Genomic DNA, 49,818 nt, shown 5'->3' with positions numbered 1-49,818 from the left:
CTTGATAGCGGTATTCCAATTGCCCCAGCCGCCCTGGTAGATCGGGTTGGCAAAGGCGCTGCCGGCCATGCTAAGGACAAGAATCCCGACAAGCAGCAAAATAGCTAAAGCTTTCTTCATTAGATTCACCTCCTTTCACCACTGTTATCCCTTAATTTCTCGCTGACGCTCACAAATATTGCCGCTTATCGAGATTTTCTAACCTTTAAGACCGAATTTTTCTGTTAAGGCTGTCGTGCCGCACTTGTTTTTAATATTCACAGGTAAAGGGGGTTAAATATTGCCGAAGCGCCCCGCTGAGGCCGCTCCGGGCCGCCCTGACCAAACGGTCAGGATTGCCTGCTCGGAAGAGGCAAAATATTTTATCATAGCAATTTGACGGAGTTCGCGCGTCTCTACGCAAAACCGCAGCTTACGAGAGGTATTATCGCGAGGCTTCGAAAAAAATAAAAAGGGCCGATTTGGCCCTTTTTACTATGTCTCAACGGATTACACTAACCTCTAGTGCTACCTTCGCTTTGGCTTGAGTTTATAGGCAAGCCCTGATGAGCAAGCAAGGCCGCCGGCGAATATTACCAGTAACCACCAGGGAATAGTAACAGTATCCGCGACGGCCAGACCCATATCTCCAAGAAGCTTTGTGTCGATATAGTTCTTAACCGCCCGCGCATACGGTTTCAAATCCGAGGCCCATCCCCAATCGGCTCCGAGTATCGAGCGCGCGCCGCTATCCTTGTATGTGCCTAGCGCCCGACCGTCACTGCTTGACGTAGCGCTCGAAGCGGGCTCGCCTCCGTTTGCGCCGCCGCTAGAGCCGCTGACACCGCCGCTTGAAGATGGCCCATCATCACCGGAGGACGCCGCCGCGGAGCTGAGCGCCGGTTCACTCCCGCCGCCGCTCTGCGTGCCGCCCACCGGGCTACCCAAGCCCGCCGCCTGAGGCCGGCCGCCCTGTAGGCCCGTTCCGATGACAATCTTGTTTTGCGTGTTGTTTGGCGCCCCCTCGCCCGATACCGCGAGCGCGCTGCCGGTTATCGCAATGCCCCGGCCGATATTGTAGATATCGGCATCGCTTTCGTTTATCGAAAAACCGCCCGAGCCAAAGATATCCCTTGAAACCGCGTTTGATTTCATGGCGGAATCGGCTTTGCCGCCGAATGCCGTCGCGTCTCCGGATTTCGCATCGGCCCGCTCCCGGATAGCAGCGCCGATTGCGACCGCTATCGGCCCGCTATAATCGTTGCCTATATAGCACCGCTCGGCCAGGTAGCCGGTCAAAGAGACCTCCGCCTTGCTGATATTACTGTAAGCATCGGCTTTACCCGAGCCTGCAAGGCCCAAGCCGTCGTTTACGATGATGTTGTCCGAGGTGTTGAGCGCGGTCGCCGAACCATCGGGTTTAGTGAAGGTCACTTTGGCGACGGCAAACGCATCGGAGCTGCTATCTATAACGTTTGCCCCAAACGCGCCGTAGGATGTGGCGCTTCCGGAGGCGGCATTGGCCGACCCCGTCAACGTCGCCCAAATATCGTAGACGATTTCGATGACGACCGAGTCTTCGTTCCGAATCTCGCGCACTACCATTACGATGGTGTCGATCACCGGTGAGAGATTGACGACATTGTCGAGCATCGTGTTCGCGGCTTTGGCGTCGCCGCTTAAAGATAGCGCCGCGCCGTCGTTGTCGATTTGATTCGCTGTCGTATTGAGCGCTACCGCCTCACCGTTGGCCGAGCCGGAGCCGCCGCCAAAAGATGAGGGCACTGCGGAGTCACCGAGAGCCGTCGCGCTCGACGCATTGTTGATAGCATTATCAGCGGCAACGCCGAACGCACCGACATCACCCGTCCGGGCTTGCGCCTCTCCGGTTATCATAGCCCAGATATTATAGGTAATCTTGATAACGACATTCGAATCGATAATCGACTCGAGCAGATTTAGTGCGCTCGTTATAGCCGGCGCGATAAAGATATCGTTGTTCAACATCGAGTTCAAAGCCTCGGCCTGGCCCGATATTGCGGCTGCTTCACCCTTGTTGTCGATGCCGTTGCTCGTATCGTTAACCGCCATCGCGCTGCCGTCGGAGTAGCCGCCGGCACCCGCGACCGCGGGAGCATCGCCGACCGCTTTCGAACTGCTAAAATTATCTATCATATTGACGACATCCGCGCCGATGGCGTTCGCGTCGCCGCTCCGCGCCACGGCCTGGCCGGCAATCGTAGCCATAAAATTATAGAGCAACTCGATGGTCACGTTCGACCGGATGATATCGCCGCAGAATCGTATCAGCGTGTCGATGGCGGGTGCGACATAGATATCGTTTCCGAGCATTGTGTTGTCGGCGTTCGCTTTCCCGGATGCCGCCAGCGCTGAGCCGTCATTTCCGATGACATTATCCGACTCGTTGATGGCGAGGGCGCTGCCGTCGTACGAACCGCCGCCGTTTACGGAAGCGGCATCACCTTTGGCCACGGCTTTGTCGTCGCTGTTTATCGAGTTTGAGGCCTCGAGCCCGCCGGCTCCGCCGTTTCCGGTCGTCGCATCGGCCAGGCCCGTGATACCTGCCCAGTATTTATACAGTATCTTGACGACGACCGCCGAATCGACGATTTTGCCCAAAACATCGACGCCGACCGCCGTTTTCGGCGCGACTGTGGCCGTATTATCCTGTGAAGTGTTACTGGCTTGCGCCAAACCTGTAACGGCGGTCGCGGTTCCGGTATTGGCTATCGCTTTAACGACGCTATTGTCGGCCAATGCGCCTGTCGTGCTCGGCGAGACCTCCTGACCGGCATCGTTTAGGGCCACCGCTTTGGATGTGCCGGACGTGCTGTTGTCGACATTTGAGCCGGCCGCCGTGCCTGTCCCTGTTTTAGCGGATGCCTGGTTCTCGACGAGAATATCGACCTCGCTGCCGATATCGAGAAGAACCCCATCGGTTGTACATGGGGCGCTCGGCGCCGGGCGCATACCTATCAATGGCCCGGGCACATAAAGATACCCGCCGGTGCTCGAACCGGCCGGGGGATTGCTTATCGGCTCCGGCTCACCCACCGGCTGTGCGCTGTATACGACTCCACCGGTAGGCGTACTCTCCACGGCATTGGCCATGGCCGGCCCGCCCAGCGCGCCCGCAATGAGCGAGAGCGTCAAGAAACAGGCTAATAATTTTCTTTTAAACATCGGTCCACCCCCTTTCATCGAGGCATAAACTAGGATCGTGTAAATTGGGGCAGGGAGGGCTAAAGCCCTCCCTGCTCGGTTGCACTACTTGGCCAGAAAGCTCATGACCACATCGCATGTCTTGGTAGACATCGCGCCTCTGAAGATATCGATCGTAACGTTGTTGTTTGCCAGGTTTGTCGATATTGCCGGCCCGCTCGTCGCGTCCGCATCGCCTGAATTGGAGACAACCGTGCTGTCGTTGTTGTTGGCCGTGCCGCCGCCTGTGGCAAGCGACTTTGAGGAAGAATCGACCATCGTCATCGACGTGTTACCTATAGCTGTCGCGTCACCGGTCCTAGCGTCCGCCTTGTTCTTGTAGGTGACATCGATGCAGATGTCGCCTATTACCGCCGCCGGGCAGCACTCGCAACCACACTTGTCGCACCTGTGGTCGCGATTAGAGTCGACATGGGCCATGCCGTCGCCGCAGGTCGTCATCTCCATAACCTTAGAGCAATCGGAATGGGTCTCGGCCTGCTCGGTGATCGTCTCCGTCTCGGAGTTGTTCACCTGGTTTAAGGCATCCGCCGGTGCGGTCACGGCATCGGCCTTACCGGTATTGGTCACGCTTCTCTTGCTGTCGTTTAGAGCCGTCGACTTGTCGTCTAACGCTGTCGCACTGGAACAAGAGTCAACGCCGGTCGCGCTGCCATTCGCCATAGCCGTCGCATCACCGGTTCTCGTCTTCGCCTCGTTCTTAAAGAGAATGGACTTATAGATATCCCCGTTGACCATGGAGCCGCTCTTCCATCTCCAAGAACCTTCGGCGAACGCGGCGCCGCTTAAGCTCATGAGCACGGCCAAGGCAAGCAGCAAAACTAGTAATTTTTTCATAATATTTCACCTCCTTTCATCAAAGAATCAGCTCTGTATTTTAGCTTCACTCTCGAGTAAAACCGTTGTCTATGCTATGTTTTCTCGCCGACTACCACGTTTTGTATCGTGCCCACGATATCCCTCGCCGCTGAGCCCTTCATAATATGGGCGTCGATCAGCCCGTCCCCGCCCTGCGCCTCATCACCGAAGAAGCTCAATATGGAGAAGACCACTATCTTGGCGAGGGGGTCAATCTCTTTGATCTTAAACAACCGGGTGACGCGCGACTCGACATCGGAACTTAAATCCGCGAGCACCACATCGGGAGCGGCGTCCTTGTACATACCGACCGCCTCGTCCAGGTGCGACACCCTGCCTACTACCTGCATGCCGTTCGTAACGAGTAACTTACAGAGCAGGTTCTGGTAGACCGCGTCTTCATCGACGACGAGGGCGCGAACCGTATGGAGTTTTGCGTGACTTTCTTGTGTTAAACAGATGCTCATAGCCCCAAGTCCCATGTCTCGCATACTCTGCCTGCATAACCTGCTTAAATCATTTTGAAATCGCGCTGCTTGCTTGAAGAATCTCTGTTAATACAATCGTATCGCGCTTGCCCCGGAACTGCTTCCCTCTTTGGTCTAGTATCGAGCTGTCCTTATGGTTAGTATTATGTCTGTGTACTATTGATGGCTTGGCTATGTTGCCGTCGTCGCGGGCGCGATCAGCCCCCGTCAACCTTTTAACCGCCTCCCGACTCCCTGCCGCTACCCGTTCGATCTCTTAAGCGACCCCAGGAATAACCCGGCGCCCGTCAACATCAGCAATAGCCCCCCGAGGTACGAGTTGGATTGTGTGCCGGTGAACGGTAAGGCTTCTCTGGTCACCTTTGCTCTCGCCACCTTTGTCAGAACGGTTGTCTCAACCGGCTTAATCGTGGTAGTCGTCACGCCCGCGACGGTCGTAGCGGTAACACCGGGCGCCGTGGTCGTGGTCGTGATTACGCCGTTGCCAACCCCGGCAGTAGTCGTTGTCACGGCGCCATTTCCTACACCGCGGGTCGTGGTGGTCGTGCCCGGAGGCTGTGTCGTCTTCGTCGTTGATGTTGTGGTCGGGATTGTAGATGTTGTGGTCGGAATGGTCGATATGGTTGTTGTCGGCGCTGTTGTTGTGGTGGTCGGTGGTATCTCAAAGACGATAGTGATATAAGCTTTTCTTGTACCGGTTATGCGACCGTCGACAATGACATCGGCGGAGACCCAAATCGCTACGCCATCGTTTTTTATCTCCGACAGCGGGATGGCGTAGGTATGGCGATGACTGGATTTATAAGTAAGGTACTGAGTGTCCGCGGGTCTTCCGACTGACATCGCCCGTTGAATTCCACCCGGATTGCCTCTGAATGTCAGGAAAGTGCCCGTATTCTTATCGGCAATTGGATACCCGGCTTCAGTGACGATGTTTATTATAATATTCGTCCCATTCGTCTCAGCGCTCACGCTACCCACTGTGAGTGACTCGCCTTCCGCGTTTTCCAGCACAAGCGACTGTGAGCCACCGGCAAGCGCGCTTCCGAGCATGCCTAACAAAGCCACTGACGCTAAAACTAAATAGACCATAATCCCGAGCCCGAAGAATTTCCTAGTCGCTTTCATAATACGTTCCCCCTCTATCCATAAAAGCTTAATTAATCGTCAAATATGACCGGCGCATTCCGGGGTGCGCGTGATATTCCTGTGCGCCCTCGCTCACCCCTTGCTCACGATTCAACGCTTATATTCCAAAAAGTAGGCTTCCCAATACCTAACTTAGGGTCAGTCTTCAACTAACCTATCGACTAGTTCCAGCACATCAGGCGCTAAGAAACCTGGCCAAAAATATTTTTGGGATTTTATACTTTCGCATACGCTTGGCCGGGGGGTCGGTAAATGCACTTTAGGGATATAGGTGCTTGTTTTAGCAGTTAGACAGGGGTTTTACGCTAACAGGGCTGCGTTACGCATATACCGCAATACCCTGGCGTCTTAAGATGCGACAATCGAATGGAATGCGACTCGCGCCGCTTCGACCCGGTTTTTGACGCCGAGTTTGTGGAAGATGTTGCGGATGTGGAATTTTACCGTGCTCTCTGAGACGTAGAGTTTTTTGCTGATTTCAGCATTGGAAGCACCGTTGGAGAGAAGTTGCCAAACCTCTTTTTCACGCGGGGTCAAGCGCTCGCAAATCTGGCTCTTCTGTCTGGCCATCGGGATGACCTTACCGGTTAGCTGCGGAGATATCGGGTTAAGGCCATTGGCCGTCTGCCGCACGGCGTCGGCTAACTCATTTCCTCCGATATTTTTTAGCAGATACCCGTTGGCGCCGCTTTCCAGCGCCCGGACGACATAATGCTCATCGTCAAAACCCGAGAACATCAAGACTTTGGCGCTCTTACACCGGGTCTTTATCGCCTGCATCGTGGTAATACCATCGCTGTCGGGAAGCTTAACATCCATGATGATGATGTCGGGGTCGACATTGTCGGCTATCTCAGCCGCCCGCTTTCCTGTCGACGCCTCACCGACCACCTGCATATCATCGCACCTCTCCAGCGCTTTTCTGATGCCCGCCTGCATAAGGGGATGGTCCTCGACGATCATGACTTTGAGTTGACCCATACCGTGTTTTCCTCCCATATTAGTGGATACATACGATTTAGTTTCGGGTCGTCAAGCTTGAGACTACCGCCCATTGGTTGACCCGACAGCACTCTTTGTTTTCAAGTCAACGGTATTCTAAACACGACGCGCGTGCCCGCTCCGCGCCGGCTTTCGATATCGAACTCGCCGAGAAACTGTCCGACCCTATCGCGCATGCTGGTCAGACCATATCCGTAGAGCCCCCTCGCCCGGCTAGTCGGCCCCTTACCGTCAAAACCGATGCCGTTGTCCTCGACGCGGCAACTCACATGTGTCTTACTAAACCCCATCGTGATAGTGACACGCGATGCCCGCGCGTGTTTGGCAACGTTGTTCAAGGCCTCCTGGACGACCCTGAAGACGTTGACCTCCACGACCTCGGGGACCGCCCGCTCCGTACTTTCAACTACCACCGCGACATCGATGCCGGTTCTCGCGGAGAACTGCTTAGCATAGCCTTTAACGATAGCCATCAGACCTTTCTGCGACATGCATTGGGGCTTCAGAGAATAGATGGATGTGCGCAGTTCATGCAAGCACTGGTTGATAATAGACTTAAGCGATGCGAGTTCGGCGTGCGCTTCTTTCGATGAGAGCATCTCATCCAGCATATCCGCCTGGAGAAGAGCACTCGAAAGGGCTTGCGCCGGGCCGTCGTGAAGGTCGAACGCGAGCCTTTGGCGGTCTCTCTCGAGCGTCTCGGTCACATCGCCTAAGGCTTTTCTAATCAGGGCTTTTTCGCGCTCTAAGCGGTCGGCGACGTTGAAGAGCGCCGACAAAAAACTGACGGCTATCGAATCCTCGAGTACGTGGATGAGCAACTTTACCTGGTACTCCGCAAGCTCTTCCTCGCTCGTATCAAAATCCAGGCACTTGACCTGCGCTTGAAATGCTTTCGCAAGCTCTTCCTTAATGGCCTGGTACTCATGGCGGTCTAGCAGAAGTACCTGTGGCGCCACTACGTCGTCCGCCGGCGACATATCGCATTTGACTAGCTCGGCGGTTATCCCATCATCGAGCCGGCTAACCGCAAAGCGAATTCTTTGCTTGAAGAACTCGAACAAGTCGTCGCTGACAGCGCCGTTAAGCGATTTCGACCAAGCGTCCAGCGCGGGCTCGGCGACCTGCTTGAGCTTTAATGCTACTTCGCTGACTGATAGAGCTATCTTTCCCACCAGGATTTTCCGCCTTTCGCCATATTGTTTGATCACCGAGCAAGCGCAAAAACAACACACTCAAGCGCTTCCGATGCTTAGTCGCGCTGTTGCGACCTGCACCAACTACCAGGTGCTATCTCCCACTCACATCGTAAAGTCATGCGCGTCAAATCAAACCGCATCGAGAACTATGATCCCGGTTGGCGGAACTCACTTCGACTTGCGTCCCCTCTTTACCCAATCCGACCAAGCCTAAACAGAACTCATAACGCGAGGCCGATGCGAAAGAACATGTGGGAGCAGGGGTTTTGGTCTTGGGATCTCCGAGGGTTTGCCTAAGGCGTTGCTAAATAAATAGAAGAGGCGCAATCGCCTCTCTTGTATCCGATTAATAGCATGCTAAGCATACGAGCCTTCTCTATAATAGCTAGCGGACGTCACCGATAACCGCAACATCGTTGTCGGCAAAGCGCGAGCGCCCGCTATTTGATTACGGTCTCGTCTTTAGCCTCGTCTTTAGCTTCGTCTTTGGGCGCGTCTTTATTTTCGTCTTTAGCTTCGTCCTTGTTGTCGGTAGCTTTCTTCAGCTCTCTTATGCTCTGCCCGATTGCGCGGCCCATCTCCGGTAACTTTTTCGGCCCGAAGATTATCAAGACGATGATCAAAATAATGATCAATTCGCTGGGACCCGGCAAGAAATTTATTATCGCAGGCATGACCAGGCTCTGTGCTAATGGAAACATATAATCACAACTCCTCAGCTATTTGTTTCACGTCGATGGAGTTGAAAAAGCGGTTCGTGCTAAATCTTCGCCCCCGCTCCACCGAGATACCTGAATCATACACTTAAATGCGGCGGACAACAACATTTTATGTTTTCCTCCGCCGCTTTGGGCCCGTTACAGACGAGCGCTTTCTCCTGGTAAGACCCTTCTCGTTGGCCGACAAGTAGTAGAGAGTGTGCAGAAGCTGCTGCGCGGGGTCGGTGTTGTGCAACTGCACACCGGGCGGCACTCTGATAAGCGCCGGCGTGTAGTTTAAGATGACCGAGATATTGCCCTCGACAAGGAGGTCGGCGACGGGCTGCGCCGCGGCGGGCGGTACCGCGATGATGCCTATCGCGATGCCGGCGCTGCGAAGAATCCGCGACAGGTCTTTGATATTGAAAACCTCAAGATTCCGTATGTTGGTGCCGATTTTCTTGGGGTCGTTGTCGAAGATGGCCGCGACGTGAAAACCGTGCTGCAAAAGGCCCTCGTACGACGCGATAGCCGAGCCGAGGTTTCCGGCGCCGACCAGCGCTATCTTGTGAGGCTCATCCGAGCCGAGTATCCTCTTGATATTCTTTATCATGGTGTCGACATCGTAGCCGACACCTTTCTTCCCGAACGTACCGAAGTACGTGAAATCCCGGCGAATCTCGGCGGGGTTGACACCGCTCGATTCGCCCAACCTCTCCGAGGAGACCGTTTCTATTCCGTTCTGCTCAAACTTTATCAAGCAGTTCAAATAGGTTGAGAGTCGTTCGATTACGCCTTCAGGTATATCGCTCAATAACAACACCTCGCTCATCTATTGAGCATGCACGCATCCGCATGTCGGTTAGTGATGTTACAATCTTTTGTATAGTCAAAGTATATTGTAACCAATGATACAAGCTAATTCTAGCTAAAAACTCGACTTTCTCTGTCTTTCTCTGTCTTTTATCTTATCTTAGGCGCAAATCGAGCCCGTATGCTCAATATCGGTAACCGCGTCGATAAGACAGCCGACTCAAACATTTTGAAACCGTAACAGTAGTGTCGGACGCACACTCGACTAGGGCGCTTTAGAACCGCGCGCCATCCAAGGCGTTGAAGCATAGGCAATCACGCTCTTCGGGCAGCTTCGGGATGAGCGCGAACAAGAGGTCCCGCAGCTTGTCGTTGTTTTCGGTAAAAACTTTGACGACCTCTTCGTGTGAGACCGGCGGTACGTCCGCCATGCCCTCGAGGCCGACGTCATAGTCGGTGATGAGCGAGATGTTGAGATAGCACATCTCCAGCTCGCGCGCGAGATATGCCTCGGGGTACTGGGTCATATTAATTACTTCCCAACCGTTCGACGAGAACCACTTGCTCTCCGCGCGCGTACTGAAGCGCGGGCCCTGGATGACGACGACCGTGCCGCCGTTGACGACAGGTATTCCCCGCTCTCTAGCTATGCCGTACGCGGCATCGCGCATCGTCTCGCAATAAGGGTCGGCCGCGCTGACGTGCGTCGATATCGGGCCGTCATAGAAGGTGTCCCGGCGGGCGCTCGTCCTGTCGATGAACTGGTCGCAGATGACGAACATGCCCGGTCGTATCTCGGGCTGCAAGCTTCCGCTCGCGCACGGCCCGATGATGCGCTCGACGCCGAGCGACTTCATCGCGTAAAGATTCGCCCTATAATTTATCATATGCGGCGGCAACTGGTGGTTTCGTCCATGGCGCGCCATAAACGCCACGTTTTTTCCGCCGATATTGCCGATAGCGACCTTGTCGCTCGGCGCGCCGTACGGTGTCTCGATCGCCAGCTCCTCGACGTTTTCGAGAAACGCGTAAAACCCGGACCCGCCGAATACGCCTATGTCGGCTTTCTTCTCAATCATCGCATGCCTCCTCGGTCAGCTCTAGCTGTCTATCTTTTAAGCGAACTACACCTTAGTCTAGCGCAGTTTCAACCGCTTGTTAACACTTCGGTGCCGCTATAGCCACGGCGCCGATGCCGGCCGTCGAACGCCGCGACCCTTACGAATTCTTTCCCCTAGCGACCTTGGCCAATTCATCGCCTTGCGCCGGGGTCACCTCGACGGCGTTCGCCGGGTCGACGATGTGGATAAGGCGCTTCTCTCCCGAGCCATGTACCCAAGTGGCGACATCGACTTCGCCGGCCGCTTTCGCTTTGCCGTATTTTGCCGTGAGGGCGGCCGCTAGGTAAATAGTCTCCTCCCCCGCGTCACTCTTCGGAACAACGGCCAGGGGGCCGGGATAGCCTTCGGCCTCGAAGAATATATCCCCTTCGCCCGCGGTCTCCAACAAGACCTCGTTCTCCCGCTCATTGCGCGAGACAATGATTAAAACGCCTTCCGGTGAAAGAAAAATACGCCCGACCTTGATTAAGTTTATGTCTTTGACCGATGGCCGGCCCTCGATTCTAAAGAGGTTGCGCAAGCGCACGGAGAACATAGGGTCGGTCAAGATACATCCGCCCGCGGGTGACGGATATTCCTCGATGCCGTACCGCTCCGCCAGCGCCATCTGGGGCTTGCGCGACCGGCCGCTTATCGCCAGAAGGCGGTCCCGGTCGACGAGCCCTTCCCGCTCGGGGACGGTGGGCTTAAGGCGCTTGGCCGAGAGCGGCCTCAGCACGTAGCCGTCGAGGCCCGACTCGTGCTCGACTACGTCGAGCGCTTTTCTGTTTTGAGATTTCGGGCGCTCGCCAAGGACTTCTCCGGTGGCGATAAAGTCGGCGCCAATCTCGCGCATAAGCCGCGCCGCGCGCCTTATCATAAGCGCGTGGCAATCTATGCAGGGGTTCATGAACCGCCCATATCCATGCTTTGGCTCCTTGAGCACCGTGAGATGCTCGTCGGTAATGTCCACCACATGAAGCGGGACATTTAGCATCGCCGAGGCTTTTATAGCTTCTTTAGCCGTAAAAAAAGGGGTTATAAACGTAACGGCCTCGACTTCGACGCCCTGCTCCTGAAGGACCTTCGCGGCGAGGATACTGTCGAGACCGCCCGACATCAATACAAGTGCTTTAGCCATATGATAACCGGGCCTCCCACCGGATAAATTCCATCGATGACACCCCGACGGGACTACGGGATGTCGATATAGTCGCGCTCGCGTCCGTCGAACACGGTCAGTCGCCGGTACCCGGCCGCGACAGCGAGGCGCAACGCATGGTCGAAATCCATGCCTACCTGGTCGGGACGGTGCGCGTCCGAGCCTAGCGTTATCGGGACCCCGGCTTTCGAACAGAGCGCCAAGATAGCCTCACTAGGGTAGACCTCACCCGCGGGCTTTCGAAGGCCGGCCGTATTTATCTCGACACAGACGCCGGCCTCTTTTATCGCCGCGACCGTATCCTCTAATAAACTCGTTATATCCGTTTCAGGCCGGAAACCGTACTTCTTGACGAGGTCCAGGTGTCCGATGATATCGAACATCCCGGAGCCCGCGGCTTGCGCCACCAGCTTAAAATAATCTTCGTAGATGGTGTGAATATCTTTTTGGGCATAACCTTCGAGATAGCGGCCGTCATCGAATCCCCAGCCGTCGATGAAGTGAATAGACCCGATGACGTAGTCGAAATCGCACGACGCGAGCAAGGCCGCTGTTTCGCGCTCTAAGCCCGGCAGATAATCGGCCTCGATGCCGAGCTTTACAATGATGCCGTCGGCATCACCCGCCAGACTATGGACCTCTTGAACATAACCCGAGAACTCGTCCAAGGTCATTGTAAGCGAGGGGTCCTCCGTGGTGAGAAGCGGGAGATGGTCGGCGAAGCCGATTTCCCGCAGGCCGATTTTGCGCGCCTGTGCGACGTAGTCCGACATCTCACCGTCGGCGTGGCCGCAGCGGGCGGTGTGGACGTGGTAGTCAATCATCTTTAAACTCTTTCTCGGTAATTATCTCAAAGCCCGCCTCTCTAAGGAGCGCGGCGGCTACACCGTCGCCCTCTACCATATTACCGGAAAAAGTCCCATCATATATAGTCCCCGCGCCGCACGAGGGGCTGTCGCTCTTTAGAATCGCGGCGGACGCATGGGTTAGCCGGGCAAGAATCAGCATCTGCTTGGCCCCTCGGACAAACTCTTCGGTCACATCCTCGCCGTCCCCGGTAATGACTCGGGCGTTCCCTTTTAATACATCGTGGCCGTCACCTCCGACTATTTCGGCGGGGGTACGCGGTGTCTTAAGACCGCCGCCCTGCTCGGGGCAGAACGGTATCGCGGCCCCCCGCTCGACTGCGGCTTCGACGCTGCCGCAGGGCGCCGCCGCGGCGTCGTAACGGGTCGCGAGGCCCGCCAGGCATGAGCTGACTATATATCGCTTGCTTGCAGTGCCGGCCTTGTCATCCAATTGACTTCGTTCACACCCCCGATTGACGCCAATCTCGCGACGACCTCGCGGTGGTCGCCGGCTTCCGGGATTAGCGGGCCGATGTTGACGATATTCGCGCCCTCTTCAAGGATTTCGAGCCATGCAACATATTCTACTCCATAATAAAGCGGAGAAATCGCGCTATTTAGCATATTACTCTTAATACTATATCTGTATCTTACCGATGACATTAATACGAAGTTTCTCGAAGGACAACCAATGATAACTTTAAACAACAAAAACAATAACCGCCAACTATCGCTAAGGGGACGATTATCGATCCTCCTCATCGTTATGCTCCTGCCGTTCTTCTGCTTTTCGATTTATCAAGCTGTTATGATAAGCAATCGCCTTGAGAACGAAGCGCAGCAGGAAAGTTTAAGGGTCGCTAAAAACATCGCCATAAGCTTAGATGAGTATATAACCTCGACCGGTGAGGTCTTGATTCCAATCGCAAACAACGAGAGTGCGCGCAACCGGGACTACCCCAAGATAAAAGAACTTCTCGAAAGAATCCTCCTTAAATATCCATATTATAACTCTCTCTCCTTTGTCGACGCCAACGGAATCAGGCGAGTTATGGCGGAGCGCCGGGATATGAACGGGGGCGAACCCTTAGGACATGACGACAACTCCGTGCGCGGGCTGCCCTTTTTTAAACGCGGCATGGAGGCCTCGGGAATATCCGTCGGCGACTTCAGGTTCTGCGGAGTCACGAAAATGCCTATCGTCCACATAACCTACCCGGTATTCGACCCCTCGGAAGAACGGGTCGGTCTGGTAGCCGCCGCTTTTGACCTGACCAAACTCCAAGATAAGCTTATGGGCCCCGAAATCCCCGATTATATTACGATCTGCGTTATCGACAACAACGGGATTGTGGTCGCTAGAGATCGCGAGCCTAAGAAATTTATCGGCAAAGATATCTCGAAGGAGCGCGTCTTCAAAAACATGTTCGGACTAAAACAAGGAATAGACAAAGTTCGCTCACCCGACGGCGTAGAGCGCGCTTTCGGTTTTGAGCGGGCATCGAGGGTGCCGTGGTATGTCAGGGCGGGCGTCGATACCGAATACATCAAAGGCCAAGCCGGAACCGAGTTCATCCACCAATTCTTGGTGTTCGTGCCGTTTCTGCTTCTCTCTGTCTTGGGTTGGTTTTGGGTCGGAAAGAGTGTCGATAGAGTACACGCCACCACCGGTCAGCTAAGCCTAACCGACCCGCTAACGGGCTTGTGGAACCTGCGAAAGCTCCACCAAGACCTCGATTATGAGTTCAGCCGAGCAAAACGCTACAACAATAAACTCTCCTTCGCCATGATAGATATCGACTTCTTTAAAGACTACAACGACCAAAACGGGCACCAAGCCGGAGACGAAGCTTTGCGACTGGTCTCCGAATTGATTCGCAAATCGGTCAGGGACGCCGATATCGCCTACCGCTACGGCGGCGAAGAGATGTGCGTCCTTCTTTCGACGACGGATAAAGAAGGCGCCGCCTATTTGGCCGAGCGCATAAGGCGCGGCATAGAAGCCTTTAGTTTCGCCGGCGGGGAGAGTCAACCTAACGGAAAGCTTACGGTTTCGATTGGCGTGGCGACATACCCTGATGACTCGTCATTTAGAGATGGTCTTGTGAACAGCGCCGACGTGGCGCTTTATAGGGCGAAGAGCCTGGGCAGAAACAGGGTTGAAGTATGTGGTAAAACCATACCCGCGCACGGACCGCATGATTCTTTCGCTGTCAAGGTTCCCGGCATGCATCCTTAGAACACATGAAACGGGGCGGCTAGCCCCTTTTGGAGCCGGCCCTTCCGCCACTTCGAGGGCTGGGCGAAGAGTGAGCCGAGTGAGCGGCGCCGTATCGGCTCCCGGTTGGCGAGATAGACGTAGGCGGCCGCGGAAAACCCCTGCAGGCCGCATCCCCACGACTCGAGCGCGCGCGCCGAGCTTATCTCGCCGGGGTAGCCGGCATAATTATGCCAGAGAATCTCGGTGGTCGACGCATCGAGGATGGCATCGATATATTCGGCGTACTTGGCGGCGTTGATGTTGTGCAACACCAGCGCCGCGATGTTGTTGACAAAAAACCAGCTGTCACCGTTATGGTAGCTGGTATCGTGCTCGCCCGCCGACACGTCGCGGAAGCACTCGTGCTCTGGCTCGACCGAGGCGAGGCCGCCCCACTCGAGCCAGAGCGCCGGCAGCACCCTATCGAAACACGACTCCCACTCCGCTTTAGTTAAAAGCTCCGGGGCGAAGAGCGCCGCCAAGAAGACATTGGGCCTCATCGTCTCATCGTAAAGCCGGTCGTGCAAATACCCGTCGATAAAGTAGTGGGTATGGACATTCTTAAGAAGCGTCGCGCGTTTCTTCTCGTAATAGTCGCTTTCGGTGAGAAGCTCTCCGAGTTGGAGGATTTTACTGTAGAGCGCCTGTGTCTCGACCGGATAACCGGTCCGCCCAAGGCTGTCCATCCAGCTCTCCCGCTCATGTGACGGGATAAAACCATACTCGTTCTCGGTCTCTTCGAGTTCGTCGATTGCGCGCATCAGTTTAAAGGCAAGGGCTTGTTTATCCTCATCATCGAGCTTAATCCCGCCGAAGAGAATGGCCCAGGACAAGAGGCCCAACCCGTCCGAGCAGCAGTTGTGACCGCCGAAAATGACCGGCAGGCGCCCGCCGCCCCAGTCGCCGCGGATATACTTCGCGATAACCGCGCTCGCTCGCTCCTTCGAAAGGGCGGGTAGCGATATAAGTTCATCTCTCACCCACGCCTTGGTAAACCAGGGCATGCCGGCGAGCATCCGGTTCTCTATAAAGAGCGCGTCGAGCGCGTCCTGCGCCCCGCAACGCGCGATCTCTTTCTCGGCGTGGCCGACATCCTTGCCCGCCCGCTCGATCTTTGCCCGCTCCCGCTTCAGAAGGTCAAAACGTGTGAAGCCCGAATATTTTTCGGCCCGCGCAACCGCTTGCGCCTCGTTTGCGGCGAACGCAAAGACGAGGCGCTTCGCGCTGAATTCTCCGAGTTCATACTCGTAAAGGAGCGCGGGCTCGGAGTTTCGCTGCCTGTCACGGCCGTATTCGAGAGGAACCCATGAGCCGAGCGAACGGAAGACGCCGTCGTGAAGAATTGCGAGATACACCGGCTCGGTAACACGGTCATCGCTGTAGCGGACGACGACGACGTCGCCCCGCTCACCGATGACATAGTCCCTGCCCCATTGCGGGATATGGAACTGGTCGCGCATGTCGAGGCGGACCAGGAGGGTATCTTTGCCGGATGCTTCGTAGACGAGGACGGGCTCGTCGGGAACGACCGAGTAGAGTTCGGCTTTAGCGCCATAACGGCGCGCCGCCGCATTCTCGTCGTGGTAGAATTCGAGACGGTCGGCGACTCCGCGCTTTACGATGCGCGATAGGGTTTTTATGAAAGTATCTCCGTGTGCTATAAAGAATCCTTCGTAGCGCGTCCGCGGCGTCTCATAGAATGTCGCAAAATCTTTCCGGTCGTTTACCAGAATAAAAGCGACCGGCTCTTCGACCCGTTTCACAACCGCGTTATCTCCGCAAAAATGCGCAACGTCCACGTCGTATCCTTTAAATAAAAGCGGCGCAGCGCTTCTTAAAGCCCCGCGCCCGTTATTCTCGTATCGTTTCCGGCTCTCGTAGCTCAGGGCTTTAGCCCTGACGGTCAGCCCTTAAGGGCTGAGCTACGTTATCAGAAGTACCGCCGCATTTCGCGACCATGCACAACTACCCTTTGAGGAAAGCGGCGGTCTCTTCCGGCGGCGTCGTGATTACCGCGTAATCGGTGCCGATCTCGAAGCCGGCCTTGACCTGGTGCGGTATCCTCGGGACTATCTCGATGTGGAAATGAAAGTCGGTCCCGCGTGGCCCGTAATAGACCATCATATTGTAATTCGGGCTGACCTTCTCGACCGCGTTGAGCGATTTCAGCATTATCGACGCCAAATCGGCCATCGCTTCTTCGGATAGTTCGTCGAGGGTGCGCGGATGGTCTTTTGCGACAACCCACAGCTCATGCGTGAATTGCGGAGCGAACGGGCAGAACGCCGTAAAATGCGCGTTCTCGAAGACCAGGCGCGGTGAGTGTGCCTCGGACCCGGCTATTTTGCAATAGACACAGTTGCCCTTGTGGCTGTGGTCCGCTTTCTCGCGAATACGCGCGGGCACCTGCGATACCGCAAGCACCTGCGTGTGCGAGTGGTCGAGCGATGCGCCGGCCTCGCGTCCCTGGTTTTTGAAGACCGAGACGTAACCGACGTCGGCGTCCGTCTCGAGCGCCTTGATGCGGTCGCGATAAGCGTTGAGGGTCAACACCATCTCACCCTGGGTCACCTGCGAGAGCCGTTGGTGGTGGTCGGGCGTCTCTACGATGACCTCATGGTGTCCCTGTGAAGAGGCCGTCTTCCAGCCGTTCTCGCTGATATCCTCGCCGCCGGTTATGGGAAACTTGTTCGGGAAGACCCTCACCTGCCACGAGCCGTTCTTTGCGACGCGGTCGATCTCCGGCGGGGTCGTATGTTCGTTCCCCGGGCAGAAGAAACAGCCCGTGCTATCGCTTGCGCACACCGAATCCGGATCGAAGGGCCGGAGCGCGCGTCCGGGGGCTATGAATGTCCATAAGTCCCTAAAATAATCTTTTCTCATGCCGCTCCACACACCTTGCTTTTCTTCAGCGCCATCTCATGCGCCTCGAAGTAATGCCTGACGAGCAGCTTCCAGTCGTAGTTCTTCGCCTGAGCGTTCGCGTTTAGACGCAGCTCCATCCGCTCGTCGCTATCGAGTGTAGTGTACTCATAAAGAATAGACAATAGTTCTTTCTTTTCGCTATCGTAATCGAAGGTGCTCCGGTCTATGACGTAGGTGCCGGGAAGCTTCTTCTTAAGGCCAAGCTCCTTAAGCGCCAGGCCGTAGCCGGAGAGGTCGGTTGTGACCGAGGCGACACCGAGAGCGCCCGCCTCGAGCGGCGTGTATCCCCACGGCTCGTAGAACGATGGAAAGACGCCGAAGTGCGAACCGGCCATGACGTTATAGAATTGCAGGTTTAGGAGGCCGTCGCCGCCGGAGAGGTATGTCGGGTAAAAGACGACTTTAACCCGGTCATCCTCGTTGTTTAGAAGCCCCTTCTGCCTGAACATGCTGAGTATTTCGTCGTACTCCTCATTATGGACGTTGTGGGTGACGAGCGGCGGGTTGCCCGGCCTCCTGAACCGGCGCTGTATGCCAACGGTCTTGTCGAGAAAGTCTTCGCCGAGTACCCATTCGCAGCTGAACGAGTGCTCGCCGGCGTAGGCGCGCGTTACGCGGTCGGAAATGCGTTCCATGTTATGGTTGACGACCTGGCACAGATGCTGATAGACCGACTTGTTCTCGATGATTTCGCTCTTGACGCCGGATGTGCCGGTCGGTATGTAGAAAAACGCGACTATCGTCTTGTCGCTCTGCTTCGCTTTGAGCTTTTGATCTAGCTCGGCCAGGGAGTCGATGAAAAGGTCGATGCCCTTGCAACGGGTCTCGTACCTGCCAAGGATGAAGTAGTAGAGCGTGTTCTCAAGGTCGAAAGTATGGTGCGGGAAGAAATGGTATTGCACGAACTTGCGGAGGTATTTGCGGTATTCGCGGTGGATGAACGTTATTTCCTGCACACCTGGAAACGCCGCCATATCCAAGCCGTTCGGCAACAACACGTCGGGCTTGCGTCCGTAGAACGCCTCGGCCTCGCGGCCCGTTATGCCGGAGACCGTCGTAAGCACGTCCGCATGGAGCGCGGTCGCCTTTTCCAGGCTGTGCTTGCTGGTAATCCCTATCTCTCGCGCCTTTTCGTCGGCGTCGAAGGTACCGAGTTCGGCATAGAAGTTGATGCCGGACGACGCTAAGCAGCGCCCCAGAAACGTCGCGTGCGTGGTGAATATCGTCGAGAAATCGAGGTCGGATTTTTTCAAATAGAGTAATACGCCGCCGGTCAGCCACTCATGGGCGTGGACGATAACTTCCTCTTTTTTGAGGCCGTTTCGCTTGATGGACTCGATGACCCGACCGACCGCCCAGGAAAACGCCAGCGGCTCGTCGTAGTCGTAGCCGGAGAACATCGAGTCGACTCCGTACCACTCCCAAAGCTTGCCTTTGAAATAGCCGATATTGTCGAACTCGTTCTTAAACTCGACCAACAATACCTGTGGTTCCGAATCGAGCAGCCAGGTTCCGTAGTGGAATACGACTCCCTCGGGCGCGAGATCTTTCCGCGCCTTCGCCAGAAACGCCGGCATCGGTTTTTCGATGAACTGGCTCTCCGATTTGCCCGGAAGATAGGGGCCGACGAGAAAATACCTATCGCCATACGCCTCTTTGACCAGACCGGACTTGGACTCGATGACGGTGTAGATGCCGCCGACCTTATTAGCTACTTCCCATGAAACTTCGAATAAATGCGTTGACTCGCTCATATATAAGCCTCCAAATATACCGATTATTACTGCGTTTTACCGTTTATATCGGGCAACTTTGGCCCGACTAAAGGTAAATCTATAGCGGGAATCGGCATCTCGATGCCGGGCATTGGAAGCTTAAGGTTGTCGATTTGGGCTTGGAAATCGATTTTAGGCATCTCGGACGCCTGTAGGGCGCATATCTCGGCCATCCTATCATCGACCCTGCTCACGAAATCGACAAGAACATTGGTAAAGTAGATGTAGGCGTCGTGCGGCCGCTCGTAGGCGTTGAAGTATTTATGGACATCGCCGTCGCTAAACCATTTGGTGCACATGTAATAGAAATGGTCGGAGGTCTGCAATTGGCGCCAGGTTTTCAGGAGGTCGAGGTCTTTGGTCTCTTTTATCTTCTCCTCCAGGTCGTAGAGCGCGCGGAGCGCGCCTTTTTGCATGTCGTTTCCGAGCCATGCCGAGATATCGCGCTCGGTATCGGCCCAGGAAACCGGGTGCGGCATCGAGAGCGTGCCGACCGGCTCGTACCGGTCGGCCTCCTCGGAGACGGTCACAAAATCCGTATCGGGGTGTTTTAGAATAGCCTCCGGAAGGTGTCGCATAAAGTTGAATATCCCCGTATCCTCCCACTGATGCTCCCCGAAGGTCTCATAATCCATAAAGAGGTTTATGGCCTGCCCGCTCCCGTTGATGCTGTGTACCCAGTTCGCGAATTTTTCGGCGGTCAGGGGCCATCCCTTCCAGTCTTTATTTGAAAACCTGAACGCGATGTCATCGGAGAGGCGATAATTCTTGAGCAGCAGCTTGACCGGAAAACCCTGGGTCTCGTAGACGAAATTCGGGCTGCGCCAACCCAGAACGGCATCCCACCCTTCCGCCAGAACCGCCTTGAAATGGAATTTGCGGATAAGGTGCGTCAAGTAATCGAAGTAGACCAGCTCGGTATTGCGAAAGACCTGCGGCACCTGCCCGAAGAGCCTCACTATGAGAAGCATATGGTCGAGCACCTGCTCGAAGAACTCCTCCTCGGAGCAGAGCGAGGCGAGCGAATGGTAGTAGGTCTCGCTCAAAAACTCGACGCGGCCGGTCTGAGCGAGGCGCTGGAAGCTCTCTATTATTTTGGGCTCGTACTCCATCGCCTGGTCTAAGAAGACACCGGAGATGGAGTAGCTTATTTTAAATCGGCCCTCCGAGCGCTCGATTAACTCGAGCATGAGGTTGTTCGCCGGGTAGTAGCATTTGTTCGCGACTTTCCGCAATATCTCGCAGTTCTTCTTGTCGTCGAAATAGTCCGCTTCGCCGCCGATGTCGAAGAGATTATATTTCTTTACGCGAAGCGGCTGGTGGACATGGAAATAACAGCACACACTAGGCATAACCGACCTCCTTAATCGCATCCCCATAGACCGTACAGAGCTTCTCGGCCGCGACATCCCAGGTCAGTTTTTCGATTTCGTCTTGTGCTTTTAGTACCATGTTGCGCGCGTGGCCCTCATGTTTTAAGAGTACCGCTATCGCCTCGGCCATCTTGTCGATGTCCCAGAAATCGACCGCTATGCAGTGTCTGACAACCTCGACGAAACCGGAGTTCCTCGATACGACGACCGGGGTACCGTTCTGGATAGCTTCGAGAGGCACGATTCCGAAAGGTTCGGAGACCGAAGGCATGACGAAGACATCGGCCATCTGATAAGCGGCGTCCATCATGTCGTCCCCTATCCACGAGCTGAAGAGGAGTTTTCCGGTGAGGTTCTCGCGCGCGGCCAGCTCTATCATCGAAGCCTGCATGTCACCGGAGCCGACCATGAGAAACTTCACATTATCATATTGGTCGGTGACTTTTTTCGCCAGGCGCACATAGTAATCGGGCCCTTTCTGATAAGTGACCCTGCCGATAAAGAGAACGACCTTATGGCGCCGCTTGAGGGGGTGGCGCGGGTACTTCTCGATGGTGCGCGGCTCGATGCCGTTGTGGACGACGCTTATCTTATCGGGGTCTATCCCGTAGTATTTCGCGACAATGGATTTTGTATAGTTGCTGACCGTCACGATGCGGTCGGCCGCTTCCATCCCTTCTTTCTCGATGCGGTAGATATGCGAGCCGTCATGGCGGTCGATTTCGGTCGCGTGAACATGCGCGATAAACGGGGTCTTCCGGCCGGCTTTCGCCGCGACTTTCCTGGCGAGGATAGCGGCGGGATAAGTCATCCAGTCGTGGCCGTGGACAGCGTGAAAACTCCGGCGGCGCGCGATTTCCATCACGCCTTTCGCGTAGAGGTCGACATGGGAGAACTCGGCGATTTTGCCGCCCTTAAAGCAGAGTTTGCAGAGGACTTCGCCGCTGTGCACAGGCGCGAAATAGCCGCGCATCAGCGCGCACTGGTGGCGAATGACGAACTCGAGGCACTCTTGCTCTTCTTTTGCGCCGCCGTTGAACCCGCCGGCGAGGTAGCCGGAAGCGTCGTGAACGTCCATCCAGGAATAGGTCGCGCTTTTGAATACTTTTGGCAGCACGAAAGAGACCGCGACATCACGCTTCGAGAGGCCTTTGGTCATTCCTTCACAGGCACGTCCAAGACCACCCGAATGATGAGGCGGCAACTCCCACCCGAGCATTAGAATGTTGGTTGATTTCCCCATGGCTGACATTTTTACTTCTGTTCTTATCGCAAATAAACTACCTATTCAACTAGGACTAAATAAAGAAAGTTCGCCGAACGATCTACAAATCCTGCACGACAATTCGAAATTGTTCGAAAATTTTCGGCTAGGGACCTTTATGTCAAATAAGCTTAAGATGACTCGATCTTGGTTGACTTTACAAGCCAACAGGGCTTAGACTTAAGTAAGAAATCCCGTATATCAAGTAGGATTTATTGTAACACATGTATCAATCAACGAAAGTCTCGTCAAGAAATCACGGTTGAAAAACCCTAATTTTTTGGACTATCGACCTTTCGTGAAGGGAGCGCGTATGAAACTTTCCACACGAAGCCGCTACGGCGCCAGGGCGATGCTCGATTTGGCACTCAACGCCGAGAACGGCCCGGTCCGCTTAAAAGACTTAGCGCGGCGCCAGGGAGTTTCGGTAAAATATTTGGAACAGATTATCCCGGCACTCAAAAACGGGGGCTTTGTCCGGAGTATCCGCGGAATTAACGGTGGCTATATGCTGGCAAAAGATGCGTCGAAGATAACTCTGCTCGAAATAATACTGGCATTGGAGGGCCCGCTCGCGCCGGTCGATTGTGTCGACGCGCCGAAGCTCTGCCCGCGCTCGAAAGCGTGCGCGACGCACGAGGTCTGGCGGGATGTCCGAAGCGCTATCGATGGAGTCTTGGGGGCGAAGACGCTGGCGGAGCTGGCCGGGCGCCACAAGCAGCTCAATTAGGGGACGTTGTTTCCAGTGCGTCCTAACTTCGCCCGACGACGGCCGCGCGAACTTAAGCGAGATCTCCCCTACCGTTCTCCCTGTCCTTCTGCTACGATAATACGAACGGCTGTTTGGGTAAGGCCCTATGTGCCGTCTGATAAATCGTTCGCGGCGGGTTTTACCTCTCTGGATAAATAAAGGATGGTCGCGCGTGCTTGACCTCAACAAAGTGTACGGTCAGATTGCGGCGCTCGGCTCCTACCAGACGGAGCGGGCGCGCGGTATCGCGGCGGCGCTCGGCGCGGCCGACGAGCAGATATCGCGCATCTCACAAGATATCGAATCGTTCGCGCGCAAAATCGACAACGCGACGACTTCGTGGCTGGTAGCCATGCCCACGAGCGAGCGCCCGTTTTCGGTTTTTAGCCCGGTCGCCGCGCCGGAATCATACACCGTCCTTTCGACCGACGGCTCGCAAATATGCCCCGACCGTCACGCGCCGCACCACTCACTCTTGATAAACATCGGGCGCGTCTCAATCGGCTACGGCGATTTTCACGGCTACGCCTTCGGTAGCGACCCCACCCTCTTCTTCGACGAACGCGATGTCATGCGCACGTTCGGCGGTGAGGAACGCGAGGTCTCCGGCGGTGTCCTGGGGGCGCTACGCCAGAAGATGGAGGTCGAGTCGCTGTCCGAGATGATAGCGGGGTGCGCCGAAAAGCCGGCGGTCGCGCTCGTCGACGGCACGCTCATCCTCTGGAACCTGGAGACCAATCCAGACCGTCTCAACCGGCTCAAAGAGGGCGACCTTAAGAAAGAGTCGTTCGCCTCGTTCATGGGGCTCGTCGGTGATGCGAAAGAACACGGCATCCCGCTCGCCGGCTATATAAGCTCGCCGGGTAGTTCCGATGTGGTAAACGCGATTCGGGTGAGCCTCTGCGCGGCGGAGCCGGTAGACTGCGACAAATGCCCGCACGCGGGGGCCGGTTTCGAAGGGCCGCCGCCGTGTGCTAAGATAAACGGAGTCACGGACGCTACCTTGTTTAAACGGCTCTTGAAGCCGGGCGAGCGCTCGGCTCTCTTCGAGAGCGGGTCGCAGATTCTCAAAGCTTACGGCGGCGAGACCGTCCTCTTCTTCTACCTCAACGCGGGCGCCGAAATCGCGCGCGTTGAGCTGCCGCTTTGGGTCGGACGCGACAAAACGATGGTCGAGCTGCTCCACGCCGTCTGCCTCGACCAGGCGGAAAAAGGCGCGGGTTACCCCGTCGCCATCGCCGAGGCCCACGAGCAGGCGGTGGTAAAAGCGGCGGATAAGCATATCTTCGACCAGCTGGTATCGAGGGCGATGATAAAAGCGGGCGCGCCGGTTATTGAATCGCGCAAAGTCCTTCGTAAGCGGGGAGGCTTCATTTAGATGAGCGGACGAATCGGAGAGATAATCCAGGTGTCGACGACGCGCATTCTCGCGCAAAACGACGACCTGTCGGTACTGCCGCACTTCGGCAGCTTCATAAAAACCCGTAGCCAAGGGATGACCATCTACGGGCTGGTCTTCAACGTCTACGAGACGAGCATCGACCCGAACCGGCGGGCCATGGCCTTCGGCATCGAGCGCGACGAGCTTTTGAGGCGCCAGCCGCAGATTGCGGAGTTTTTGAAGGTGGAGTTCGAAGCGGCGGTCATCGGCTTTGACGACGCCGGCTACATCCGCGCGTACCTGCCGCCCTTCCCGCCGCGCATCCACAGCTTCGTCTACCCGTGCAACAGCCGCGAGGTCATCGACCTCACCGAGGATTTGGAGTTCATCCGAAGCGTCAACGCGCTGCCGGGGCTCCCCGTCGAGGAGCTGGCCGCCGCCTCGATTCGCCTCGCCTACGCCGAGCGCGGAAACGACAGCGCGTTTTTGACCCGCGCCGGCCAGGAGATAGCCCAGCTCTTAAAGGACGAGTACGAAAAAGCGCGGAGCATCATCAGGAGGATAAGCGATGGCAGGTAAGACCAAGCACATCGGCAGCATCATCGCCGGCTCACTCCTCGGCGGCCTCGAAGCCAAGCTCGACGAGGACATCAATGTGGAGGGCGTCTCCGTGGGGCGCCTCATCGTCGTCGACGGCGCGCTCAACAAGTTCTTCTGCCTGCTCAAAGACGTCTCCCTGGAGGCGACAAACGAAGATATCCTGTTAAATCCGCCGCGCGACGACTTCTCGAAGATGGTCCACGCCGGCGTCAATACATTCTATAAGCTCTCACTCCAACCGATGCTCATCACGTCGCAGGAGCCCGAAGCCGGCGACCGGCCGCGCCCCTCGACAACGGTGCCGCCGCACTTCTCGCCGGTCTGCGAGGCGACCGCCGACGATATCTCGCTCATCTTCGGGGAACCGGGGCTAACCAACCCGGAAATCGGCTCCCCCATCTTCATGGAGGTGCCGGTCTGCTTGAATTTAGAGCGCTTCTGCAAACGGAGCAACGCCGTCTTCGGCAAGAGCGGCTCGGGTAAGAGCGTGCTGGCGCGGATGATACTCGGGCACCTGGTCAAGAGCGATATGGCGATAAACCTCATCTTCGACATGCACGGCGAATACGGCTGGAGCGCCACGAGCGAGGGCTCGGGCGCCGACGACCCGAGCCTCCGCCAGATCCTCGGGAGCAAGGTCGCGATTTTTACCGTCGACGCCGACTCACCGCTCTACAGAAAAATCCGCCCCGACTACGACGTGCAGATACCCTACGGCATCATCGAAATAGCCGACCTCGAGCTGGCCGCGGGTGAACTTGGCCTGACCCAGGCCGGTATCGAGACGATGTACCGCCTCCACGACGCGTGGGGCGAGAGCAAATGGCTGGCGAAGTTCCTCGCGATGGACGCGGGCGAACTCTCCCTCGTCGTCGAGGAGCTAAAAGTAAACGACCAGGCGCTCGGCAAGCTCCACCGCTGCTTGAGCCGCTTGAAACGCCTCCCCTTTATTAGAAAAGAGGTCGCCGACGACACCGTCGCGCGCATTATGAACGAGATAAGGGCGGGGCGCCATATAGTCTTCCAGTTCGGGCGCTACAACTCGATGCTCTCCTACATCCTGGTCGCGAACATCTTGACCAGGCGGCTCCACAGGCTCTACGTGGACAAGACCGACAGCGCCCGCGCCGAGGGCATCGAAGGGCCCAAACCGCTCGTCGTCACCATCGAGGAGGCGCACAAATTCCTCGACCCGGCGGTGGCGCGGCAGACGATTTTCGGCACCATCGCGCGCGAGATGCGCAAGTACAACATGGTGCTCCTATTGATAGACCAGCGCCCGAGCGGCATCGACGACGAGATACTCTCACAGGTCGGCACGCGGATAATCGGCGAACTCGGTGACGAGCGCGACATCAACGCAGTCTTGACCGGCTTGCCCGGCCAGGGGACGCTCAAGGTTTTGATAAACAACCTGGAGCCGCGCCAGTTCTTGCTGACCGGCTTCGCGCCGCCGATGCCCGTCGTCATCGACGCGAAGGAGTACGGTCTCTTCTGTAACGAACTTCGTGTCGGAGCCGGCGTCATCGTTGACGAAATCGAGCGGCGCAAATCGATAGATTCCCTGAAAGCGAGTGTCTTCGGCGATGACGAAATCGTCTTTGATTAAGGACAGTCAATAGTGATAGCAAACCATAACCATGAACTATGAACTAAAACCGAGAATATATGAGCAATAATCTTGCACTTGTAAACGATTGCGCCGCTCGCAAGGCGATTAGGGTACTCCACTTCGCCGACCTCCACCTGGGGATGGAAAACTACGGCCGCGCCGATGCGAAAAGCGGCCTCAACCAGCGGGTAATCGATTTTTTGCGCTCGCTCGACTTCCTGGTCGAAACCGCCATCGAGCGGGATGTCGCCCTGGTCGTCTTTGCCGGGGACGCCTTCCGCAACCAGAAACCCAACCCGACGCTCCAGCGCGAGTTCGCGCGCGCCGTGCGCAAGCTGACCCGCGCCGAGATAAAGGTGCTTCTCCTCGTCGGCAACCACGACCTTCCCAACCTGGACAAACAGGCGCACGCGCTCGCCATATACGACGCGCTCGAAATCGACGGCGTCTATGTCGCGCGCACGCCCGAACTCATGACCATCGAGACCAAGCAAGGTCCGGTTCAGGTCGCCGCGTTGCCGCACTTCTCGCGCAGCAAGCTTGTCGCGAACCTAAAGGAGCAAGACGTCGAGTATAAGAACAGGACGCTTACCGATTTAAACGACCTCTTAACGCAGACCGTCGAGACGTTCATCGAGGACCTGGCGGCCCGGGTCGACCCCGCCATCCCGGCGATACTCACCGCGCACGCCAGCCTCTCGACCGCCGCGGTCGGCAACGAGAACCGCAGTATCCTCGCGGGAAACGAGCTAACGATTACACCCAGCGCCGTGCAGCGTGCCGAGTTCGACTACATCGCGCTCGGACATATCCACAAGTTCCAGGATTTGAGCCGCGGCGCCTACCCGCACCTCGTCTACTCGGGGAGCATCGACCGCGTCGACTTCGGCGAGGAAAAAGAGGAGAAGGGCTTTTGCCTGGTCGATTTGGCGCGCGGCGCGACGACCTACGAATTCATCACGACGCCGGCGCGCCGCTTCGTCACCATCGACGTCGACTGCGCGAGCGAAGACCCCACAGCGGAGGTCCGCGCGGCCTGCGAGGCGCGGGAGTTGTCCGAGGCGGTCGTTCGGGTGCGGGTCAAAGTCCCCGCCCACCTAAGAGAGCAAGTAAGAAAAGACGAGATACTGGGGGCGCTTTCCGGTGCTTACTTCATCGCCTATATAAATATCGAGGCCGTAGGCGAAGACGTAAGAACTCGAAACCCGCACCTAACGGAGGCGCAAACTCCGGTCGACGCCCTCGTGGAGTTTATCAGGACGCGCGAGGATTTGCGCGAGCGAAGCGACGAGCTGATGGAATATGGCGGGAGATTAGTCGAAGAACTCTACCACCGGGGGCAAGTAAACTGATACCTGTCGAACTTAGACTGACCAACTTCATGAGCTACAAAGAGATGGCCGAGCCGTTGAGCTTCACGTCCATCCATACGGCCGTGCTCAGCGGGCCAAACGGCCACGGCAAGAGTTCGCTGCTCGATGCCGTCACCTGGGCGCTCTGGGGGCAGGCTCGCGGGGTGGATAAGCGCGGCACGGGCACCGACGACCTCATCCACCACAAAGAAGCGCACATGCAGGTCGAATTCTCGTTCGAACTCGAGGGACAGCGCTATCGCGTCATCCGTTCGCGCAGCCGTAAAGGAAAAACCGGCGTCTCCAAACTCGAATTTCAAATCCAGGGCGACGGCGTCCCCCGGGCGCTTACCGGCGAGACGATTGCGGTGACCCAAGCCGCTATCGACAAGACCCTGCGGATGGATTACGAGACCTTTATAAACTCGGCCTTTATCATGCAGGGCAAGGCCGATATTTTCATGGCCAAGAGCGCGAACGAGCGCAAAGAGATACTCTCCGAGATACTCGGGCTCTCCCTCTACGACGAACTCGAGGCGCTCGCCAAAGAGAAGCGGCGCGAGCAAAACGAGCGCCTGAGAATCATCGACACGAAAATCGCATCGATACAGCAGGAGCTGGAGTTCCTCCCTGGCTATAAGGTTGCGCTGCGCGCGGCGACTGAGGAACTCGGCAAAGCGCAAGCCGCTATCGAGGAGGTCGAGGGCGCGCTCGCCGTCTTCCGCGAGAAAAAGACACTCTTCGACCTAAAGAATGCCCGGCTCGTTGAGATATCCGAGCGAACACAGTCGGCCAAAGATAATATCGCGGAACTCGATAAAGAGCTGGCGTCGCTCTCGGCGAGCGCCTCGCGCGCAAGGGCGATTGTGGATAAGGAAGCCGCTATCGATGCGGGCTACGCCAAACTTATCGAACTCCGTCAGAAGGATGAAGAACTAACGGGCGTCGCGCGGGAGCACGCCGCACTTGAGAAGAGCGTCAACGAGGCGCGCCTCAAAATCGCTAAGGAGAGAAGCGCCCTCGAGTCGGAAATCGCGCACCTCGATAGGCGCAAGACCGAACTCGAAAGAGAGCTGGCGAAGAAACCCGCGGTCGAGGCGGCGCTCGCTCAGGTCACGCGCTCGCTCGCCGAGATGGAGCCGCTCAAGAAGAAAATAGATGAGCTTCGAGAGAAATACGGCGAACTTCGTGAGACCACGGCCAAGCTTGCCGCCGCCATAACCGCGAACAAGGCCAAGCTGGACGAGGCCGAAAACCGCCGCGCGCTCATGACCGATGACGACTCCTGTCCCCTCTGCAAGAAACCGCTCGACGACAAGGATAGACGCTCACTCGAGGCCGGCGCGGCTAAAGAAATCGCCGAACTTAAAGCTAATATCGAGCGTGACCGCGCAGGTAAGGAGCGTGCTGAGCGTGAAATGCGTGAAGTCGAGGCCGAGGGTAGGCGCCTCAGCGACAACGTTAAAGGCGAGAATGAGTTCCAAGCAAGTAAGGGTAAGCTTGAGGGTGAGATTAGCGCATTTGAGGGCGCCGCCGAGAGTCTAGCGGGCATCGGTAAACAACTCGCCGATATCCAACCCAAACTCGCGCAAGACGCCTTCGCCGGCGACGAGCACGACCGACTTCAACGCGCCTTGGACGCTATCGACAAACTCGCCTACACGCCCGAGTTCCATCAAAGCGTCAAGAAAAATTTGAAAGACCTGCTCGAAAACGAGACGCTCAAAGCAAACCTGGAGAACGCCAAGCAGACTTTAGAATCGACCGGCGCGACCATCAAAACGCTGACGGCGCGGAAGGATATCGAACTCCGCGCCATCGGTGAGGATGAGAAGAACGCGTCGGCGCTCGCGGCGGAGCTGGCGGAGCTGGCGGATATCTCGACGAGAATCCTGATAACCGAAGCGGCGCTCGCGGAGAAAAAAGCGGTCGAAACCACCGCTACGGCCAATAAAACCACCGCCCAGGTTAAGATAGATAATTGCGCAAAACTCGCGCGACAAAAGAGCGACCTTACCGTTGAGCGAAAGGAAGCGGCTCGCGAGACCGGCATCTACGACACGCTCGCCTTTATCTTCAGTAAGAAAGGCATCCAGGCGCTCATCATCGAAAACACCATCCCCGAAATAGAGGACGAGGCCAATTCGCTCCTCCATCGCTTGACCGGCGGGCGAATGAGCTTGCGTTTCGTCACGCAGAAGGATAAGAAGACCGGCGGGGTGGTCGAGACGCTCGACCTCATCATCACCGACGGCGAACTCGGCGAGCGCAAGTACGAACTCTTCTCAGGCGGCGAGGCGTTCAGGATAAACTTCGCCGTGCGCATCGCCCTCTCCGAATTCTTAGCGCGCCGCGCGGGCGCTCGTCTGGAGACGCTCGTCATCGACGAGGGCTTCGGAACCCAGGACGAGGAGGGCAAGGAGAGACTTATCGAAGCGATAACCGCGATCCAGGAGAATTTCAAGAAAATAATCGTCATCACCCATCTCGACGATTTAAAGGAAGCCTTCCCCGCCCGCATCGAGGTGACCAAGGAGCGCGGCATCGGCTCGGTGGCGACGGTGATATAAGTAGATGTATATGTAGTAGAAGCACCGCCGCTATCAATCACCCAAAATAGGCTCCCCCATAGCTGCCAAGCTATTAATAATTATGCAGGCTATTGATATAATCGGGAGATAAATCACGCCAGCCGGAGACATCTCAGGAGAGCATCGATGTATTTTCAAACCGCTGGAATCGAAGTCGCGCTTTGGATTCCGCCATTGGTCGCCTTTGTGATTTCGTTTTTTACCTCTATGGGAGGTGTCTCAGGGGCCTTTTTACTGCTCCCTTTTCAAATGTCCTTTCTCGGGTACACCAACCCCTCGGTCAGCGCCACCAACCAGTTGTATAATATCGTAGCCATCCCGAGCGGCGTCTACCGGTACCAAAGGGAGGGCCGCATGGTGTGGCAACTGACCTGGATTGTGGTCGCCGGGTCACTGCCGGGCGTACTCATCGGGGCTTACGCGCGCGTCAATTACCTTACCGACCCCCAAAACTTCAAGCTCTTTGCCGCGGGGGTCTTGCTCTATCTAGGGTTCAAGATGGCTCGCAACCTGCTCCAAAAAAACGCCGACGACTCGGGCATGAACGGCGCCGAGCACTTTCAGGAACTCGCGCGCGATAATCGACACACAACATTGGGAACCGACGGCGCGGCTCCGGGTCCGGGTCAAAGAATTGAAGTTACCCATTTTAATCGAAGACGCCTCGGCTACACATTTTACGGGGAGTCGTTCGACATTGCGTTCTGGGGGATTCTAGCCCTCAGCTTCGTCATCGGAATCGTCGGCGGTATATACGGCATCGGCGGCGGCGCCATCATCGCGCCCTTCCTGATCTCTTTTTTTGGTCTTCCGGTCTACACGGTAGCCGGCGCGGCGCTGATGGGCACCTTCGTCACGTCGGTGGCAGGCGTAGCTTTCTACCAGGCGATGGCGCCGTTATATCCCCAGCTGTCGGTGGCGCCCGACTTTTTGCTCGGCTCCCTTTTTGGGCTGGGAGGCATGGCCGGGATGTACCTGGGCGCGCGGTGTCAAAAACATGTCCCGGCAAGAGCCATAAAGTGGATGCTTAGCGGTATAATAATCTTCACGGGCCTCAAATATGTGCTGGACTTTTTCAATTGATTAGGGCCAGGTCAGGGGGGACGTCATACCGTGTGAAAACTCCCCTTAAAAGTGTCATTGTGAGCCGTAAGGGTAGCAATCTCCGGGGATTGCTACGCCGCCCGAAGGGGCTCCTCGCAATGACACCAGTCGATGCAAGGCTGACAGAGTACCGGCTCGAATGCCTCAAGCATTTCTTTGTGCTCTCGTTGATCGGCCCCCGTAGCTTGGTCCATTGTTTTCTCCTAAGCTTAAGGCTTTGCCGTAAGGCCGTACTGAGCAAAATGACGGTCGAAAGTAAAGACCGCATCGAGCGCAAGCCTCTCCATTACCACAAAGCTGGTACAATCGGTAAAACTGTAGGTTTTATCCGAATACTTACGAGCAACTTCCCAGGCCGCATTGAGCAAACCCTCGTCAATAAATATCAAGTTTAACGCGCTACTCTCAAACACCAACTCGCCGAAACCGCTAGCCACTTTATGCCCCAAACAGCTTCGAAGCGCCGTATATGTCTCATCAAAAATATAATCGGTCAGATAGACAGCCATGGGCTGCGTTAACAGCCAATCCCAAAAACGCTCAGCGGCGGCATGATTCTTATCTTTTGAGCTAAGCAAAGCGACAAGACCGGAAGTATCGAGAAAAATAGACTTCATTCCGTCGCCTTACCATAGATATATCGATCATGCTGCTCAGAGAGATCCTCCGGACCACCCTCGGCAGCTAATTCAGAAAGCCTCCTTATGGGGTCTTCTTCAAGCCTCTTCCCTTTCAATCGCTCATCGATCAGTTTTCTTACAACCGCCGCAAGGCTGCCTTCTTTTTTTGCTTCTCTTACTAGAAACTGGTATTGCTCTGGTTCTAAATATAACTGTACGCGCTCAGATGTCTTTTTCGGCATACAAACCACCACCTTCTTACATTATACTATATATACAGTATAATGTAAGCTATTTTATATCCACTTCACGTCTAAAGATTGCGCAACGAGAGCGGTGGCTAAACCAGGGTATCGTCGATTACATAGAGATGTCCTATAATAGCAACAGGCTCCGTTCTTATCTCGGCTACGTCGGCCCCAGAGAGTTCGAGCCTACGTGGTTTTGTTCTAATACATTCTAAAGAGACCGTCCATTCTTACCCGACCAGGTCGGACAAGATCGGCTAAATCCGAGTCCCCGGTATCTTAGGAGATGAGCTTTGCCGGAATTTTTTAAAGTCGCGAGCGCGCAACAGATTTTCGATTCTTTGGCCGGGTTTGCCAGGCTAACGTTGGAACAAATAGATTTAGAGCACGCGCTGGGACGGGTTCTTGGCCGGGATATAATCTCGCGGGAAGAACTCCCGCCGCGCGCGCGCTCGACGATGGACGGATATGCCGTCCGGGCGGAGGACACCTTCGGGGCCTCCGATGCGGTGCCGGCCCTGCTGAAAGTGGCCGGGAGCGTCGCCATGGGGTCGCTTCCCGATATGCCGGTCGCCCCCGGTCAGGCAGCGGAAATTCCCACAGGAGGATTCTTGCCCGAGGGGGCCGACGCGGTCGTCATGGTGGAATATACGAACCCCTTAGGTCATGGAGAAATCGAGGTAACAAGACCTGTGACCAGGGCCGACAACATCCTGGAGCGCGCCGGCGATGTCGCTTTAGGTGAGACCGTACTGTCGGCGGGGACGCGCCTTAGGCCCCAGGATGTCGGCATGCCGGCCGGTCTAGGCATTACCGAAATCACCGTCTTTAAAAAACCAAGGGTCGCCATAATCTCGACCGGCGACGAAATCATCCCGGTAACGGAGACGCCTTCACCGGGGCAGATACGGGATATCAATAGCTACGCGCTTCGCGCACTCGTCGAGAGCGTCGGCGCGGTGCCGATAGCTTGCGGTATTGTCCGGGATGAACCGTACCTTTTGAAATCCGCGCTAGCGAATGCGCTTGAGGCGGCGGATGTGGTCGTCGTCTCCGGCGGCAGCTCGGTGGGCGAGCGCGACCATATCGTCGAAGTAGTAAATAGCTTTCCCGAGGTGGAAATATATGCTCACGGCATTGCCATAAGCCCGGGCAAACCGACGCTTCTGGCGGAGGTGCAAGGCAAGCCCGTCTTCGGGCTGCCCGGCCATCCGGTATCGGCAGTCATCGTGGCGCAAGTCTTTCTGCTGCCGTTTCTGAAATATCTCGAAGGCGAAGAACTCAAGAAAGAGCCCACCGGCCAACGCATAAGCGCCGTCCTCGCCACATCGGTTCATTCGCCCCATGGACGGGAAGAATACACCAGGGTAAAACTCGAACGAGAGCGGGACGGCCTGGTCGCGCGCCCCGTCTTCGGAAAAAGCGGCATGATGTCGACCCTCGTCAAAGCGGATGGTTTCTTTGTCATACCGATTCACGCCGAAGGCGTGGCGGCCGGGGAGGTCATCGACGTATACTTATTTTAAAAAGGAACAAACTCGAGTCGGTTGATTGCGGAAGAGCGTGCTAAATAATTACAAAGGAACTACCATGGAGCGAGCGAAGAGAGTATATCGCAACCTGAAGCCCTTGGCTGAAGCGAGAGCGATTCTATTCGGTAATTTTAAGGATATCCTCCTTGGGTCCGAAACGATTGCGGTGCGAAAAGCATTGGGGCGCGTGTCGGCCCGACCCGTGACCGCGAAGCAATCCGTTCCGGCATATCACGCGGCCGCTATGGACGGTATCGCGGTCAAAGCTACCGAGACCTTTGGCGCGCTTCCTGAAAAGCCGCTCACCCTCCCTAAAGGCGGCCATACCGTCTTAATCGACACAGGCGACCCCATGCCCGACGGGACCGACGCCGTCATAATGATCGAAAAGGTCGAGGCTACGAAAGACGGATGGGAAATCCGGGAGTCGGCGTATCCGTGGCGAAACGTCCGCAAGGCGGGCGAAGATATGGTCAAGGGAGAGATAATTCTCTCAGCGCGCCATCGCGTTCGCGCCTACGACCAGGCGGCTTTGCTCGCCGCCGGTGTCCTTTCCATGGAAGTAATCCGCGGACCCCGGGTCTTAATCATCCCCACAGGGACTGAAATAGTCGTTCCGGAAGAAGCGCCGGACCCGTTGCCCAAAGGCGCGATACTCGAGGTCGACGGGCAGATGCTCGCTTCGATGGCCGAGGAGTGCGGCGCGACCGCGGAGATTCACGCGCCCGTATCCGACATCGAGAGAAAGCTCGAAACAACCCTGAGAGACGCGCTCTCAAAAGAATACGATATAGTGATGATGATAGCGGGCTCGTCGGCGGGTTCGGAGGATTTCACTCCCCCGCTCCTGGAGAAAATGGGTCGTCTCCTTGTCCACGGCGTTACCGTGATGCCTGGAAAACCGGCGTTACTCGCCGAAGTCGAAGGCAAGCCGGTTATCGGCATTCCCGGATATCCGGTCTCGGCGGCGGTGGCTTTCAGGGAATTCGTGCGACCCCTACTCTATATGCTCCAGGGTCTGCAACCGCCTGAGCTGGCGAAAGTGGGCGTCACTGTCGGGCGGAAGATACCGTCAAAACTCGGCCTCGAAGAGCATGTGCGGGTGATAATCGGCGACGTCGGGGGCGCGCTCACGGCCACACCGCTGGCCGGAGGCGCCGGGGTTCTCTCATCGATCGTGCGCGCCGACGGGATTATCCGCATACCACAGGAGACCGGCGGCTTATCCGAGGGAGAAGCGGCCGAGGCGGAACTCCTCGCTTCGCGCGAGATGATCAACGGAAGGCTGGTCGTTATCGGCTCCCACGATATGACCATCGATTTAATAGGAAGCATGCTGAAAGAAGAGACCGGCGGTAGAGTGCAGGTCTCGTCGAGCAATGTCGGAAGCCTGGGGGGCCTTATCGCGCTCAGAAAGCAGACCGCGCATTTCGCCGGCTCACACCTGCTCGATACCGAAACCGGCGAATACAATCATTCCTATATCCAACGCTACCTGCCCTCGATTCCGGTTGAAGTGGTCACGCTCGTCCACCGGTGGCAGGGTTTCATGGTCGCCGGCGGCAACCCGAAAGGCATTCAAAGCGTTCGCGACCTTGCGCGCGGCGACATCGTCTTCGTCAACCGCCAGGCCGGTTCCGGCACCCGTATCCTGCTCGATTACGAACTCGGCAAAGCCGGCATCGAGGCAAGCGCTATCGCGGGTTACCTTAACGAAGAGTACACGCATATGAACGTGGCGATTGCCGTCGCCTCGGGCGCGGCCGACGCGGGCCTCGGTATCAAAGCCGCCGCCAACGCCCTGTCGCTCGATTTCATCCCGGTAACAAAAGAACGCTACGACCTCGTAATACCCAGCGAGTACCTGGAGGACGAAAAAATTCAATTAATGCTGAAAATCATCGGAACGGACGAGTTTAAAGAGCAGGTTGCCGCGATGGGCGGTTATGAGGTCGAGGAGACCGGAAAACGGCAACGGCCCTGAATGCTCAACGCTCCAGAAAACAAGGGCTCCGTTCTGTCTTTCAAGACCGCTGCCGACTGCGGCGCCGTTTATTAGCTCTCTTCGGGGGTGGTCAAATCCTTCGACCGAAAATCCCTAAGCGGCTTTGATTTTAATCTCTTTCGCCTTGGCCTCCTCGGCTTTGGGCAGCTCGACATGGAGAACGCCGTTTTTGTAGGTAGCCTCGATATCATCCATCTTCACCGAAACCGGCAGTTCTATGAGGCGTTCGAACGAACCGTACCGGCGCTCCATCCGGTAGTAGTTCTCCTCTTTGACCTCCTCGGTCATCTTGCGCTCGCCCTTTATCTTCATGGTATTGTCGACAACAGAAATATCGATGTCCTCGGGTTTGATCTCCGGAATATCCATCCTGATGTAGATTTTGTTCTCTTTCTCGTAGATGTCGACATCGGGCATCCAGTGTGAAAGCATCAGCCGCTCTCTCCTTTCAGAACCGAAAGCGCGCTCGAACATGCTGCTCAAATCATCCTGAACCCTGGAAAGCTCCCGCCAGGGGTCCCATCTGCGAAGTGCTGTCATCCTTATCACCTCCTCATATATCTCGATATCAATTAATAGCCTAAAGTAATCGCCTTGCGCCCTGTCCCGAAGCTAAACTATTTATACCCGTTTCGCGACCGGCAAACAGGGATAAAGCTCGTGTCATTAAGAACTATAGGCGTTTACCAGCGGTGTTATGGCGAATATCGCAAAATTTTCACCGATGCTAACCTAAAGGTTAAGAACATGTTTGTATTGAGAGCGGTCATATCGACCGCTCCAGTCGCAAAATCCCTGAGACTTATAGCCGATTTTAAGAACGAGTTAACCCGGTGCTATGTTTAGCCGCCGGGTTAACTTAAGGAAGGTGCTTTAGGTCGCATACAGCCTCTATCGGCTGTTATCCTCTTAAGACTAAAAGAATATCTGCGCCATCTCGAAGACCCGCTCATCTATCGGCCTCAAGGTGAGCGCTTCCGCCAACGGGATGGATGTCACATGTCCGTGCCGGATCGAAGTCATCCGGTCGAATTCGCCCTTCTCGACAAGCTCGATGGCTTCGATGCCGAACTCGGTCGCGACAACGCGGTCGAACGGTGTCGCCATGCCGCCTCGCTGGAGGTGGCCGAGGTTCATCGACCTGGTCTCGAGACCGGTCTTCTCCTCGATAACATCCGCAAGGTGCTCGGCGACGCCGCCGAGCCTCACATGACCGAACGCGTCGGTCTTCTCCGACGTCACGACCTGCTCGCGCCCTTCGGGTCTAGCGCCCTCGGCGACGACTATTATGCTGAATGTCTTACCGCCCTGGCGGCGTTTCTTTATCCTATCTATAATCGCGTCCATGTCGAAACGATGTTCGGGCACGAGTATGATATCGGCTCCGCCGGCAAGTCCGGCGTAGAGCGCGACGTGTCCCGCATCCCGGCCCATCACTTCGACGACCATAATGCGGTGGTGCGATTCGGCTGTCGTGTGGAGCTTATCGATTGCTTCGGTCGCGACCGTGACCGCGGTCTGGAAACCTATCGCGTAATCGGTCCCGTTGATGTCGTTGTCGATGGTCTGGGGGATACCGACCGCCGGAACCGGCTCGTCGAGGTGGTTGAGCTTGTGCGCGACGCCGAGGGTGTCGTCTCCGCCTATGCAAACCATCGCCTCGATGCCGAGGCGCTTCATGTTCTCGCGCATTTTATCGACCGCACCCTCGATTTTGAAGGGATTGGTGCGGGACGTGCCGAGAATCGTTCCGCCCTTCGGCAAAATACCGGAGACCATCTCAGCGGTCATTTCGACGTAATCACCGTTGATGGGACCGGCCCACCCGTTCTTAAAACCAAGAATCTGGTGTCCGCCGGCCAGGCCCCTGCGGACAACCGCGCGTATGGCGGCATTGATAGCGCTCGAATCTCCACCGCCGGTCAACATGCCTATTCTCATTAAACAGCCCTCCCGGTCACTGCCGCGATATAGTCGGTCGCCGCGTTCGACGAGCCGAAAAGTTTAATTTTTCCGCTGACGATTTCATACATCTCGTCAATAGCCGGTTTCAAGAATTTCCTCGGGTCGATAACATCGGGGTTCGCTTTCATAAACCCTTCGACACCGCGTCTGAACGCGTCTCGAATCTCGGTATCGATATTTATCTTTGTTACACCCAGCGAAACCGCCGTGCGGATATCCTCATCCGGAATGCCCGATGCCCCGTGCAAGACGAGTAAGGCTTTGTCGCCGACTAGCTTGCCTATCGCTTCGAGCCGCTTGAAATCGAGTTCCGGTTTACCCTTGTACCAGCCGTGCGCGTTGCCGATTGAGACGGCCAACGCGTCTATTCCGGTCCGCTCCACGTAGTCGAGCGCCTGTTCAGGGTCGGTCATCGAGGCTTCGCGCTCACTTACCGTGATGTGGTCTTCGGTTCCGACGAGCCTCCCAAGCTCGCCCTCGACCGATATGCCGACCGCGTGCCCGAGCTTGACCGCCTCCTTGGTCAGCCTCACATTTTCCTCGTAAGGATGCTTCGAGCCATCGTACATAATCGATGAGAAGCCTGCCTGCACCGCACTGACCAGGTGCTCGAACTCGGTTCCGTGGTCGAGATGGACCGCAACCGGAACTCCGGTCTCTTCGGTGGCGATTTTCGCCATAGCGACGATATTGCGGGCACCCGCGTACTTCATCGCCGAAGGTGAGACGGCCAGGATGATTGGGGATTTCTCTTCTTTGGCGGCTTTAAAGATCGCTTGCGTGATCTCTAGATCGTTGGTGTTAAAGGCACCAACGGCATAGCCGGCCTTCCTGGCTTGAAGCATTAAATCATTGTTTGTCTTGAACACTATTACTCCTCCTATTTTAAATAATCCGCTTTTGTTCTACCCGTTTGCGCTAAGAACAAGTCGTGTTCCGCTAACGGCACTGCCTAAAACGTGAAGCGGTATCGACAAGAATCTTATTTGGCGCCGTATCTGTCAGGAACCGGCTGAATCACCGCGCTTGGCAGTTTATTGATTAGTTAAGACAACACGCGACTCTTCGCCTCTCCCCTCCCAACGACTCTATTTCTCCATGGGATGTCCGAAATCCTACTTGCGTTTCGGCAGTTTTGGCGTTTTTTTGTCCATAGCCCGCCACGCGAGAATCGCTCCGAAGATGACGAGGACTACGCCGATGATCAAATATGCGAGGATATAGCCGACGAGCGTCGCAAGGAGTAGAAAGAGCCCGACGGAGATAAAGATCGCGGCGATAGAGAAGAGCGTAAAGGCCAGTATGATAAAAGCGGCTTTTTTGGCCGCTATCCCGATGGGTCCGGCTACGCTCTCATCGACTACTTGTTTGACCTGCTGCCTGAGATAGGTCGAACTAACTTCAAACAAGTCGAGAATCGACTCGACGAGAGTTCTGCCTCCCTTGGTTTTATCCTCCATTTATCCTCCATTGTCCCGCGAAACCAGACCCGGACACAACCTCAACCAGGCGGTATTCGCCTGCGCTCTCTTCTCGCGCGATATGGCGGAAAAGAGGTTCTCCGACCGAGCCCCTATTGGTATTATATGTAATAGGCGCTTATTGTGCGAGCGCTTATTCTACACTCAAAAAACATCAGAGCCCATGAAGCTGTCTCGACGACAAATCCAGTGCTCAGGGTAGTTTTTTTAAGAACTCAAGAAATCGCGTCTCTCTATCATTCTCGGTAAAGGCCATCTATCCCTTGAAGGCGAATTAATGCCGCGCGGCGGTAATTCGGGCAATAGTCGGATGAAACAACGCGCCTTCAAACCGCATCGCGCACTATCGAATAGGCCTATGGGAAACCGCAAGCGATGCGGTTTGCGACAGAATTCGTGTAGCAATAGGATCGAGCATCGACAAAACGGCGCTCGCGCGCCGTTTTGCTTGGGTTTGCCTATACCGCCTCGGCGGGCTCTTCTCCCGCCCCTTCGTCCGGTGAAGCCTGCCGCCTCTGCATCAGCAAGAGCCGGTCGAGCTTGGCCTCGATGTTTCTGACATCGGTCCTTGAAGGGATGTCGGCTTGATCGAGAACCTTTCTGACCTCGGATTCGATGTTTTGGCGCAGCTCTTTGCGCGCGTGATTCCCCTTTTCGACGACGTCTTTCATCATCGAGAGCCCCTGTTCGCGCGTGATTTCGCCTTTTTCGACGAGTTCATCGACTAACTCCTGGGCTTTTTCCGCTGTAAACGCAATCGCTCCCACACTCAACAACAGACTTTTTCTGATAAAATCGAATAACTCCGCCACGCCGGCCCCTCCTTCCCATTTTAGTCTTTGCTACCCGATTTTAGGTGTTGGTAAACTTATGGATACCAAGACGAGCAAGCGTAATGTGACCGAGAGTTGTTCGCCGGAGATTGATGAACCAAAAAATGGTCCCAAGAAGCCTTTCGGGACTCTTACCAACCACAGAAACCACTTTTCCGGTAAGGTTGCCTAACGAACTTCTTGGGACAGCAAGAAAAATTATAGCAAAGTGAGCGTTAGGATAAAAGGCCGTTGCGGTAAAATTTTATTGTACGAATGGAAGTTAATATCCCCCTAATCGGTCCGTGCCGTGAAGGAATTTTCGACTCGCGCCAAAGCGTCGTGCAGCTCATATTGGCGCATCGAAGTCGTAAGGTCACCCCTGGTCTTCTCCATGACCGAGCGGGCCAGGTCGGTGATTCGGCGCAGGCCGGGCGTGAGAGCATCCGGGTAGTCGAACGATATCAAGAAGTAATAGACATCGTCCATCATAGTCAAGAATCGTTCGCCTTCGGTGAGTTTGCCTTTGCGAATGATATCGAGAATATGCCGGCGGAGTTCTCCCATCGCCTCACCCAGACCCGACAAAAACGGCGGAAAGCCGATTTCGAGCGCTTCCGGTGTCGGAAGCTCCTCACCGGTGACGAGCGCCAACGTCACGCGACCCTCACTATACTCTTTCTCCGCGTCCTGCAAAAAGCCCGCGTAGTAAATTTCGGGGCAGTCTTTGAGCGCCCTTTGTGCTTCGACCAGGGCAACCTTAGCTTGGTCGAGCCCGGTTCGCGCCTCGTCGAATCTTTCCCGATGTATCGCTCTAATAGCCACGCTCGAAAATCGTATTACCTGCCTCGCTTTGGGCAGCGCGATTTCACGCCCTTTGTTGACGACGTCCAGGCGTGCCCGTATCCTTCCACCAATCGGCTCGAGTTCCATATCTTATCCTCTCCAACCTTCCCATTTTTGCTATCCCGACCGCTATCGGCAGGTCCGAAACACCGTCTTTACAAAAGGTTCGATATAGGGGCGCTGTTTTTCATCTATCGATTCGCTCAACAAGACCAATGCGATATAGCGAGGCTCGAACGGCGTCGTCTTCGGGTACATCCTCGCCTCGTACGGCAGCTTGTCGCTCTTTTTGTGGTTACATGTCGAGCAGGCCGTCGTGACGTTCTCCCAGGTATCGACACCACCGCGTGATATCGGTTTGACGTGCTCGCGCGTGAGCCGCTCTTTCTTTTTCAAATCGTGTTTATGCCTGCCGCAATACTGGCAGGTGTGATGGTCGCGCGCGAAGAGCACCGCATTGCTTACCAGCGCCCTGAAGCGGCGCGGTATCTCCACATAATGTACGAGCCGAATGACCAGCGGGTAGGGAAACTCTTTCTTCTCGGTTCTTATGCGCTTGCTTACATGGGTCTCGACTATCTCCGCCTTTTCTTTGAGCAAAAGAATAAGCGCTCGCTTAACCGGTACGAATGTCAGGGGCTCGGTACTCGCGTTTAAAATGAGTGTCTGCTCCATAAGCATCACGATTGGGCTGCGCCTTGGCGGAATGCTTCCCCGTGCGCGGCTTTTCGCCCAACGCCTCCGTTTTTGGCAAATCTTGGTCATAATTATAGCAAGAAGAAGGCTTTTGCTAAATAAAAATCTTTGCCGGGGCAGACCCCGCGAAAGACGCGTTCTTCCATCTTGTTAGTATACTTTGCCCCGCGCCCTTACCTCGAAGATACTGCCGCGATATTTACCCGGGCCGGCCGGCGGCAAATCCGTTATCCAGATCAGGTAATACCGATGGTAGGTTTCATCCATTGTGACCGAGATCTCTCGCTGAGCGCCTTCGATTTCCTTGACGGTCGTCCAGTCGAGAACGTCGTCGGAAGCCTTTACGGCTCCGCTCCAGCCGCCCGAAGAAACAATCGTCATCTCTCTCATCTCGACGCGTTTGCCGAAGTCTATATATACCCCGATCCCGTCTTTTAATTTGCCGAAATCGGCGGTGTGATAGCTCTCCGTAGACCAGCCGGTCGAATCGTCTCCGTCGATGATTCGCGCTACCAGCGAAGGGTTCTCGTCGCCGTCGCCGCCGGGGTCGTAATCGACGACCTCCACCGGTACGAGTGTTTCTATTCGCTCGGTCTCGACGCGGGTCTCTTCGACGGCCGCGACCGTCACGGTCGGCTCCTTCTCGACCACCGCCCGGTCCTGAACGCTTACGCTATAATAGCCGACGACCGCAAAGGAAAAGGCACCGAAGACGATGAGCGTCTTTGCGAAACCGGTAAGCCTCGTTCTCTTGGCGCGCCGGGCCCTCGCACGATCGAGACGTTTGGGAATCGCCGCGCGCATCAAGTCGCGCGTCTCCTTGGAGTCCCAGTATTCGAGATCCGCAAGGAGAGCCTCGGCCGACTTATACCTATCGCTTGGCTCTTTTCGCATGAGTTTGTCGATTATCACCTCGAGCACAATCGGTATTTCCGGGTTGACCTCGCGCACGTGCTTGGGGAACTCCGCGACATGTTTTCCGGCTACCTCCACGGAAGAGTCCCCCGCGAACGGCGGTTCGCCCGTGGCCATCTCGTAGAGGATAACACCGAGTGAGTAGAGGTCGGAACGATGGTCGGCCGGCTTGCCCCGCGCCTGTTCGGGAGAGATATAGCGAGCGGTTCCCAACACCCGTCCGTTCTGTGTGAGGCCGGGCATCGCGAGCGCCCGGGCGATTCCGAAATCGCTGACCTTGACGATTTTGTCCGCGGTTATCAATATGTTTTGCGGCTTGATATCGCGGTGAATAATACCGTTGCTATGCGCGTGGGCGAGTGCGTCGACTACCTGGCGCGCGATATCGGCGATGGTATTTGCGGAAAACGGCGCGCGCTCATCGATCAGTTCCTTGAGCGTCTTTCCGTGTACGTATTCCATGACGATATAGTAGATGCCGTCGGTATAGCCGGTATCGTATATGGTGGCGATATTCCGGTGGATGAGGCCGGCAGCGGAATGGGCTTCCCTCTTGAAGCGCTCGACAAAATGGCCGTTGTTCGTAAAACGGAGATGCAATATTTTTACCGCCACCGGACGGTTGAGCACCGTGTCGAACGCCCGGTAGACCGTAGCCATGCCGCCGCGCCCTATGGGTTTGTCAATCCTGTAACGCCCCTTGATGACCTGCCCGCGCATATGCCCCCGATAACTTATCTATTACTGCTACTGGCGCGTCTTTATCCGCGCCGATCTTAAAATGATGTAGAGCCTGGGCCAACCGAAACCGAACACTCTACTATTTTACACGTATCGGGCTGAGAGTTGAATCTATTCCACATGATAAATAGCTTCGGGTTCGAGAATAGAGCGGCCTTCGGTGAGAGCCGAACGATTAAGCCCTACCATGCCGGCAGGCGTTTCCCCCGAGGCAAAAATGGGTATCAGAGAAACGAGCAGTGCGCCTATTGATGGAGAGGGGAGTCGCTTGCAGAGCCTTAAGTGGAACGCCGACCAACTCTTGCCGCTAAGAGAGGTCGCGGCGGAGTTCAGAGACCACATCTGGGTGATAGTGGAGAGCTGGATGGAGCGCATGGAATCGGCCGATGACAATACTTTCAGGGAGCGAATCACCGAGACGATCCTTGTCGACAATATCCCGAGCTTGCTGCGCGGAATTTCCAAGGTAATCGAATCACCCGAGAGGATCGAGGATTTCGAGGCCGGAGGGGTCATTTTCGAGGCCGCCGCGGAGTTCGGCGCAAATCGACAACAACAAGACTACAAGCCGTCCGAATTGCTTAGAGAACTCGATTTGCTCCGAGAGATTATATGGCGATTTTGCGATGAGAACTTCGCCGTCACCGAATTCTATGAACTTGAGAGGCGGATAAATCGTCCTTTCGACAAACTCGTCTCGATCATCACCGGGCACTATATCAACAGCTTCGAGAGCGAGCTGAAGCAACTAGCGCGCCGCGACCGCTTGACGGGTTTCTTTAATTACGAATCCTTCAAAGAGATATTGCACGAAGAGTTAAAGCGCTCAAAGCGCTACCGCAGGTCGTTTTCGATACTCCTCGTAGACATCGACGGCTTAAACGACTATAATAACACCTTTGGGCGCGGGGCGGGCGACGCCCTTCTCGGTGAGGTCTCACTCGTGATGGCGCGGACCATTCGCGACGTCGACCAACCGGTTCGCTATGGTGGAGACGAGTTTGCCGTCATCATGCCGGAATCGAACAAACGGCAGGCGCAAAAAGCCGCTGAGCGCTTGCGAAGGGCGATTAAACTAGAGGCCAAGCATCAAGTCGAGAAAGGGGCGCCATCGCGGTCGCCCGTGACTATAAGTATCGGGCTCGCCTCATACCCAAAGGACGCCGTAACGGCGCACGAATTGGTCAGCCTGGCCGATGAGGCGCTCTATGAGGCAAAACAAGGCGGCAGAGACATGGTGGTCGCGATCGATGTCAAGAAACGGCGGTAGCGGGAGCGCTCCTATGCTTTTTCCATGATTTCTTTAGCCTTTTTAGTGACATCGTTCTCCATGGCGAGCATCTTCTTGACAACGCCCGACTTTGTGCCGGCTCGACCTATGATGACCCGGCGATTGCCGGAGGCGACGGCACCCCACTTCTGCTTGTAAGGCTCGTCACCCCTTAGAAAATCGTAGCGCGCCAAACCCTCCCCGATTGCGTCCTCTATCGATTGCGCGATTAGGATCGTAGAGACGTTCAGGCTCCCCCAGTCCGGCTCAAAACCGCCGAGGTAGTAATAGAATGAGCCGCCAAACGCAAAGCCGTACATCGCGGCGACAGGCTTGCCGTCCACTTCGAGAATATAAAGCCTTAGCCAACCCGTCTCGCAAAGGTCCCTCGCGAGTTCGGAGTGGAATCTCCTGAATTTAGGGTTGAGATAAGCACCGGGCTTCTTCTTGCTTAGAAAGCGCTTCCGGTGAAGCTTGAAGAAGAGGCGCATGTCCTCTGTGACACTCTCACAATCGCTCTGTCGAATCACCGGGCTGTAATCCCGCTCCAGACGCCGGCGATAATACCGGACATTCGTGCGGAATTTCTTGCTTAAGCCGGCAAGAAAGACTTCCCAGGTAGAATCGAGCGCGCGAGTATAGCTTTTGTCCTGAGCCAATACCTCGCCGTTGAGATTATCCGCAACCGCGAGCCGGACTATCTCACAGGTCTGACTCGATTGGGGAATCTGGTGGAGGTCGACGGCGTCCCACATAGAGAGCGAAAGGAGTTCTTTAAAGATAGCCGAAACCGCGTCATCGCGCGCCGTCGCCGCGATAACGTCTAAGTAATCGGTACCCTCGGTGCCGATAAATGAGACTATTTTTAACGGTAAAGCGAAAAATGTGGAGGTAATATAAAGTGGTGCCAGCGCCGCGAGCCCGGAAGCGTCACGCGCGGCTATGATGAGAAGCTTTTTCCCCTTACCGTTCTCCCGCCACCAATGCCAAGACCATTGCCAGGTCTGAAAGACCGACATGCCCGCCTCGGCGGCGAGCGCGTTCCACTCTTCCTTGAGGGCCTTGAAATCCTCGAGGTCCGTTATTATCTCAATAGCAAACAAGGCCCGACTCCCGTCTGCGACTATCCAAGTTCAGTTCTTCGAACTATTCCGCTTCTAGATCTTGCCCTTTGCGCACATGATTTTTGTAGATCACGCACTTTTCACATATTTCGTACGTACTGCAACAACAACCTTGTTTTATCTTCCAGCAACTCGTCCGCTGCTTGTATGCCGCGCAATCCATGTAATGGCTCGCGGGGCACCCTTTGATATCCCAGCAACTGTTCATAGACCCCTCCATTGTGTGCTTATCGAGCACACTCAGCTAGTACCAGGTTACAATCGTGTCAAGTGCCGTATTTGTAGTATCCGTCAAAAAATTATACTATTTTTTCTTCGATTTACCATATAATTGTTGCGCTTGTAGTATGCGTTCCTTTAGCTCCTCTTCGTCTTTGACGCCGTTGACGTCGACATCGAGATTCATCATGGCCATGACACAGGCTCTAACGATTGTCGTGTTCGCCAGCTTTCTGCCGCCGGTGACCTTCGATTTGAGACTCACGGCTTCAAGAAACGTAAACATTTCCTCGGGCATCGTTATCGGCACGCGAAGATAATCCTCTTTACCCACTGAACCCTCCTTAAATATCCATCACTAAAAACACCGCCGGTCTTTGAACTTATGTTTACCTGTCGAAAACATTATAGGCGCTTTGGCACACAAGCTTCAAGTGTTAAAGGTTGGTATTGAATAGACATGTTCCAGGCCGAACGCCGCCGCGATGTCTCGATGCCGGTTGCCGTCAAGGCGCCGCCAGTTCATCTATTTTTTCCGCGATATCGAGAAACTCGGCCAATATGGCGTCTATCTTCGCCTGGTCGCGCTCGTTCTTTCTCGCCGCCATCGTCAGTTCCTTGATGAGTTCGATTTGACGTTGGTTTAAGATACCGACTATCACATCGTTACGAACCCGCGCCTCGCGCATCTTTCGCTTCAAGAACATCCGCTCACCCATGGTGGAGACCGATGCCGTCCCGCGCATAAATCGATTGACCGCCGCGATAGCGACGTTTACCATACCGCTGCGTATGAACCCCACCCGATGACCACTCCTCGATGTGTAGAGTCGTTTTAATAAATCTCTCTGTGGCGGCCGATTAATTATCGGCTGTCCTTATTATTTTGAGGGTCGGCAAGCGAAAAAATCTCGTCGAAGCCGACCTCCAAAGCCTCCGCGATGCGGTACGCCGTGCGCGGGCTTGGCCTATAAATTCCTCTCTCGATTTGCGACATGAAACCGCCGGTAATGCCCGCTCTTGCCGCCAATTCCGTTTGGTTTAATCCTTTGCGGATTCGTATCCCTATTAAGATTTTAGTTTTTACTATTAATCTCATCGGCCTATCCTCGCCATATTTAATATATATTAATACCCTCAATAAAGCAAGGTTATCTTTGGAATTTATTAAAAATTTGAGGAACTAACCACTATAATGACTATATGGGTGTCGGAAATGTTATCAAAAGAACTAGAACCAGGCGAGGCGTATCGCAGGAAGACCTGGCGGCGAAAGCCGGAGTCTCGAGCGGCACCATCGCCGATATAGAGATAAAAGACCGAACGCCAAAGCTAACGACGCTCGATAAAATAGCGGGCGCGCTCGGCACGACTTCGGAACAATTGCTCAAAGAGGCCGGGCTATTGGCGGCCTCCAAAGAAGACTCGGAGATAACCACGCTGGCCTCACGGATAAAGGAACTGGGCAGACGCGACCGAAGAATCGTCGACCACCTGGTCGACCGGTTACTGGAAGAAGAGGGTAATTATGATGCCTAATCGGCCGCAAACGCGTTCGCACCAGAACCGGGGGATGTTGTGAGCGCATGGCGTTTAATCAGCAACAAAGGTTTACGAAATGCATTTTCTTAAACCATTAATGGGTCGTCTGTGGTGGACATTATTCAAACTCCGATTCGCTAAAGAAGCTGGCAAAATGTGTCGCTGAGCTGCGATTACTATAAAATAACTACGATTATAGTACAGCTAATGAATTTAAATAGTACTTAATCAATCAGCTATTTAACTTCTTGATAAAATCATGCAAACAGCAATCCTAAACTTGGTTGAGGAATACAGCATAACCGAGAGGTTTACCAAATTCCGACTTAAACTGCTTCAAGCGTACAAGGGGTAAATTGGCAGAATTACAAAACTATTGACTTAAATAGTTATCGTGTTACCATAAATTGATACCGATATATACTAAAACTAGGTAATAGGAAATAACTATGCTATCAACATTAATCACATCAAAAACAAGAGTAAAACTGTTAACGCTTTTTCTCACCCACCCCGACGCGAGGTTCTACTTTAAGAACCTCATCGAGCGGCTTGGTGTTCCGCCTTCGGCGCTCCAAACGGAGCTAAAGAAGTTTGAATTAATCGGCCTTCTGAAGAGTGAGCGCGAGGGCAATATTAAGTTTTATTGGGTTGATAAAAGCTTCCCTCTTTACCCTGAATTAAAAGGCATTATTTTTAAGACGGTTGGTTTAGCTGACCGCTTAAAAGAAGCCCTCGATAAAATAGGTCATATCGATGTTGCTTTTATCTACGGCTCAGTAGCTAAAAACCTTGAAGATGCCAAATCGGATATCGACCTTATGGTAATCGGTGATCCCGATATGGATGCCTTATCAGATGTTGTTACCGCTGCCGAACATGAACTTATTCGAGAGGTCAATTACACCGTTTTTGACCCCAAAGAGTGGAAAGAGCGTGTCGCCAAAAATAATTCCTTTGTTATGGATGTTTTAAAGAATAATAAGATATTTCTCATAGGCGGTGAGGATGAGCTACGACGAATTGCTCAAAGCTAGAATTATAGAGCCGGTAACAGTCTCAGATGAAGAGATTGCCGATCTATTAAAGGTCGCAAGGCGAGATATCAATACGGCCAAGAACCTTATCAATTCTGACCTTGATTGGGCGTTTGCTATTGCATACAATGCAATTTTGCAACTTACCCTTGCCTGGATGAACCAGCTTGGGTATCGGCCCCGTGGCGAAAATAAGCATGTAAACACCTTCATCTTCCTTGAACATACTGTGCCTAAGGAAAGACAGCCGATGATAAGAAGGCTTCAGAAAATGCGCAAGAAAAGAAATGCCACCGTTTACAGGCAAAAGGGACTCATTTCAGAAAAAGAAGCGCTTACGGTTATCGACTTTGCAAGCGAATATGCTAAAGAAATTGAATCCGTTTTACCGGCTGGGATAGTTTCACTTTCACATAAAGAGGACTAATATGGACTGCCTCATCTACCTTAGAGTTTTCAACAAAAGAACAAGCCGAAACCAATGAACGAGAAGGCTATTCCATCCAAGCCAGATCACTTGGAAGCTTATATGGCTGAAGCAATTCCGGTAGAGATTTTAAAAGAAGAGCAGAGTCGAATCAGCTCAGAGTATCAACGGTCGAAGCCAGACTAGATGCGCTAACAGCCAAGAATGAAGAGGTCGAAGAAGTTATCGAACTTACGATAAAAATGGCTCCTAATTGCTACAAGGCATACATGGAAGCTTCCCCTCAGACACGAAGGATGTTCAATCAGCTCTTTTTCAAAAAGATATACATAAAATGGTAAACGTGTGCCTACGCTTTTTCAGCGTTTCGGGCACATGTCGGGCTGCTGAGCTGGTGAGTCATATACCCCCGGCAAAGCCGGGGGCTTGAATTGTGAACCGCTCAAAGCGGTCTTAAAAGCTGGGGCCGCCTAAAGGCGACTATAGCAGCTTAAGCTGATCCAACCTTTGCTCTTCTGCTTCCTGCTTCTTAATATACTTGCGGATCACTTCTTCATCCCGGCCAACTGTTGATACAAAAAGCCGGCGTGCCCAAAAGCTTCTGGCCGGTGAAATTGCGAGTTCGCCCATCAAAAGTCAAGGGCGTATGAATCGCACTCTTGCCTTTAATAAAACCTTGTCACTTGGGACACCGAGTACTTCGGTGGGATAGAAATTAGCATGTGCACATGATCTACCATCATGTGTCCTTCCAACACGGTACTCTCACGCTGTTTGGCATAGATTATGAAACACATCGCCTAAGTATTTG

47 protein-coding genes are annotated in these 49,818 nt (G+C 55.0%); 15 read left to right on the top strand and 32 right to left on the bottom strand.

Annotated elements, in window-relative coordinates; genetic code table 11:
- Positions 1-507: 507 nt before the first annotated feature.
- The 3 genes from KGZ93_06400 to KGZ93_06390 form a co-directional block, all read right to left on the bottom strand.
- Positions 508-3,183 carry a hypothetical protein gene (locus tag KGZ93_06400; GenBank protein ID MBS3909241.1) on the bottom strand — a complete coding sequence of 892 codons (2,676 nt, stop codon included), beginning with the start codon at positions 3,181-3,183 and terminating at the stop codon, positions 508-510.
- A gap of 84 nt (positions 3,184-3,267) precedes the next feature.
- Positions 3,268-4,059 (bottom strand): hypothetical protein, encoded by a 792-nt coding sequence (locus tag KGZ93_06395; GenBank protein ID MBS3909240.1) that lies wholly within the window; start codon positions 4,057-4,059, stop codon positions 3,268-3,270.
- 74 nt (positions 4,060-4,133) lie between these two features.
- On the bottom strand, positions 4,134-4,571 hold the full coding sequence (locus KGZ93_06390; protein ID MBS3909239.1) for a hypothetical protein: 438 nt from the start codon (positions 4,569-4,571) through the stop codon (positions 4,134-4,136).
- A gap of 593 nt (positions 4,572-5,164) precedes the next feature.
- On the opposite strand from KGZ93_06390, the gene KGZ93_06385 reads away from it, so the two are divergent.
- Positions 5,165-5,242: an IPTL-CTERM sorting domain-containing protein gene (locus KGZ93_06385; GenBank protein MBS3909238.1), complete on the top strand. Its 78-nt coding sequence runs from the start codon at positions 5,165-5,167 to the stop codon at positions 5,240-5,242.
- 823 nt (positions 5,243-6,065) lie between these two features.
- Here KGZ93_06385 and KGZ93_06380 read toward each other — a convergent pair.
- The 9 genes from KGZ93_06380 to KGZ93_06340 all read right to left on the bottom strand — a co-directional run bounded on the left by KGZ93_06380 (position 6,066) and on the right by KGZ93_06340 (position 13,163).
- Positions 6,066-6,698, bottom strand: a complete 633-nt coding sequence (locus KGZ93_06380) for a response regulator transcription factor (protein ID MBS3909237.1) — start codon at positions 6,696-6,698, stop codon at positions 6,066-6,068.
- A gap of 101 nt (positions 6,699-6,799) precedes the next feature.
- Positions 6,800-7,894, bottom strand: a complete 1,095-nt coding sequence (locus KGZ93_06375) for a sensor histidine kinase (GenBank protein MBS3909236.1) — start codon at positions 7,892-7,894, stop codon at positions 6,800-6,802.
- 464 nt (positions 7,895-8,358) lie between these two features.
- The gene (gene tatA / locus KGZ93_06370; protein MBS3909235.1) at positions 8,359-8,571 is read right to left on the bottom strand and encodes a twin-arginine translocase TatA/TatE family subunit; all 213 of its coding nucleotides are present in this window, start codon (positions 8,569-8,571) and stop codon (positions 8,359-8,361) included.
- Positions 8,572-8,746: 175 nt separating this feature from the next.
- Complete coding sequence (locus KGZ93_06365) at positions 8,747-9,430, bottom strand: redox-sensing transcriptional repressor Rex (protein MBS3909234.1); 684 nt, start codon at positions 9,428-9,430, stop codon at positions 8,747-8,749.
- A gap of 274 nt (positions 9,431-9,704) precedes the next feature.
- A complete protein-coding gene (locus KGZ93_06360) occupies positions 9,705-10,505 on the bottom strand; it encodes an S-methyl-5'-thioadenosine phosphorylase (protein ID MBS3909233.1) in 801 nt (266 codons plus the stop codon).
- A gap of 142 nt (positions 10,506-10,647) precedes the next feature.
- A complete protein-coding gene (locus KGZ93_06355) occupies positions 10,648-11,670 on the bottom strand; it encodes a tRNA 4-thiouridine(8) synthase ThiI (GenBank protein ID MBS3909232.1) in 1,023 nt (340 codons plus the stop codon).
- 53 nt (positions 11,671-11,723) lie between these two features.
- Positions 11,724-12,515, bottom strand: coding sequence for a histidinol-phosphatase HisJ family protein (locus KGZ93_06350; GenBank protein ID MBS3909231.1), 792 nt, complete (start codon positions 12,513-12,515; stop codon positions 11,724-11,726).
- Positions 12,508-12,990 (bottom strand): DUF523 domain-containing protein, encoded by a 483-nt coding sequence (locus tag KGZ93_06345; GenBank protein ID MBS3909230.1) that lies wholly within the window; start codon positions 12,988-12,990, stop codon positions 12,508-12,510. Before KGZ93_06345 ends, KGZ93_06350 begins: the two co-directional genes overlap by 8 nt.
- The gene (locus KGZ93_06340) at positions 12,951-13,163 is read right to left on the bottom strand and encodes a hypothetical protein (protein MBS3909229.1); all 213 of its coding nucleotides are present in this window, start codon (positions 13,161-13,163) and stop codon (positions 12,951-12,953) included. The genes KGZ93_06345 and KGZ93_06340 overlap by 40 nt, the downstream gene beginning before the upstream one ends.
- Before the next feature lie 67 nt (positions 13,164-13,230).
- Here KGZ93_06340 and KGZ93_06335 point away from each other — a divergent pair, with 67 nt between their 5' ends.
- Entirely contained in the window at positions 13,231-14,778 is a 1,548-nt protein-coding gene (locus KGZ93_06335; protein MBS3909228.1) for a GGDEF domain-containing protein, read from the top strand.
- Here KGZ93_06335 and KGZ93_06330 read toward each other — a convergent pair.
- From KGZ93_06330 to KGZ93_06310, 5 genes are all read right to left on the bottom strand, one after another.
- Complete coding sequence (locus KGZ93_06330) at positions 14,775-16,562, bottom strand: hypothetical protein (GenBank protein ID MBS3909227.1); 1,788 nt, start codon at positions 16,560-16,562, stop codon at positions 14,775-14,777. The genes KGZ93_06335 and KGZ93_06330 overlap by 4 nt on opposite strands.
- Before the next feature lie 202 nt (positions 16,563-16,764).
- Entirely contained in the window at positions 16,765-17,682 is a 918-nt protein-coding gene (locus tag KGZ93_06325) for a DUF4921 family protein (GenBank protein MBS3909226.1), read from the bottom strand.
- The gene (locus KGZ93_06320) at positions 17,679-19,478 is read right to left on the bottom strand and encodes a glycogen/starch synthase (GenBank protein MBS3909225.1); all 1,800 of its coding nucleotides are present in this window, start codon (positions 19,476-19,478) and stop codon (positions 17,679-17,681) included. The genes KGZ93_06325 and KGZ93_06320 overlap by 4 nt, the downstream gene beginning before the upstream one ends.
- A 26-nt stretch (positions 19,479-19,504) precedes the next feature.
- Positions 19,505-20,851, bottom strand: a complete 1,347-nt coding sequence (locus KGZ93_06315; protein MBS3909224.1) for a glycoside hydrolase family 57 protein — start codon at positions 20,849-20,851, stop codon at positions 19,505-19,507.
- Positions 20,844-22,124: a glycosyltransferase family 4 protein gene (locus KGZ93_06310; protein ID MBS3909223.1), complete on the bottom strand. Its 1,281-nt coding sequence runs from the start codon at positions 22,122-22,124 to the stop codon at positions 20,844-20,846. Before KGZ93_06310 ends, KGZ93_06315 begins: the two co-directional genes overlap by 8 nt.
- 325 nt (positions 22,125-22,449) lie before the next feature.
- Here KGZ93_06310 and KGZ93_06305 point away from each other — a divergent pair, with 325 nt between their 5' ends.
- From KGZ93_06305 to KGZ93_06275, 7 genes are all read left to right on the top strand, one after another.
- A complete protein-coding gene (locus KGZ93_06305) occupies positions 22,450-22,866 on the top strand; it encodes an Rrf2 family transcriptional regulator (protein MBS3909222.1) in 417 nt (138 codons plus the stop codon).
- Positions 22,867-23,059: 193 nt separating this feature from the next.
- Positions 23,060-24,265: a DNA double-strand break repair nuclease NurA gene (locus KGZ93_06300; protein MBS3909221.1), complete on the top strand. Its 1,206-nt coding sequence runs from the start codon at positions 23,060-23,062 to the stop codon at positions 24,263-24,265.
- Positions 24,266-24,847: a hypothetical protein gene (locus KGZ93_06295; protein ID MBS3909220.1), complete on the top strand. Its 582-nt coding sequence runs from the start codon at positions 24,266-24,268 to the stop codon at positions 24,845-24,847.
- A complete protein-coding gene (locus KGZ93_06290; protein MBS3909219.1) occupies positions 24,837-26,477 on the top strand; it encodes an ATP-binding protein in 1,641 nt (546 codons plus the stop codon). Before KGZ93_06295 ends, KGZ93_06290 begins: the two co-directional genes overlap by 11 nt.
- A gap of 59 nt (positions 26,478-26,536) precedes the next feature.
- A complete protein-coding gene (locus tag KGZ93_06285) occupies positions 26,537-27,832 on the top strand; it encodes an exonuclease SbcCD subunit D (protein ID MBS3909218.1) in 1,296 nt (431 codons plus the stop codon).
- A 29-nt stretch (positions 27,833-27,861) separates the two neighbouring features.
- Positions 27,862-30,402 (top strand): SMC family ATPase, encoded by a 2,541-nt coding sequence (locus KGZ93_06280; protein MBS3909217.1) that lies wholly within the window; start codon positions 27,862-27,864, stop codon positions 30,400-30,402.
- Positions 30,403-30,549: 147 nt separating this feature from the next.
- A complete protein-coding gene (locus KGZ93_06275; protein MBS3909216.1) occupies positions 30,550-31,506 on the top strand; it encodes a sulfite exporter TauE/SafE family protein in 957 nt (318 codons plus the stop codon).
- A 230-nt stretch (positions 31,507-31,736) separates the two neighbouring features.
- Here KGZ93_06275 and KGZ93_06270 read toward each other — a convergent pair whose 3' ends face one another.
- Together KGZ93_06270 and KGZ93_06265 are read right to left on the bottom strand one after the other, a co-directional pair.
- Entirely contained in the window at positions 31,737-32,144 is a 408-nt protein-coding gene (locus tag KGZ93_06270) for a PIN domain-containing protein (GenBank protein ID MBS3909215.1), read from the bottom strand.
- Positions 32,141-32,389 (bottom strand): hypothetical protein, encoded by a 249-nt coding sequence (locus KGZ93_06265; protein MBS3909214.1) that lies wholly within the window; start codon positions 32,387-32,389, stop codon positions 32,141-32,143. Before KGZ93_06265 ends, KGZ93_06270 begins: the two co-directional genes overlap by 4 nt.
- 299 nt (positions 32,390-32,688) lie before the next feature.
- Here KGZ93_06265 and KGZ93_06260 point away from each other — a divergent pair, with 299 nt between their 5' ends.
- Both KGZ93_06260 and KGZ93_06255 read left to right on the top strand, forming a co-directional pair.
- A complete protein-coding gene (locus KGZ93_06260) occupies positions 32,689-33,921 on the top strand; it encodes a molybdopterin molybdotransferase MoeA (protein MBS3909213.1) in 1,233 nt (410 codons plus the stop codon).
- Between the two features lie 64 nt (positions 33,922-33,985).
- On the top strand, positions 33,986-35,911 hold the full coding sequence (locus KGZ93_06255) for a molybdopterin biosynthesis protein (GenBank protein ID MBS3909212.1): 1,926 nt from the start codon (positions 33,986-33,988) through the stop codon (positions 35,909-35,911).
- 114 nt (positions 35,912-36,025) lie between these two features.
- Here the strand turns inward: KGZ93_06255 and KGZ93_06250 are convergent, their stop codons facing one another.
- From KGZ93_06250 to KGZ93_06215, 8 genes are all read right to left on the bottom strand, one after another.
- Positions 36,026-36,472 carry an Hsp20/alpha crystallin family protein gene (locus KGZ93_06250; protein MBS3909211.1) on the bottom strand — a complete coding sequence of 149 codons (447 nt, stop codon included), beginning with the start codon at positions 36,470-36,472 and terminating at the stop codon, positions 36,026-36,028.
- Positions 36,473-36,847: 375 nt separating this feature from the next.
- The gene (locus KGZ93_06245) at positions 36,848-37,873 is read right to left on the bottom strand and encodes a 6-phosphofructokinase (protein MBS3909210.1); all 1,026 of its coding nucleotides are present in this window, start codon (positions 37,871-37,873) and stop codon (positions 36,848-36,850) included.
- Positions 37,873-38,769, bottom strand: a complete 897-nt coding sequence (fba, locus tag KGZ93_06240) for a class II fructose-1,6-bisphosphate aldolase (GenBank protein MBS3909209.1) — start codon at positions 38,767-38,769, stop codon at positions 37,873-37,875. Before fba ends, KGZ93_06245 begins: the two co-directional genes overlap by 1 nt.
- 243 nt (positions 38,770-39,012) lie before the next feature.
- On the bottom strand, positions 39,013-39,357 hold the full coding sequence (locus tag KGZ93_06235) for a phage holin family protein (protein ID MBS3909208.1): 345 nt from the start codon (positions 39,355-39,357) through the stop codon (positions 39,013-39,015).
- Between the two features lie 479 nt (positions 39,358-39,836).
- The gene (locus KGZ93_06230; GenBank protein MBS3909207.1) at positions 39,837-40,190 is read right to left on the bottom strand and encodes a hypothetical protein; all 354 of its coding nucleotides are present in this window, start codon (positions 40,188-40,190) and stop codon (positions 39,837-39,839) included.
- 294 nt (positions 40,191-40,484) lie between these two features.
- Entirely contained in the window at positions 40,485-41,123 is a 639-nt protein-coding gene (locus KGZ93_06225; GenBank protein ID MBS3909206.1) for a haloacid dehalogenase, read from the bottom strand.
- Between the two features lie 42 nt (positions 41,124-41,165).
- Positions 41,166-41,717 (bottom strand): HNH endonuclease, encoded by a 552-nt coding sequence (locus KGZ93_06220; GenBank protein ID MBS3909205.1) that lies wholly within the window; start codon positions 41,715-41,717, stop codon positions 41,166-41,168.
- 165 nt (positions 41,718-41,882) lie between these two features.
- Positions 41,883-43,367, bottom strand: coding sequence for a protein kinase (locus KGZ93_06215; GenBank protein MBS3909204.1), 1,485 nt, complete (start codon positions 43,365-43,367; stop codon positions 41,883-41,885).
- A gap of 238 nt (positions 43,368-43,605) precedes the next feature.
- Between KGZ93_06215 and KGZ93_06210 the strand changes: the two genes are divergently transcribed.
- Positions 43,606-44,658 (top strand): diguanylate cyclase, encoded by a 1,053-nt coding sequence (locus tag KGZ93_06210; GenBank protein MBS3909203.1) that lies wholly within the window; start codon positions 43,606-43,608, stop codon positions 44,656-44,658.
- 11 nt (positions 44,659-44,669) lie between these two features.
- On the opposite strand, the gene KGZ93_06205 is transcribed toward KGZ93_06210, so the two are convergent.
- The 4 genes from KGZ93_06205 to KGZ93_06190 all read right to left on the bottom strand — a co-directional run bounded on the left by KGZ93_06205 (position 44,670) and on the right by KGZ93_06190 (position 47,100).
- Positions 44,670-45,761, bottom strand: a complete 1,092-nt coding sequence (locus tag KGZ93_06205; GenBank protein MBS3909202.1) for a GNAT family N-acetyltransferase — start codon at positions 45,759-45,761, stop codon at positions 44,670-44,672.
- Between the two features lie 325 nt (positions 45,762-46,086).
- Complete coding sequence (locus KGZ93_06200; protein ID MBS3909201.1) at positions 46,087-46,335, bottom strand: hypothetical protein; 249 nt, start codon at positions 46,333-46,335, stop codon at positions 46,087-46,089.
- 172 nt (positions 46,336-46,507) lie between these two features.
- On the bottom strand, positions 46,508-46,804 hold the full coding sequence (locus tag KGZ93_06195; protein MBS3909200.1) for a hypothetical protein: 297 nt from the start codon (positions 46,802-46,804) through the stop codon (positions 46,508-46,510).
- A 62-nt stretch (positions 46,805-46,866) separates the two neighbouring features.
- The gene (locus KGZ93_06190) at positions 46,867-47,100 is read right to left on the bottom strand and encodes a helix-turn-helix transcriptional regulator (protein ID MBS3909199.1); all 234 of its coding nucleotides are present in this window, start codon (positions 47,098-47,100) and stop codon (positions 46,867-46,869) included.
- Positions 47,101-47,204: 104 nt separating this feature from the next.
- On the opposite strand from KGZ93_06190, the gene KGZ93_06185 reads away from it, so the two are divergent.
- The 3 genes from KGZ93_06185 (at position 47,205) to KGZ93_06175 (ending at position 49,007) form a co-directional block, all read left to right on the top strand.
- On the top strand, positions 47,205-47,540 hold the full coding sequence (locus tag KGZ93_06185) for a helix-turn-helix domain-containing protein (GenBank protein ID MBS3909198.1): 336 nt from the start codon (positions 47,205-47,207) through the stop codon (positions 47,538-47,540).
- A 452-nt stretch (positions 47,541-47,992) separates the two neighbouring features.
- Positions 47,993-48,580, top strand: a complete 588-nt coding sequence (locus tag KGZ93_06180) for a nucleotidyltransferase domain-containing protein (protein ID MBS3909197.1) — start codon at positions 47,993-47,995, stop codon at positions 48,578-48,580.
- Positions 48,552-49,007, top strand: coding sequence for a hypothetical protein (locus tag KGZ93_06175; protein MBS3909196.1), 456 nt, complete (start codon positions 48,552-48,554; stop codon positions 49,005-49,007). Before KGZ93_06180 ends, KGZ93_06175 begins: the two co-directional genes overlap by 29 nt.
- A 665-nt stretch (positions 49,008-49,672) precedes the next feature.
- Here KGZ93_06175 and KGZ93_06170 read toward each other — a convergent pair.
- Positions 49,673-49,765 (bottom strand): transposase, encoded by a 93-nt coding sequence (locus KGZ93_06170; protein MBS3909195.1) that lies wholly within the window; start codon positions 49,763-49,765, stop codon positions 49,673-49,675.
- Positions 49,766-49,818: the final 53 nt, after the last annotated feature.

This window comes from Actinomycetota bacterium (assembly GCA_018333515.1).
In the GTDB taxonomy this organism is placed as follows: Bacteria; Actinomycetota; Aquicultoria; order Aquicultorales; family Aquicultoraceae; genus Aquicultor.
This window is presented reverse-complemented; position numbering and strand designations above follow the sequence as displayed.

What these genes read in the sequence shown, in the direction of transcription:
- KGZ93_06400 (MBS3909241.1), bottom strand. Translation starts at nt 3,183, where the DNA reads ATGTTTAAAAGAAAATTATTAGCCTGTTTCTTGACGCTCTCGCTCATT.
- KGZ93_06395 (MBS3909240.1), bottom strand. Translation starts at nt 4,059, where the DNA reads ATGAAAAAATTACTAGTTTTGCTGCTTGCCTTGGCCGTGCTCATGAGC.
- KGZ93_06390 (MBS3909239.1), bottom strand. Translation starts at nt 4,571, where the DNA reads ATGCGAGACATGGGACTTGGGGCTATGAGCATCTGTTTAACACAAGAA.
- KGZ93_06385 (MBS3909238.1), top strand. Translation starts at nt 5,165, where the DNA reads ATGTTGTGGTCGGAATGGTCGATATGGTTGTTGTCGGCGCTGTTGTTG.
- KGZ93_06380 (MBS3909237.1), bottom strand. Translation starts at nt 6,698, where the DNA reads ATGGGTCAACTCAAAGTCATGATCGTCGAGGACCATCCCCTTATGCAG.
- KGZ93_06355 (MBS3909232.1), bottom strand. Translation starts at nt 11,670, where the DNA reads ATGGCTAAAGCACTTGTATTGATGTCGGGCGGTCTCGACAGTATCCTC.
- KGZ93_06350 (MBS3909231.1), bottom strand. Translation starts at nt 12,515, where the DNA reads ATGATTGACTACCACGTCCACACCGCCCGCTGCGGCCACGCCGACGGT.
- KGZ93_06340 (MBS3909229.1), bottom strand. Translation starts at nt 13,163, where the DNA reads ATGCTAAATAGCGCGATTTCTCCGCTTTATTATGGAGTAGAATATGTT.
- KGZ93_06335 (MBS3909228.1), top strand. Translation starts at nt 13,231, where the DNA reads ATGATAACTTTAAACAACAAAAACAATAACCGCCAACTATCGCTAAGG.
- KGZ93_06325 (MBS3909226.1), bottom strand. Translation starts at nt 17,682, where the DNA reads ATGAGAAAAGATTATTTTAGGGACTTATGGACATTCATAGCCCCCGGA.
- KGZ93_06320 (MBS3909225.1), bottom strand. Translation starts at nt 19,478, where the DNA reads ATGAGCGAGTCAACGCATTTATTCGAAGTTTCATGGGAAGTAGCTAAT.
- KGZ93_06315 (MBS3909224.1), bottom strand. Translation starts at nt 20,851, where the DNA reads ATGCCTAGTGTGTGCTGTTATTTCCATGTCCACCAGCCGCTTCGCGTA.
- KGZ93_06310 (MBS3909223.1), bottom strand. Translation starts at nt 22,124, where the DNA reads ATGTCAGCCATGGGGAAATCAACCAACATTCTAATGCTCGGGTGGGAG.
- KGZ93_06305 (MBS3909222.1), top strand. Translation starts at nt 22,450, where the DNA reads ATGAAACTTTCCACACGAAGCCGCTACGGCGCCAGGGCGATGCTCGAT.
- KGZ93_06295 (MBS3909220.1), top strand. Translation starts at nt 24,266, where the DNA reads ATGAGCGGACGAATCGGAGAGATAATCCAGGTGTCGACGACGCGCATT.
- KGZ93_06290 (MBS3909219.1), top strand. Translation starts at nt 24,837, where the DNA reads ATGGCAGGTAAGACCAAGCACATCGGCAGCATCATCGCCGGCTCACTC.
- KGZ93_06285 (MBS3909218.1), top strand. Translation starts at nt 26,537, where the DNA reads ATGAGCAATAATCTTGCACTTGTAAACGATTGCGCCGCTCGCAAGGCG.
- KGZ93_06280 (MBS3909217.1), top strand. Translation starts at nt 27,862, where the DNA reads ATGAGCTACAAAGAGATGGCCGAGCCGTTGAGCTTCACGTCCATCCAT.
- KGZ93_06275 (MBS3909216.1), top strand. Translation starts at nt 30,550, where the DNA reads ATGTATTTTCAAACCGCTGGAATCGAAGTCGCGCTTTGGATTCCGCCA.
- KGZ93_06270 (MBS3909215.1), bottom strand. Translation starts at nt 32,144, where the DNA reads ATGAAGTCTATTTTTCTCGATACTTCCGGTCTTGTCGCTTTGCTTAGC.
- KGZ93_06265 (MBS3909214.1), bottom strand. Translation starts at nt 32,389, where the DNA reads ATGCCGAAAAAGACATCTGAGCGCGTACAGTTATATTTAGAACCAGAG.
- KGZ93_06255 (MBS3909212.1), top strand. Translation starts at nt 33,986, where the DNA reads ATGGAGCGAGCGAAGAGAGTATATCGCAACCTGAAGCCCTTGGCTGAA.
- KGZ93_06250 (MBS3909211.1), bottom strand. Translation starts at nt 36,472, where the DNA reads ATGACAGCACTTCGCAGATGGGACCCCTGGCGGGAGCTTTCCAGGGTT.
- KGZ93_06245 (MBS3909210.1), bottom strand. Translation starts at nt 37,873, where the DNA reads ATGAGAATAGGCATGTTGACCGGCGGTGGAGATTCGAGCGCTATCAAT.
- KGZ93_06235 (MBS3909208.1), bottom strand. Translation starts at nt 39,357, where the DNA reads ATGGAGGATAAAACCAAGGGAGGCAGAACTCTCGTCGAGTCGATTCTC.
- KGZ93_06225 (MBS3909206.1), bottom strand. Translation starts at nt 41,123, where the DNA reads ATGGAACTCGAGCCGATTGGTGGAAGGATACGGGCACGCCTGGACGTC.
- KGZ93_06220 (MBS3909205.1), bottom strand. Translation starts at nt 41,717, where the DNA reads ATGCTTATGGAGCAGACACTCATTTTAAACGCGAGTACCGAGCCCCTG.
- KGZ93_06215 (MBS3909204.1), bottom strand. Translation starts at nt 43,367, where the DNA reads ATGCGCGGGCAGGTCATCAAGGGGCGTTACAGGATTGACAAACCCATA.
- KGZ93_06210 (MBS3909203.1), top strand. Translation starts at nt 43,606, where the DNA reads ATGGGTATCAGAGAAACGAGCAGTGCGCCTATTGATGGAGAGGGGAGT.
- KGZ93_06190 (MBS3909199.1), bottom strand. Translation starts at nt 47,100, where the DNA reads ATGAGATTAATAGTAAAAACTAAAATCTTAATAGGGATACGAATCCGC.
- KGZ93_06185 (MBS3909198.1), top strand. Translation starts at nt 47,205, where the DNA reads ATGGGTGTCGGAAATGTTATCAAAAGAACTAGAACCAGGCGAGGCGTA.
- KGZ93_06180 (MBS3909197.1), top strand. Translation starts at nt 47,993, where the DNA reads ATGCTATCAACATTAATCACATCAAAAACAAGAGTAAAACTGTTAACG.
- KGZ93_06175 (MBS3909196.1), top strand. Translation starts at nt 48,552, where the DNA reads ATGAGCTACGACGAATTGCTCAAAGCTAGAATTATAGAGCCGGTAACA.